This window comes from Acinetobacter sp. YH12249, assembly GCF_013417475.1.
Taxonomy (GTDB): Bacteria; Pseudomonadota; Gammaproteobacteria; order Pseudomonadales; family Moraxellaceae; genus Acinetobacter.
The window spans coordinates 1-57,671 of record NZ_VPDX01000001.1 but is presented as its reverse complement, the minus strand read 5'-3'; the positions used below and the strand labels follow the sequence as shown (position 1 = coordinate 57,671).

Sequence of the window (57,671 nt, the reverse complement as noted above, 5' to 3'; positions counted from 1 at the left end):
AGTCGAATAAGGCGTATATAAAGTACCGCGTACCAGCGGGAATAAGTGGTGATCACGTCCAGTCATAAAACACTGGCAAACGGCTGGACTGGCACCAACCAGGAAAATCACCAATGGGGTTAAACGAATAAAGTTACGGATCAGCCCCATATAACGATGGCTGCGATAATCCTGCAGACTTAAAGCGCGCAGCTCCTCATCAGTTTCCTGTTCTTGTAGCGCTATAAAGAAATGATCCGGGAAAGACAGATTATAGTGAACCCCGGAAATGGTCTGCATACGGCGACCATAACGCACGCCTAAACCATGACGATACAGGGTTTTAAATAAGCCAATATTGGAGCTGCCATATTGCGCCAGCGGGATATTTTCATCCTTGCTGTCGAGCATGCAAGGCATCGACATCGGCCAGAGTTTTTCATCATTTTTCAGATGACGGTGTACAAAGGCATGAATGTCAGTCAGGTAGTTTAATGCCTCAGTAATACTCTCTTTCGGTGGAGTAATAAACTCCATCAAGGCTTCAGAATAATCGGTCGTAATATGCGGATGTGTCAGAGCTGAACCTAAGGCATGAGGATGCGGTTCCTGTGACAGGAAACCATTGCTTTGCATACGCAAGCTCTCACGCTCGATACCGCGCAGCATTCCTTTGATGAGCGACGAATCTACCCATTCCGGTAATACATCATGGGCAGTCGATTCAGGTTGACTCATTACAATCTCGCTTAATGGGGGTAACTATTAAAATAGAATCATCGGTTTAGCTTAGTATACCGCGATTTCCAGACAGCACATGCTGCCCTGCCTAGTTTTCAAGCAAACCATTGATTTTTAGTTGGGCAAATTTTTAACACAAAGTTTCTCTATAAGACATGTGAAATTTGTGATTTTATTGACAAATAAATGCTAATAAATTGTAAACATTATGAATTATCAAGATATTTTAGACTTCTGGTTTAGTCCTGAGACTCAACCCAACTGGTTTGCCAAAAGTGACCAGTTCGACCAAAGTTTGAAGGAAAAATTTGGCGATATTCTGGAACAGGCCAGTAGAGCTGAACTATGGTCATGGCGTAAGAATGCTGACGGCCGTCTGGCAGAAATCCTTGTTCTGGACCAGTTTTCACGGAATATTTTTCGGGATACGCCGCGTGCTTTTGCTCAGGACAGTCTGGCTTTGGCACTGGCTCAGGAAGCCATCAGTCAGGATCTGGACAAGCAGCTGAGCCCGGAGCAACGTTCCTTTCTTTATATGCCTTTCATGCATAGCGAATCCAAATTAATCCATGAATTTGCGCTAAAATTATTTCAGCGCCTCGGCAATCCAGAAAACCTCGAATATGAAATCAAGCATAAAATCATTATTGATCGTTTCGGACGCTACCCACATCGCAACCAGATTCTGGGCCGTGAATCCACCGAGGAAGAATTGAGTTTCCTGACCCAGCCAGATAGCAGCTTCTAGAGGTCTGTAACTCGCTGGATCATCCTATCAGGAGAACGAAGATGAAAAAAACCGTCATTGCCCTGACCCTTGCGACGACCGCCCTGCTTTCCGGCTGTGCAACGGCACCGTCCAAGCCACTGACCTTTGACCAGCTCGGCCAGTACAGCACCACTCCACTGAATGCCAATACCTACCGCATCAGTTTTCAGGCGCGACCTAATATGAGTTTCGGTACAGCCGAAGAAATCACCCTGCTTAAAGCCGCTCAAACTACGGTACAAAATGGCTTCCAGTTTTTCCGGGTACTGAACGATCCTAGTAACCGTACCCAGCAACCACCGCGTCAGGCAATTGTCTATCCGGCGCCTAGTGTCTATCCATACGGTTATTATCGTCCTTATGGTTATTACCGCCGTTATCCGGGATTCTGGCCTGATCCATTCTATGATCAGCCCTATACTGTCACTTTAGATCCTGCCCAGGTGGCTTATACCATTGAGTGCTTTAAAGCCGGTCAGGAACCGAAAGATGCCTTTGATGCCCGCTTGATTTTACAATCACTTGGCGCTAAATATGGAGTAAGTCCATCCGGCCAAGTACTCCAACCGCAACCGGCCACGCCTCAATAACAGGATGATTTATGCAGAAAGAGCAGCCGTCACCCAGCTTACAACGCAGTAAACGTTTTGCGACCATTGCACTGGTCGTCGCAGTACTGGCTTGGCTGGCGCTGATGATTACTGCCAAACTGCTGCCTGAATATATCTGGCTGATTCATATTCTGATGCTCTCTGCCGAAGCAGGTGTAGTCGGTGGTCTGGCGGACTGGTATGCAATTACCGTGCTGTTCCGCAATCCTTTTGGCCGGCTGCCGATTCCGAAATTTTTACGTGACCATACTGAAATTATTCCACGCAATAAGGCCCGGATTGCCGAATCTATGGGGCGCTTTGTGCAGGAAAATTTCCTTTCCCCGCAAATTGTGCAGCGCAGTCTGGCCAGTACCGATTTAAGTCTGGCTGCTGGCCGCTGGCTGGCCAATCCGCAGAATAATGCTCAAGTCACACAAGTGATTCAGCAGACCGTACCCAAAGTATTTGAATTTGTCGGGCAGGAACAGATCGCCGGATTTATTCAGAGCAACAGTGTGCAATGGGTCAAAAACACCCAGATCAATACCCTGGCCAGCGAAATGCTGCGCGCTGTTTTGGAAAATGATTTCCACCAGGATGTGCTGCAACGTGGCCTGGATGTGGTACATGCCTGGATGACTTCACATCCCGAACAGACTCGTGAGCTGACCCGCACTTTATTCAAGGAAATGGGCGTCTGGCGTCTGGCCAAAGGCGCCAGCTGGATCGGTATTGATGTGCAGCAACGCAGTATCGATTCGGTGATTCAGCGGGTGGAAGCCATGCTGGCAGATCCCGACCATCCGTGGCGGCTTAAAATTGAAGAAACAGCTCAAGAATTGATGCAGCAATTGGCAGATTCTGAAAGTATGGCCAGCCAGCGACTGAATGAAACTAAAGATGCCCTGCTTGACAGTCCGCAAGTGCTAAATTTTATCAGTGGTGCAGTGGTCATTTTATGCGATGCCATCAAAGCAGATTTGCAAAAGTCGGATTCGGGGATTGCGGAGAATCTGCGAGTCGCCATTCAGCAAGTCGGTGAAAATATTATTTCAAATACTTCAGTGCGTGAGTTGCTGAATAACCGTCTCAGTGGTATCGCTGTCGATTTGAGTGACCAGTACAGTGAGAAAGTGATCCGTTTTATCAGTGAACGTATTCATGAATGGGATTCGACTGAGATGATCGACAAGATTGAAAACGAAGTCGGTGGTGACCTGCATATGATCCGGGTCAATGGTGTCGTGGTCGGGGCCTGTATTGGTCTGATCCTTGGGATCATCCGCGCTGCAGTCGAGCATCTGATTTAGTTGGTTTTTCAGCTATAGAACTCATCTGTTAGCGAATGCTTTTTACCTTCTAAAACTTCTTTCTTAATTCTCATTGATAGAAAACAATTATTTGGGTGGCTGATTTCCTGACATATCGACCAGCAAGCCGGCAAATTTGCGTACAAAAGGCAAAAGCGTTACCACAATTGGAAAAGCAATTGCCCAGGAAATCATCCAGTTATGAAACCAGAGTGCCATAAAGCCCTCAATCCAGCCCAGATTACGCAGCATGTTAATCATGGAAATAATTCCACTCATCAGGCAGGACAGGATAAAAGGCACAATGACCAAGGCCCATTTGGCTGGAAGTTTGGGAATATTGCCGATGATGGTCGGACGCTGTTTTGAATCCATGCTGACTCTTTTTATAGTTTCAATCAGGCTAATATAGGCCATTTTGATTGCTGGATGATTCATTTTTTATAGCAAAATTTTCAACTCATTTATTCCCCTCTTTCTCATGTGATCCTTCATTGATGACCGACCGATGGATAGAAACTATAGACTACTAATCGTATATTTTTTATTCCCCATAAATGGTTTTACCTAAAGAGTCGGAAATTTGCTATATTTGCTGTTTTTCTGCGATATCTATTTTCGACTGATTATGAATACGGCAATCCAAGCAGCTCTCGATCATGCAGTGCAAACTTTACAGGCACAAAACGTACTCCCATCTGACTGGAACAATACAAGTAATTTGACGCGTACCAAAGACCGCAACCACGGTGACTTTGCATCAAATATTGCCATGATCGCGTCTAAAGCTGCGGGTATGAAACCGCGTGATTTAGCAGAAAAAATTCTTGCTGCCCTGCCTGAAGTGGCGGATATCAGCAAGGCAGAAATTGCAGGCCCAGGCTTTATTAACTTCTTTTTAAATGCAGACCAGCGTTTTGCTGTGCTGGATCAGATTCAGGCTCAACAGGCAACGTATGGTCGTACCCAGGCCAATGCGGAAAAACGCGTTCAGGTTGAATTTGTTTCTGCGAACCCGACTTCTAGCCTGCACGTAGGTCATGGTCGTGGCGCTGCTTATGGTATGACTGTTGCAAATCTGCTTGAAGCGACAGGTGCCAAAGTTGATCGCGAATATTACGTCAACGATGCTGGCCGTCAGATGGATATTCTGGCGACTTCAACTTACTTACGTTATTTAGAATTGACGGGTCAGGAACTGGTGTTCCCGAAAAATGCCTATCAAGGTGACTACGTCAAAGAAATCGCACAAAGCATTATTGATAAAGACGGCGATATCTATGTTCGCCCTGTTGCAGACGTTTATAAAGATGTCCCTGAAGATGTACAGTACGCTGCCGAACCGGATGCTGAAGGCAATAAGGTGGTGGTTTCAGGCGATAAAGAAAAGCACATTGATGGCCTGATCTTTAACTCACAAACTTTATTAAATGAAGGTTACCGCGTATTCCATCAAGCTGCGTTAAAAGCCATCCTTGATGATATTAAAGATGACCTTGGTGAATTCGGGGTGACTTTCAATCAATGGTTCAGTGAAGCGACTTTGAATGAAAAAATTGATGAAGCGCTACAAACTCTAGATCAGCGTGGCTTCCTGTATGAAAAAGATGGCAACATCTGGTTCAAGTCGACTGAATTTGGTGATGAAAAAGACCGCGTAGTGAAACGCCGTAATGGTCAAACCACTTATTTCGCGTCTGATATTGCGTATCACCTAAACAAATTACAACGTGGCTATACCGATATCATTGATATCTGGGGTTCAGACCACCACGGTTATATCGCACGTGTAAAAGCCGCGATTGATGCTCTGGGCTATGACTCGAAAAAACTGACTGTACTTCTGGTTCAGTTTGTCAGCCTGTGGCGTGGTGGCGAGATGGTACAGATGTCATCTCGTTCAGGCCAGTTCGTGACTTTGCGTGACCTGCGCAAAGAGGTCGGGAATGATGCAGCGCGTTTCTACTATGTTATGCGTAAATCTGAACAGCATATTGACTTCGACCTTGACCTTGCCGTATCTCAAAGCAAAGACAACGCCGTATATTACATCCAGTATGCGCATGCGCGGATCTGTCGTATGTTAGAAAAGGCAGCGTCTACAGGCGTGAACTTTGACGTCACCACTGCACGTGGTCTGGCAGCTAAACTTGAGCTGGAAGCGGAAACTGAAATTCTGGCAAAACTGGCGGCTTATCCAGAGATTGTCGTTCGTGCTGCAAATAGCTATGAACCACATCAGATTGGTAACTACCTAAAAGAGCTGGCTGCGCTGTTCCATGGCTGGTACAACGACAACAAGGTTCTGGGCGATGATGCAGAATTGACTCAGGCACGTTTACTGTTATCTGTAAATGTTCGCCAAGTACTGCGTAACGGTCTGGAACTGCTTGGTGTATCGGCGCCTGAGAGCATGTAAGCAAAACACTGTTTTGTATGCTCGCAAGGCGAGAGCTATGCTCGAAGCGAAAATGCAAAGCACTACTTTTACATTGACGCAAGACGGAGAGCCCTGCTCGAAGTAAGCATGCTCATACCGTTTATCTGCTGAATAAACATTTTGTAACTTTAGCTATGTGTTTGAAGATGCAGATAAATTAAAATTCTGTGTGATTTGTGATCTAGATAATGACTTTTCTATCACGATCACATAGGATGAAGTCATAGTAGGGGCATAACTGCTGTTATGCCTTTTCTATTTGCCCCGATCAATAAGAGGAAATCCCAAGTGTTTGGAAAAACGCAGCGCGGTGTATCTGAAAGACCGAATAAGCCCAAAAAGCCACTTATTCCTACCTGGCTCGGCACACTCGTGATCATTTTAATCGTGTTAAGTTTTTTAATGGCACTCATGCTGTGGAAGCCATGGGAACCTGTTAAACCTAAAAACCAGGCTACGGCTGAGCATTCTCAAGAAGAAGACACCAATAAAGACTACCGTTTTTATGATCTGTTGCCACAACAGCAAGTGACACCGATTCCTGAAGAGGCGGTTCCTGAAGCAAAAAATCAGGAAGCAGTGGTGATTGTAGAGGCACCAAGACCGGAAGTTGATGAATCAGAAATAGCAACTGAGCCAGGTCTGGATGCAACCGAAGCCCCAACCCCTGCTTCTGCAAGCTATATTCTACAAGTCCGTAGTTTTGATGACCCGGATCAGGCAGATGCCCGCCGTGCAGAAATCATTCTCAACGGTTTATCTGCAGATGTAGTCCGCAGTGTGGAAAATGGCAAGGTTTGGTATCGTGTAGTGTCTGGACCTTATGATTCAGCAGAATCTGCGATTATTGCACAGCAAACCTTACAGCACAGTGGTATCGATTCGATCGTTGTCAAACGATAAGGTTTAAATATAGAAAAGCGCCAAATGGCGCTTTTTTTTGGATCTTTTATCTCCTCCCTTTTTTAAAGGGAGGTTGGGAGGGATTTTAATTTTTTAACTCCCTCTTGCGAAGCAAGGCTTCTCACCTTTTTCAAAGGGAAAGAATCTAAGGGATATTTGTTATCATGAGATTCCCTCCTAAGCAAGCTTTGAAGCACTGCTTTGAATTGAAACGCAAGAGGAGGAAATTAGAATATTTAATCCCCCTCAATCCCCCTTTTTCAAAGGGGGAAGCAACATAACAGGAGATTAAAAGCTTTTTATAGGGTATGACCCAACGCCTCACCCATCAACACGGTTGAATTGGCTTTAAATTTCTCATCCCATTGCATCTTGTTTTCTTCAAACAGGATCACAGCAGTAGAGCCCAGGTAGAAACGGCCCAGTTCGGCACCTTTTTCTAAGAAAAGATTATGTTGATTCAGCTCGATACGACCAGAGGGTTTTACCTTGCCAGTCGCTACAGTTTCAATACCAGCCACAATCATCGCGCCAACTAGAACCACTGCCATACGACCCAGTTCAGTATCAAACAGACATACCATACGTTCATTACGGGCAAACAGGCCCGGAATATTTTCGGCCGTGGTCTGGTTGACCGAGAACAGTTCACCCGGTACATATAAGGTTTCGGTCAGAGTCCCGGCGAATGGCATGTGGACACGGTGATAATCCCGTGGTGACAGATACACGGTCGCAAACTCACCATTCTTGAATGGTTCTGCCAGTTGCGGATCAGCAATCAGGTTTTCAACAGTGAACTTCTGGCCTTTGGCCTGAAACACATCGCCATTTTCAATTTTACCCAGTTGGGAAATCGCGCCATCTGCCGGAGATATGATCGCGGTTGAATCAGCATCAACCGCACGCACCCCGGTTCTTAGTCCACGGGTAAAGAAATCATTAAATGATTTGAATTTTAAAGCATTGGTTTGCTCAGCAATCGACATATCAATCCCGTATTTGGTCTTGAACGCTGCAATCACGGCTGTTTTTACCAGCGGATTTTCGCTGGCTGCAATTTTTCCCACCACACGGGACAGGCGATGCTGTGGCACCACTTTTTGGGCCTGGATAAACAGTTGTTGTTTTAGACGCGATGTGATGCTCAAGATGGCACCTCTCCTGTAGCGATTGGACTATCGAGGCGGTTGCCCCATTCACTCCACGCACCATCATAGGCTCGAATATTCCAGCCGAATAAGCGACCCAGAATATAAGCCAGACCTGAACGGTGATGGGACTGACAATACACCACAACCGGCTGATCCAGATCAAATCCCAGTTGTTCCAGACGCTGCTGAGTACGTGGTAAAGGATGTAATTTTAAATGATTTTGCCAGTTAAGGGCAGTACTCCACTCAAAATGACGTGCGCCCGGGATGTGACCACCGCATCGCGCAGCCAGACGTAGGCCAGTATATTCATCTTCTGTACGACAATCCCATACCTGAATTTTTTCATTTTCAATGAGTTGTTTTAATTCATCATAATCAATCTGAAACTCAGCCTTTCTTTCAAGATTGACTGGAACCAGATGATCGACAGGTATAAACGTTTCCTGATCTGATGAAGTCGGTAGTCCCGCACCCAGCCAGGCATGAATGCCGCCATTGAGTAAACTGGTATTTTCAAAGCCCATGCAATGCAGGTTCCAGAGCAGACGCCCTGCCCACGCACCGCCTTCATCATCATAAGCTACGACATGATGTTCAGGAGAAATATTCAGGTAACGAATTAAAGCTTCCAGCCCTTCTGCATCCGGTAACAGGCCCATGGCTGTTTCTTCCTGACGAACCAGCAGCTTGGGTTGCAGATGTAAGGCATGTGGAATATGCAATTGTTCATAAACCGACGCCCGGCTTAAATCAACAATTCGAAGTTTTTCATTTCCCAAATGTGGAACCAAATCTTCTGCTTCAATCAGCAGACCAAAGTCAAAGGCGGAAGCTGTCATCTTAGTAGTTGTCATTGCGGTCAAATCCTTTTGATCTTAGCACAGCTCATTTTTTCAATTATGTTGTTTTTATCTAGATCCTTAGCATAATTTTAGCTAAAGCTGATTTAAGAAAGACCATCATCCAAGAAAAAACCGCCTCATGATTGAAGCGGTTTTTTGAATCAAGCAGAGATTTTTAGGCAGGTTCTGAGATATTGAACACCTGACGCAAATATGCCAGGAAAGTATCATTATCCGTCATGGTTTTTCCTGGGCTATCGGAGATTTTCGCTACCGACTGACGGTTGCATTCCACCAGTTTCAATACGATATTTAGCGGCGTCTGCCCCATGTCATTGGTCAGATTGGTGCCGATCCCGAAGCTGACCTGAAAGCGATCTTTAAAGTATTGATGCAATTTCCAGGCTTTTTCCAGATTCAGGCCATCACTAAAAGTCAGCATTTTGGTTTTGCTGTCAATTTTCAGCTTTTTATAATGCGCATAAGCTTTGTCACCCCATTCATAGGGATCACCACTGTCATGGCGCAAACCATCAAACAGTTTGGCAAAGTACAGGTCAAAGTCACGCAGGAAAGCATCCATACCGACTACATCGGTCAAGGCAATTCCAAGGTCACCACGGTATTCCTGTACCCAGGTTTCCAGGGCGGCTTTCTGGAAATTACGCAAGCGCACATCCAACGCCTGAAAGGCTTGCAGAAATTCATGCGCCATCGTCCCGATCGGGGTAATACCCAACTCTTTGGCTAAATACACATTACTGGTCCCACGGAATACGTGCGGTGCAGCTTTATTAAATTCTTCGACGACATGCTTTTGCCAGTCAAAACTATAACGACGGCGGGTACCAAAGTCCGAGACCAGGAATGGTGGATCATTCGGATCTTGTGATGCATCGTATTGTTTCAGCAATTCGATTTTGGCCTTAAGACGGCGCTCACCTTCAGCCCGCACTTCGGGTGTACGGATGCGGCTGAAATAGAGTTCATTCACAATGGCCAGTACAAAAATTTCAAACATCATTGCCTGAACCATGGGGCCTTCAATAGTAATATCCAGGCGGCCTTCATTGTCGACGGTGGCCTTAATAAAACGCCGTTTGAGCTGGAATAGTTCCAGATAATCCACAAAATCGCTTTTGATAAAACGCAGGCTGCGTAAATATTGTAATTCGTCTTCTTTAAATTTGAGCTGACACAGCAAATCCAGTTGGTGATTCAAATCATCCAGAATATCCGTCAGCGGATATTCTGTATCTTCCAGGTTGCGACAACGGAAATGATAGATACTATGCGTTTGCGGAAACTTATGTAATACCACTTGTAGCATGGTGAATTTATACAAGTCAGTATCTAACAAAGAGTGGATAATTGGAGCCATAACTAAGGGAAATATCGCTGTGCTTATCCCGCATTAAAGCATAAAAGTTTAGGCAATATTGCAGGATTTACGTACAGCTAGCTGAATTATCGACAAAAGTTCAAGAAAATAAACTGCTTCCTGCTCGGTTATTTGGCTGCTTTCAGCCCGTTTTCCTGTTCCTTGATAATTTTCTGTAGCTGCTTTTCCTGACCGATCACCTTGGCAAATTCAGCTGTGGTTTTTTGCCCGGTTTTCTTAGCTTGGGCATCACAGTCAACCTGACGCAGCTGTTTGGCAATGGCAAATTCCATTTTGAACAAGGCACCCATCAAGGCTGTATTGCCACGGTTGTCCCGGGCGCAGCGGTCTGCCCCTTTGGCCAGTAAGGTGGTCACAATATCCTGATGGCCATAATAGGTTGCCATCATCAACGAGGTATAACCATCTTGATTGCGTACATCGACTGGAAAGCCGTGTTTTAAAAATTCATTGATCACTTCGCTATTGCCGATTTTAGCGGCAGCAAAAAACAGATCGATCAATTCCTGTTGTGAGGTCATCTGAACGCTTACCGCAGTTTTTGCAGGGGAGACATTCTTCACTTCAGCAGCAGTTGCGAATGCGGAGCTAAAAGCAAGAATACTGGCTAAAAATGCATATGGCAGAACTTTCATGATGAACTCCAATAGAAATCGAAAGGAAAATTTAAGTCTTGAAAGACTCAATTGACCTGAGATGGAATAAAAAACGGAGTGCCTGTAAAACTCCCCCTAGGGTGCAGGAAAGGTTTGGAGTATTACAGGACTTTTTGGAGGTGATACGCTATGCCCTAGTCACCAGTTCCTCAAGACCAATCGGGATTAGTCTTTTAATTTTGCAGCTTTGGCTTTAACGATGGCGATGTCACCATTTACAGCTTTAGTCATGCGCATACCGTAGTCAGCATCTGCCTTATAGAAGTAAGACAACATGATGTGCTTGGTTTCTGAATCTTTGACATTGCCCAGATCAGCCGCCAGGTTCATGATCAGGTCATCTTTCTCTTTGGCAGTATATGAACGGTACAAGTCACCTGCTTGCTTGAAGTTTTGCTCTTTAGTACCGATCTGTTGCACATGACCAGTCAATGGCGTTTCAACTGCACGCGCTTTTTCAGTCGCCGGTTTTGGCTCTTTACGGCTTGGCTCGTAGTTCACATCAGAGTCACGTTCAGACACATTCATGTGACCTTCCTGGTTATTGTTGTTCACATTCACCACAGGACGGTTTACCGGAATTTGCTGATGGTTCGCACCTAGACGATACATTTGTGTATCTGAATAAGAGAAGATACGGCCTTGAAGCAAACGGTCTTCAGATGGTTCGATACCTGGGACCAGATTACCTGGTGCAAATGCAGCCTGTTCAGTTTCATTGAAGAAGTTCTTCGGCATACGGTTGAGTGTCAATGTACCGACTTTCACTTCTGGAACCAGTTTGGTTGGCCAGATTTTGGTTGGGTCTAGCGGATCGAAATCAAAGCTGTTCAGATCTTTAGGATCAAGCACCTGAATATACAGATCCCATTTCGGGAAATTACCTGCATAGATGTTGTTATAAAGATCATTGGTCAAGTGATTGAAATCTTTACCTTGTTGCGCAGCCGCTTCTTTGACATTTAAGCCCTTCACGCCCTGTTTAGAGCGGAAGTTGAATTTCACGTACTTGTATTCGCCTTTGTCGTTATACAGTTTGTAGGCATGTACACCAAAACCGTCCTGTTCGCGGTAGCTGGTTGGGACACCTTGCTTGCCATAAACATAAGTCAGCATGTTGGTTGCCCAAGGCTGGCTAGACAGGAAGTCAAACACACGGTTGGCATCTTGTACGTTGGTGACGGGGCTTGGTTTCATCGCGTGGATGAAGTCCGGGAATTTGATCGCATCACGGATAAAGAAGACTGGTGTCTGGTTACCGACCAAATCCCAGTTACCTTCCTGAGTATAGAATTTGATGGCAAAACCGTGCGGATCACGTAGGGTTTCTGGTGAACCTTTACCATGAATGACAGTAGACATGCGCACAAAAACTGGAGTTTTAGTACCGGCCTTGAATAAAGAAGCAATTGTTAAATCAGACAGATCTTTAGTCGTAACGAATTCACCATAAGCCCCTGCACCACGTGCGTGAACCACACGTTCAGGAATGCGCTCACGGCCAAAACGTTGCAGTTTTTGAACCAGTTGCACATCTTGTAGCAAAGTTGGACCTTGTGGACCCGCAGTGATCGAGTTCTGGTTATCACCGACTGGTGCCCCGTTATCTTTGGTTAATGGTGCAGCTTGTGCAGCTGTCACCGTTGCAAGCATTGCAACAAGTAATGAACGCTTAAACATTTCTAAATTTCTCAATTTAATACCTTTCCTGCATGCAGCTAAGATACTTGAGAGCAAAAAATAGATAAAACAGATAATTTTTATGATTATGATCGTGTTTTTAGATAGTTTAAAATATTATCAATGCTAATCAATCAATTAAGCCCATTTTTTAGACATTAACTTAATAACAGATGAGTCTGATCTTGCTACAATGGCGGCAATTTTGAATCTGACTAAAATTGATTATGCGTGCATTATTACAACGGGTACTGGAAGCCAAAGTCGTGGTCGATGGTGAAACCACCGGAGAAATTGGCAAAGGTATTCTGGTTTTTCTAGGTTTAGGTAAAGAAGACAATCTGGAAAAAGGCAAAAAACTGATTGATAAGATATTGAAATACCGTTTCTTTGATGATGAGCAGGGCAAGATGGGCTGGAATGTCAGTCAGGCCGGTGGCGGTTTACTGCTAGTGTCCCAATTTACCTTGATGGCGCAAACTCAAAAAGGCTTACGTCCGGATTTTGGTCCCGCCATGCCGCCAAGCGATGCCAAGGTCTTGTATGAACAGCTGGTTGAATATGCGCAGAGCCAGTTCGAAAATGTACAAACCGGTATTTTTGCGGCCGATATGAAAGTGCATCTGGTCAATGATGGGCCGGTAACGTTTAATCTGGAAGTTGAATAAACCGTCATTGTTCCAAAATGAAAAAAGCCCTCTTGATGAGGGCTTTTTTATGATAATCCTTCCCTAGCCCCTCCTTTAATTAAAGCAGGGGGATTAGGAGTTATTTACCAGTTTTCTCTTTAATAAACTGGCGTGCCATTTTCACTTTTTCTTTGACCGGTTTTGGCAGTTTAGGCGGAATCATTTTCGCAACCTGGTTAAACCAGACCAGCAGACCAAAATCACCTTCCATTTTAATCGTGCCACTTTGCATACCGGTCATGAATGCAGTCGGATCACCTTTGAGCAACGTTTTTACGCCCTGTTCACTGTCAGCAAATTGCAGTACAAAATCAGCTTTTTCTGCATCACCTGAAACAGTATCAATATGACCATTATTCACAACGATCTGACGTGCCATTCCTTCATCTGTTCCAATCTGAATACGGAACTGGCGTTCATGTACCAATTCAATAAATTTCGGGCTGGTACGCGCTAACTGCTTCATACGTAATGCAAGACCTGCGACCAGCAAATCAAGTGGATCGGTACTGAGGTCAACCAGAGGAAGTTTGAGCACAGGAATGGAGGACAGTTTCATGGAATTATGCCTATTCTAATTGTACGAAAATTGACAAATATCCTAGCATAGATCAAAGCCAGGCAGATGCAGGACTTTGTATCATATTTCTAAACGAAAAATGCACCCGCAGGTGCATTATTTCGCTGATATTAGAGAACTTAACGGCTAGATAGCTGCTGCTGGTCATCTTCATACACTGGTGTATGTTCGATATAACGGCGTTTAGCCAAAGCACGCTCTGCACGTCGATCTTCACGCAATAACAGTAAGGTCACTACGACCATCACGGCCGTTAAAGCTGTCAGATAGCTATATGTCATCGGGAGCTCAAACAAGGCTTGAGTACCTACTCGAATCACTTCGATCAGGCCCCAGGCTAGCATTCCCGCAGCCATAAAACTTAACCAGCGACGATAAGGCGAGAAGAAAACAGCAAGCACAGCCGCGGCGACTAAACTAAAGCCTACGAGAGTTGCTAGATTCGCTGTTACCATATAAACCCCTCCATCCAAAAGGATAGTGTGTATGCTTGATATTGCAACCGTCCTACCTATTGAATTTCGTTAAATCAATAAAATGGAATGTGTTGATTTGTATCTCTATGCATGCATTATGCTGAGTTTTTTGCATAAAAAAAGTCCTGTTTTCTCCCCTTACGACATACTCTGTCGCGATATTATTTTGTCATTACATTTTTTATTTTCACAGTATTTGTGGATCAATTGCTGCGTCGATGTTGGCGTGTCATTACAAAATCATATGCCCTTTCATCGACTTAAAAAAAATATTTTCCGTTTAAGATGATCGGGGTATTTATAGACAAGCTGCGCCGTCCCTCGATAAAAGTTAAGCTAAAAATATAAAAAAACGCGACCCTAAGGCCGCGTTGGATTTCACCGAAAAGCTATGTGTTACGCGCGGCTCAGATCTTTATCATGTACACCGAGCAGGTAGAGCACACCATCCAGACCCACGCTGGAAATGGCCTGATTGGCATTCTGACGAACCAAAGGCTTGGCACGGAAAGCCACACCTAGGCCCGCAATTGAAAGCATTGGCAGGTCGTTGGCACCATCACCTACAGCAATGGTCTGTTCCAGAGAAATTCCCATATTGTCGGCAATTTCGCGGAGTAATAAAGCCTTACGTGCGCCATCTACAATATGACCTTTGACTTCACCCGTCACCACGCCATCCTGCACATCCAGAACGTTGGCATGTACTTCATCAATTCCCAGTTTGGCTTGTAGATATTCTGCAAAATACTGGAATCCACCAGACAGAATTGCGGTACGGTAGCCCAGTGCTTTCAGGGTGGAAATCAGGCGTTCTGCACCTTCAGTCACGGTCAGACGCTCAGCAATTTTTGGCAATACCGATGCATCCATGCCTTTTAATAAAGCAACACGGGCACGGAAACTTTGCTGAAAGTCCAGCTCGCCCTGCATCGCGCGTTCAGTGATTTCAGAGACTTGGATGCCGACACCAGCTTCAATTGCCAGCTCATCAATCACTTCCTGCTCGATCAAGGTCGAGTCCATGTCAAAGCAGACCAGACGACGGTTACGGCGATAAGCATTATCTTCCTGTACTGCCACATCGACATTCAGGTTATTCGACAGGCTTAAGCAGGCTGCACGCATGGCTGCTGCATCCAACATCTGGCCTTTCAGACCAAACTGTACACAGGCACGTTTAGGGCCAGTATTGGAACCATCCAGCTCAGGACGGCCAGAAAGACGGGTCACGGTTTCAATATTGAAGCCCTGACTCGACACAATCTGGGTCACGGCTTGCAGATGAGAGGCATTTAATTCCGGGGCCAATGCCGTTACGATATAACGCGTGCGGCCACCCTCTCTTACCCACTGTTCATATTCAGCAGCAGAGATTGGTTTAAAGCGCACTGTTAACCCGATATCATGTGCTAGAATCAGGATTTCCTTCATGGCTAATGCTGTTGCAGTTTGGTCATCAGACGATACAACAATACCTAAGGTCAGTTGATTATGAATGACCGCTTGCCCCACATCTAGAATCTGTAAGGAATGAGCGGACAAAACCTGCATTAATCGTGTAAATTGATTAGGCTGGTCGGGTCCTAAGAATGATATAAGAATGATTTCTCGCATGAATTGACTCGGGTCTGAGCTACAACTATTGTTAGAATCATAATCGAAATTGAACAGAATTGCCTTGGAAGTTTACGTTGAATGCGCCTAGACAAGGGCTATTTGCTAGCCTACTGATTGTAAGTTTTGCTCTGCATACCTTTTTACTGGTATTGGCAACGACTCACCAACTGAATGATAACCGTGCCAACCAGGGACAGCTCATGACGAGCCAACTGGTCACAGACAGCCTGGCGGAGCTTGAACCGGCGAACCGCGTTTCTCTGGCACTTCTGGCCAACCGTTATGCGACTAACCCAAGCGTTGCCTCAATTCGTATCCTAGATGCGAATGGTCAGGTTTTAGCCACTGGTGGACTGACCAAGACTCGTGATGGGGAAGTTTTTGTCCGTGATGCCCTGCAAAACGAGAAAAAAGTCGGTGTGATTGAAATCACCCTAATTGAACCAAGTATTGGTGAAATTCTGCGGACTCAATGGCTTGCCATTCTGTTCTCTTTTATTATTCATGGTTTGCTTTGGGTCGGTTATCGTGCGGTAGCGCGTCCAAGCCGTACCGAGTATCTGGCACGTATCAATAATGAATCGCGACTGAAATTCGAGATTCAGACCTTGACTCAGGCATTAGAACAGGAAAAGCATAATGCTGCCCTCGCCATTGCCCAGGCACAGCAAGCCCTGAAAAACAAACCGAAAGAAAAAGACAGTAAACCTGTGGTCCTAGATACCGATAGCCTGAGCTTGAACATTCAGTTCTATGATCCAAAACAGTTGCTAGATAGTGTGAATAAGACGGTATCGGTTCCTTATTTCAATCTGTGCCAGATTTTCCTGAATAAAGCGACTGAACTGTGCATCCAGCACTACAAACTGAACAGCACGGATATTTGTACCGTACACAAGTTTGATGAAAAAGGTGCCAGTATCAGTATTGCGGCAGAGAAGCCAGATGCCCTCGCCTGTCTGACCATGATCAGTTCAGTATTCCAGTTGCTTTCAGAAGTCCTGTATAAGCGTTATCGCGAAGAAAAACGTTTTGTCCTGCAGACACGTAGCGCAATTTCTTCAGCCGTTGAAGAAATGCAGCTTAATTCCGTTCAGGCTGCAGAACGTCTGGTTCAGCAACTAGTCGCTAAGGAAAGTGCACTGCATGTTCCTAATGCCCTGTTGAAACAAATCGCGGACCACTTTGAGCTGGTCAGCATGCCAAATCCGACCAATGTTCTGACCCGTCATGCCTTTGTGGTCAATGGGATGGATGCGGAAAGTGCTGAACTAGCGCAAAGCTTCAGAACCGAGATTCTCAAATCGAAACAGTCTAAAGCGTCCTAAGTCACAGAAAGCAAAAAGCCCGATTGAATATCGGGCTTTTTATATGAGAGAAATAAAATCTTCAGCAGTCAGGATGTTATCTATCTGCGGAAGTATCTTGTGCTGATGCAGATTCAATTGTCTTACTTTTGGCGGCCCAGTACGTCGCCAAGGCGGGTCCAGAAATGTTATGCCATAGGCTGAAAATAGCACTTGGAACCGCAGTAATGGGAGACGCGGCAAAATGGGTCGCAGCCAAAGCTACCCCTAAACCGGAATTCTGCATTCCCACTTCAATCGAAACCGCGCGACAATCGATTTCTGCTAACTTAAATATTCGGCTGGCCCAATAACCCAGTAAATAGCCCATTCCATTGTGTAAAGCCACAAGACCCAAAATCATTAAACCAGATTCCAGAATCTGGGTTTTACTGCCGGCAATAATTGCCGCCACAATTGCGACAATGGCAATCACCGAAATTACTGGCATTACCTGGATATAGCCTTCTACCCTGGTTTTTAGAAGGGCACGGACAATCAAACCTAAAATGATTGGAAACAGCACCACTTGCAGAATCGAAATCAGCATGGATAAGGCATTAATTTCAATCCATTGGCTGGCCAGCAGATAAAAAATTGCCGGAGTCAAAAGCGGTGCCAATAAAGTTGATACCGAAGTACACGCCACAGACAAGGCTGTATTGCCTTTAGCCATATAGGTAATCACATTTGATGCCGTACCACCTGGACAGCAGCCTACCAGAATCACACCAATCGCAATTTCAGCCGGAAGCTGGAATAGCTGACAGAGCAAAAAGGCTAACCCTGGCATCACCATAAACTGAGCCACGACCCCAATCGCAACGGCCTTGGGACTTTGCAAGATACTTTTAAAATCACCTGGCGTCATGGTCATGCCCATGCCGAACATGATCAGACCCAGCATCCAGGGAATATAGGCGCGTAACCAGACAAAAAGATCCGGCAGCATCAAGGCAATGGCTGAAAACAGAATGACCCATAGAGCAAAGGTCTTTTGGACAAACTGGCTAAATTGAAGAAGTGCTGACATGGGAAAATCCAAGTGTCATGAAAAAGAAATCAAGGCATCTGTGGATGCCTCAAAGTAAACAAACCATTGCATAATGGCAAATGGCCCTAATCGCCTTAAGTCAGCGCTTAGGCAGCATTAATAATATCTTTCAGATAAATCCGTTTTACACCCTGTGCCAGCATGTCCTGCCAGGCATGTTGTAGCGAACCGTTCAGGTCTATACCTTTGGTGGCATCCGCAATGACATAGGCCTTAAAGCCGAGTTTGCAGGCATCCATCGCAGTCCAGGCCACACAAAAATCAGTCGCGATACCCACGATGAATACGGTATCAATACCGCGCTCACGTAAATAGCCGGCCAGACCGGTACTGGTTTTTTGATCAGCTTCCATAAAGGCGGAGTAACTGTCGATATTTTGATGAAAGCCTTTACGGATAATCAGTTGGGCTTGCGGAAGGTTCAGCTCCGGATGTAATTCAGCATCTTCAGTTCCTTGTACACAATGACTCGGCCAGAGTACCTGAGAACCATAATCCAGCTGAATCGTGTCATAGGCTGCTTGAGCAGGATGATTGTCTGCAAAGGAAATATGCTCTGCCGGATGCCAATCCTGAGTCAGTACAATATTCTGAAAGTACTGCCCCAATCGGTTGATATTCGGAATAATCTGATCGGCATTGGTAACAGCCAGATTTCCACCTGGGGTAAATCCTTTTTGTACATCCACTACAATCAGCGCCGCATTCTGCATCATTTTCATCCCTTGAAATCTGAGTTTGCATCCAAGCATAGCCTAAAACTAAAGAAAATTTTTAGTCCTTTAGGTAAAAATAGAATGATTCTGCATTCTGATAAAATTCATGATGAGTTAACTGTAAAAGCTATTGCTCTCCAAAACATAGAAAGAATTTGTCTTAAGCTGAACTGATACTGGAAAATAAAAAGCCTGCATCAGTGCAGGCTTTTCGGATATTCATCTTTTTATTTTTAAACCTTGGTACGGCTGACCAGGAGTAGCATACATACCGCAGAGATTACGATACATGGAATCGCTGCCGAGATCACCCCTGCTGCACCGAAGCCTGCTGTCAGTAGCTGACCCGCAATTGCAGGGCCAAGCATGGCGCCGATACGGCCAACTGCGGAAGCAACACCTACCCCTGTACCACGTACTTCAGTTGGGTAAACGATACTACCGAAGGCATAGAGTACACCCTGACAGCCAATCACAAAGGCACCTGCCAGTGCTGCGGCCATGTACATTTGCTCAAGTGAGCTTGCACCGTTCAACGCTAATAGACCCGCCAGGATACCGCCGTACATCAATAGAATGACATACGCTTTTTTCAGGCGATCCGTCAGCATACCCAAAATCACGGTACCAATCGTTGCAGTCACCATAAAGTAGAACTGTGCAGTTGAACCATCTTTACGGGTGAAGCCCAGTTCCATGAACAATGATGGCAACCAGCTCAACATAATGTACACCACCATCAGGGTGAAGAAGTAGCTGACCCAGATGCAAAGCGTACGAAGCAAGTTGTCAGAGTTAAACAGATCCTTGAATGAACCCTGAGGAGATGCTGCACGTTCTGCGGCTGTCTTGTTTTGTGCCTTTATGTATTCTTTAGATTCAGGCAGACACAACATCATCAGTGGAATCACAATGATGGGCAATAAGCCACCTAAGTAAAAAACATTTTTCCAGTTTGCACCGAATTCAGTTGCTGCGATTAAAGACAAGATTGCTGCACCGACTGGCATACCACAGTACATCAGGCCCACGGCACGTCCACGGTTTTGTGGAGCCACGGCTTCAGAAGCCAGCGTGATTAAGATTGGCATTGCACCGCCAAGACCCGCACCCGCCAGAAAACGAACTGCCAGCAAACTGTGGAAACTGTTCACCCACACGGTACATAAGGTAAATAGCGCAAAAATTGCGGTTGACCAGATTAAAACTTTCTTACGGCCAATACGGTCCGCAAATCGACCACCGACCAGTGCACCAGGCAATAAGCCCAGAATCCCTGCACTAAAAAACACACCCAATTGTGAGCTATCCAGACCAAAGTGCTCACGAATACCAGCAGCGGCAATCCCGGCAGCCTGAATATCCAGGCCTTCAATCACAGCGATCAGAAAGCAGATCCCTACCGTGATGATCGCGTGCTTATTGTCTGATTTTTCCATTGGAATATCCTTGTTCAATCAGCGTTCAAAAGAGAGGCCATCATCTATGAGCGCTCAAATAGAATTAACTACCAATAAGTTGAACAATTTGCTCGGATATACTGAAAAATCCAGAAAATTGATGACCTTAAGATGCTGTTCGATAAAGTCAAAAAAGCAATTAATGAGAAGTATTAAAATCCCAGTATTTTTGGATTTAGACTTATACATCAAACCCGGAAATTCAACAGTGAGAAAAATTCGGGGCCGATCACTAATACGAAAAAAAGATTAGTTCAGGTATTTTTGCTTTTTATTCCTCATAAATGAGGTTTATTGTTCGATATATTTTAGCTCTTAATTCATCGAATATAAATATTAATACTCCCCTAAAACGCCATAAAAGAATGTTTTCTAAATCTATTTAATTCACTTAAGTAACTTATTCTTTGTATTTTTTCCTGAAAAAATGAATTCATTAGCTTTCATCCTGCTGGAGGATAAAGGATGATTTGGACAGCAAAAAATCATAACGATTAAAACTTGATTGTTGCCTAGAGGCTTTGTATAAAGAATTCAGTGGCTTTTACTAAAGCATATTGTTCTTATGCGTTTGATCAGTCATAATTTGCATAAGCAATATTCAATTCAGTGCAAATCTATTGAATTTGCTACAAATCAAAATACAAACCCATCCCAAATATGTTTTCTCATTCTCTTCGGATGGACAAATAGGATAGTTTTTTAAAATGACTCAGCAAGCACAGACCATTCAGGGTTCCATTGTCGCAATCGTCACCCCCATGTTTGAAGATGGCAGCGTAGATTGGAAGGGTCTCGAGAAGCTGGTTGAGTGGCATATTGCAGAAGGCACTAACAGCATTGTCGCGGTTGGTACTACTGGTGAAGCATCAACGCTCAGCATGAGCGAGCACACTCAAGTGATCAAAGAAATCATTCGTGTTGCCAACAAACGTATTCCTATCATTGCCGGTACAGGCGCAAACTCGACTCGTGAAGCAATCGAGCTGACTCAGGAAGCCAAAGAACTTGGCGCTGATGCTGCCCTGCTGGTTACTCCTTACTACAACAAACCGACTCAGGAAGGTCTATACCAGCATTATAAAGCGATTGCTGAAGCGGTTGACCTACCTCAAATTCTTTATAACGTTCCAGGTCGTACTGGCGTAGATATGGCCAACGAAACCGTGATTCGTCTGGCAGATATTCCACAGATCGTAGGCATTAAAGATGCAACAGGTGATGTAGCCCGTGGTGCTGCCCTGATTGAAGGCCTGGCAGGTAAAAATATGACTGTTTACTCAGGTGATGATGCAACTGCCTATGAGTTAATGGGTCATGGTGCCAAAGGCAATATTTCTGTGACTGCCAACGTTGCACCAAAAGTCATGAGTGAAGTATGTGCTGCTGCCATTGCAGGCGATGCGGCACGTGCTGAAGAGCTCAATGCTCAGGTTGCAAATTTACACAATATTCTATTTTGCGAATCAAACCCAATTCCTGTGAAATGGGCTCTCCATGATATGGGCTTAATTGGTACAGGTATTCGCCTTCCATTAACACCACTTGCAGAACAATATCGCGCTCCGCTTCATGAGGCACTTGTAGAAGCGAGCGTCATTAAATAAAGAGCAACGATTATGCAATTACGTTTAGGACTTACCCTGGCACTTTCAGTATTCAGTTTAGCAGGTTGTAGTTCAATGGCCTTTAAAAACGGTACCTTGGACTATAAAGAAACAACCACGCTGCAACCATTACAATATCCTGAAGGGTCAATGGTTCGTCCTGCAACGCCTTTGTACCCTGCTCCGACAGTGGATCCGCTTGCCCTGGAAAATGCACCAAAACTTGAAAATCAGCGTGGTAACCGCTTTGCGATGCCACGCCCTACTGCACAGCCAGTAAATTCAACTCAAGCAGATGAAACTCAAGAAAATTTTTCAGGAAAGCCGCAATTAGTCACTGACGGAAATCAAAATCCGCTGCTCAAAATTGATGGAAATGCTGCTACAATATGGCAATACACTCTTGCCACGCTTAGCAGCCTTAACCATTCTATCGTTGGTCAAAATAAAGATCGTTATGAAGTAGCGATTCAGATCGATCAGCAAACCTATGTTTTAAGACTCTCTCCCGCAGGTTCGAGTAACACCCTGGCTGTGTTTAATCCCGATAACAGTTTTGCCGACCGCGAAAAAGCAGCAGAACTGTTAAACCAGATTTACCAAAATTGGCCAGCCTAGACATTTTCTAGGCATTTTTTTTTGTAGAAGGTTCCCTCATGTTAAAACAAACCTTGCTCTATACTGGTAAAGCGAAATCTGTCTATACCACGGACAGTGAAGACCACCTGATTTTAGTTTTTCGTGACGATGCGTCCGCATTCAATGGCGAAAAAATCGAACAACTGGATCGTAAAGGTAAGGTGAATAACCGTTTTAACGCCTTCATTATGGAAAAGCTGGCTGCTGCTGGTATTGAAACTCATTTTGAGAAACTGCTGACACCGACTGAAGTGCTGGTGAAAAAACTTAAAATGATTCCAGTAGAATGTGTGGTACGTAACTATGCTGCAGGTTCTTTATGCCGTCGTTTGGGTGTAGAAGAAGGTAAAGAGTTAACGCCTCCAACATTCGAATTGTTCTTCAAGGATGACGCGCTAGGCGATCCAATGGTGAACGAATCTCAAGCGATTGCTTTAGGTTGGGCGACTGCTGAACAACTGGCAAAAATGAAAGAACTGACTTACCAAGTGAACGATGTGCTTAAAGCATTATTCGAAGCGGGTAATATGCTTCTGGTTGACTTTAAACTTGAATTTGGTGTGTTCCACGACCGTATCGTATTGGGTGACGAATTCTCTCCAGACGGTTGCCGTCTATGGGATAAAGACACCAAGAAAAAACTGGATAAAGACCGTTTCCGTCAAGGCCTAGGCGGCGTGGTTGAAGCGTACGAAGAAGTTGCAGCACGTTTAGGTATCAATCTTGAAGATATCTAAGCACTAATAGTGCTTCAAAGAACCGGGTTAATAGCCCGGTTTTTTATTGTCTAATTTTATGATCGAAAAAATGAATTTTATTAATAAAAATGATCGTTTTTACATTATCCAATGCATGTCTTAATATTACTGCATCCCGGCAACATCCTCAGCAGATGCAATCCATCTGATGTTGCTGACCAGATTTATACCCTTACCCTCTAGGATGTATCTCCCCCAAGACATCCTATTTCAGCCCAATTCTCCTTGAATTGGGCTTTTTTTTGTTTACTGCTGCTGTTGTTCCTGCTGCCAGCGACGTTGTTGCAGACGTTCGCCTTCTACCTCACGCTTATTACGTGCCGATTCGTACAGTTTGGTGCCTTTCAGCTCAGGCGGCAGGTAATCTTGCAAAACAAAATGTTCCGGATAGTTATGCGGATACAGATAATTTACCCCATAGCCCTGCTCTTTCATCAACTTGGTCGGTGCATTACGCAAATGTAAAGGCACTGGTAAATTGGCCGTTTTTTCAGCCAGATCCATCGCCTTGTTAATCGCCAGATAGGTACTATTACTTTTGGCACTAGTCGCCAGGTAAACCGCACATTGTCCCAGAATAATCCGGCATTCCGGCATGCCAATCGCTTGAACTGAGCGGAAGCATTCGCCCGCCAGCAACAAGGCATTCGGATTGGAATTGCCAATATCTTCTGATGCTGCAATCAGCATACGGCGGGCAATAAAGACCGGATCTTCACCACCTTTGAGCATACGCGCCATCCAGTACAGGGCAGCATCCGGATCACTGCCACGAATCGACTTGATGAAGGCCGAAACCAGATCATAGTGCTGTTCGCCAGATTTGTCATAACGGGCAATATTCTGCTGTGCGACTTTGACCACAATCGCATTGGTAATGATATTTTCCTGGTCAGCCTCAAAGGTACTGGCAATCAGATCCAGCAAATTGAGGGCCTTACGCGCATCCCCAGCGGCAAACTGCAATAAGGCGTCAAATTCTTCAATCTGGATATAGCGTTCCTGCAGGAATTTGTCAGTCTGAATCGCCTGAGTCAGTAAAGTCTGAATCGCTTCATCACTCAGTGCATTCAAGGTATAAACCTGACAACGTGACAGCAAGGCACTGTTGACTTCAAAAGATGGATTTTCCGTCGTCGCACCAATCAAGGTAATTTTGCCTTTTTCGACGGCATTCAGCAGTGCATCCTGCTGGGATTTATTAAAACGGTGAATCTCGTCAATAAACACCACGGGCGTCAGCAGATCACCACTTTCTGCAATGACTTCACGCAACTCCTTCACACCAGTATTAAGTGCAGACAGGCTGATAAATGGCCGGTCCACCGCTTGGGCAAGTAGCAAGGCAATTGTGGTTTTACCTACTCCAGGTGGCCCCCAGAAGATAATCGATGGTAAATGCCCCTGGTCAATCATCTGACGTAGAGGTGCATTCTCTCCAAGCAAGTGATCCTGCCCGATAATTTCTGTAAGGTCGCGAGGCCGCAAGCGTTCTGGAAGCGGGATATGACTGTCTGGCATCTTATTATTGGCTCAAATTAAATTCTGCTTTCATTCTAACACCGGTAGTTTTGATTCCAATATTTCAAACATTTATGAGAAAAATTTAATTTATGTAAGAAAGCTCTATTTTTTTTACAATGAATGGATTAATCTTATGAAAAGTAGATAAATAGAACATGATTAATTACAGGTGAATAACCTTGTAAATTTCACATTGTCTCATATTAATTAGAATGGACTTGAGCAACTGATTGGATGCTCTTTGGGTGGTATCGGTGGGGATGCATGAAGCATAATAAATCTAGACGAACAACTGCAGAATGCGCTGAGTCGCTTATTTCAACCTCGATACAATCTTCTAATGAGCAACAGGCAAAATACAGATTATTACAGGATCTGATCAATGATGTGCCACATCCACTCTGGGTGCTGGGCAAAGATAATATTGAATATTTTAATCAGGCACTTTCGGATTATTTAGGCACCAATTTAAGTAAATATGGTCCTAAAGAATGGCAAAGCCTGATTCATGCAGATGATCAACCAGCGTTTTCTAAGCAATGGCATGCTGCCCTGAATCAGCAACAAGGCTTTAATACCCAGTGCCGGATTAAATCGGCTGATTCCAGCTACCGTATGTGTGCCTTGGCCATCAAGTTTCAGCATACCGCGGAACATCTGCTGCAATGGTCGGTATCACTGACAGACATCCATGAATATTTTGAGATTCAGCAACAACTGTCTCAGGTCATTTCTACCCAGAAAAACATGCTGGATGCCAGTGTCGACTGTATTAAAGTGATGTCTCCACAAGGCGAGATCCGTCATATCAATCAGTCAGCCTGTCATAAGTTAGGGATTGATCCTGAACAGCAGCCTGCCCCGCATTCATGGTTAAGCCTGTTACCAGCCGAGGTTAAAAAAACCGGACAACGCGCTTTAAAACAGGCTGCTCAAGGCTTAAATAGCCGTTTTGTAGAAAAAGCTCAGACGGAGAATGAGAACCCAGAATATTGGGATCATTTGCTGACTCCGGTATTGGACGAAAATAATATTCCCCAAAATATTCTGTGTGTTTCACGTAATATCAGTCAGCAAAAAATAGCCGAAAGCCGTTTAAAAGCCGTAATTCAGCGTGATGAGCTGACCGGACTGTATAACCGCAATGCTTTTTATAAGACCTTTAAACAGGTGCTGCTAAAAGCCAAGCAACAGCAAATGATGGTTGGCCTGCTCCTGATCGATCTGGACTATTTCCGGCATATCAATGACACCCTGAGTCATATTGCCGGAGATCATTTGTTGCATGTCTTGGGCAAGCGTTTTCAGGCCTGTTTTGGCTCCAACAATATAGTCGTTGCCCGTCTGGGCGGAGATGAGTTTGCCATTCTGGTCAAAAATTTGGAAAACGAAGCCCAGCTGATTAACACCGCACAACTGGCCTATGCTCAACTAGAACAACCAGTGAGTTATGTCGGCCATCGCATGAGTATCGGTATGAGTATTGGTTGTACCGTTTATCCGCGTGATGCCCAGAATAGTTCCAACCTGCTGAAATGTGCCGATATTGCCCTGAATGATCTGAAAAATAGTGGTCGTGGCGGGATTCGCATGTTTAATCAGGAGATGTTCCGGTCACTGGAAAACATGACCAAACAACTGACGCTGGCACGCAAGATTATTCATGCCGACCAGATCATTCCTTATTATCAGCCTAAGGTCCGTCTCTCCGATGGTGAGGTGATTGGTTTTGAGGCCTTATTGCGTTGGCAGGATCAGCAGCATCAGATCCAGTTACCCTCTCATATTTTTTCAGCGTTCCAGGACTATGACCTGGCTTCACGCATCAGTGAAACCATGCAGCTAAAAGTCTTTGAGGATATGAGCCGCTGGCAGGCCGAAGGTCTGGATATTCTGCCAATTTCAATCAATGCAGCTCCAGTTGAATTCCTGCGCGATGACTATGCTGAGAAATTTCTGGCTCGTCTGTCCCGATTCGATATTCCTGCGCATAAGGTTGAGCTGGAAATTACCGAGCAGAGCTTGTCTGAAGGCGGAGCCAATTATGTGATCCGGGCACTGAACCTGCTGAAAAAACATGGAATTCATATTTCTCTGGATGACTTCGGTACCGGTCATTCTTCCCTGACCCGTTTGCAGGAATATCCGGTCGACTGCATCAAGATTGATCGCAACTTTGTAGAACGCATGAACAATGATCCGTCTGCGCTGGCCATTGTCAAAGCCATTACCCAGATTGGTTCCAGTATTTCTCTGGATGTATTGGTCGAAGGCATTGAAAATACTGAACAACTGGACACGCTGATCAATTGTGATTGCCAGATCGGACAAGGTTTTTATTTTTATCGTCCTATGTCCGGGTCTTCAGCACAGCAACTGCTACAACAGGCAGCTTAATTTTTTTATTTAATCATTTGACGGGGTTGGATTGCGCTAATCATTAGCGCACCCAGCGCACGATATATTCATCAATTTCATCTTCATCAATATCGACTTCACTTAAGCAGCGACCAGCAGCGGATTTTTTGGCCTGAATCACGCTTTGTCGTGAACCCGTCTTCAGATAATGCCAGGATGGCAGGCTTTTCCCTTCAGCAACTCGGCGATAAGCACAGCTTGAGGGTAACCAGTGAATAGTGTCCAGTTTCTCAGGTGTCAGCTGGATACAATCCGGCACATATTGCAGCCGGTTCGGATAATCCGAACAGCGGGCAGTTTTGCAGTCCAGTAATTTGCAAGCCACTTTGGTATAGGCGACTTCGTGGGTGTCTTCATCTTCCAGCTTGATCAGGCAGCAAAGCCCACAACCGTCACAAAGCGCTTCCCATTCTTCTGGCGTCAGCTCAGTGAGACTATATTTTTTCCAGAAGTATGGACGTAAGGCATCAGACATAATCAAAACGGCTATGGTAAAAATCAGCTTATTATACCAAGTCTCAACAAAGGAAATGTAGGGACGTGAATCTTATTAATATCACGTAAACTATTGTTAAATCAGAGACAGTACATCAACAAAACACTAACAGTGCCCAAAATCGAATATTCCTATACTGGATTTGAGAATAAAAACACATGGAGAATTGATATGTTTCGCTGGGCTATTATTTTTGCTGTGATTGCCTTGATTGCCAGTCTACTTGGTTTCGGTGGAGTAGCAGGCTTATCTAAGGATTTCGCAATTATCTTATTGGTGATTGCCGTTATTCTTGCCATTGTTGGTTTCCTTTCTCGCGGCAAGGTCTAGCGACTGAGTTCTGCTTAAGGAAAAGTTTCCTACAGAAAAAACAAGAGCCATTTGGCTCTTGTTTTTTTATGCGCCCAAAATGAATTACGGTTTGATATGGCGTGGTCTGAAACCAGCAGCGACCAATGCGGCCAAATACGCCACGACTCCTACCACACATAAAATCAGCACTTCCAGTACACGCATCCACTGTGATACATCACCATTGTACCAGCTCAGTGCATAGGCCAAGGCTGCAATCATCACCACATTGGCAAACATGAATTGCATAAAGATTTTTTTCCAGTGTGCCCCAAAACGGAAAATATTGCGTTGATGCAGATAAAAATACAGCAGACCCGCATTGACCATGGCTGAACCGGTCGAAGCCAGTGCCAGTGCCATATGCTCCGCTTCCCAATGAATCAGCTTAAAGAAACCAATAAAGATCACGTTCAGAATCGCATTGGCTGCTACTGCCATTAAACCGACGCGTACCGGTGTACGAGTATCCTGCTGGGCATAGAAGCCGGGAGCAAAGACTTTAATCAGCATAAAAGCAATCACACCGCCACTCATACATTGCAATGCCAGCGCCGTCATCTGGGTATCTTCAAAAGTGAACTGTCCGCGTTCAAATAATGCCTGAATAATCGGTGTTGACAGCATGAACAAGGCAATACTGGCTGGTAGACCCACCAGCACGATGACTTTTGCTGCCCAATCCATCATACCGCGGAATTTTTCCGGATTCTTTTCCGTATGCTGTGTGGATAAAGACGGCAGAATCACGGTACCAATTGCCACGCCAATCAGACCCAATGGCAACTCGGTCATGCGTTCAGCACTATATAACCACGACACTGAACCGTCCTGCATGAAAGAAGCCCAAACCGTATTCAGTAACAGGTTAATCTGGGTGACAGATACACCAAACAAAGCGGGTAGCATCAGTTTCATGATGCGATCCACCCCTTCATGCTTGAAGTCCACTTTCGGTGGAATCAGCAGGTTTTTACGCCATAACTCTGGAATCTGGATTGCCAGCTGCAAAATCCCGGCAATGACGACGGCCCAACCTAGCGCCATAATCGGCTCTGCCATAAAAGGCGTGAGCCAGAGCGCACCGGCAATCATGGCAATATTCAATAAAACCGGAGCAAAGGCTGGCGTACTGAAAGAGCCATAACTGTTCAGAATACTGCTGGCAAAAGCCGTCAGTGACATAAACAGCAGGTAGGGAATGGTCAGGCGGAACATGTCTGTGGCCAGCGCAAACTTTGCTTCATCGCCATGAAACCCTGGCGCATAGATATACATGATCACCGGTGCGGCAATGATGGCAATCATGGTCAGGGTGGTCATGAAGGTAGCCAGACAGCCAAAGACCCGGCTGATCAGGATCTGCACTTCTGCATGGGTGCGACTGGTCTTATATTCAGTCAGTACCGGAATAAAGGCTTGGGAGAATGCCCCTTCTGCAAACAGTCGTCTGAAAAAGTTTGGAATACGAAATGCCACCACGAAGGTATCGAAATCTTTACCGGCACCGAATACATTCAGTAAAACCACATCCCGGACCAATCCCAGAACCCGCGACAACATGGTCATCGCACTGACAATTACGGTCGAACGCCAAAGCGCCATCCTATTCACCTAATAATTAATTTGGGCCTATTGTAATGAAACTTGCAAAAGAAGTTCATTGCTTAATCACATGACTTCCTGAAGGGTCATGGGTTCTTATAATGTTGTAACTGGGCACGAAAAGCACACCAGTCAAAATATGGTCCCGGATCGGTTTTACGTCCCGGTGCAATATCCGAATGTCCGGCAATATGCTGCTGCATTTTTGGATAATAGTCTTGCAAACAGGCGGTGACTTTGACCAAGGCATCATATTGTGCCTGTTCAAACGGCAGGTCATCACTGCCTTCCAGTTCAATCCCGATGGAATAATCATTACATTCTTTTTTGGCCAGATAGTTAGAACGACCGGCATGCCAGGCTCGGTCATTGAAATTCACAAACTGCAGTACTTCACCAGAACGCAAAATCAGCAGATGTGCAGATACCTGCATGCCTTCAATAGTCTGAAAATACGGATGCACTGACCAGTCCAGCTGATTCTGAAAAAACTGTTCAATATAGCCACCACCAAATTGTGACGGCGGCAGACTGATGTTATGGATCACCAGTAACTGGATGTCGGTATGTTCAGGCCGCTGATTAAAATTTGGAGAAGGGATCTGGCGCGCCCCGAGCAATTGCCCGTCCCGAATTTGAAACTCAGCTGCCTGTTGCATAAAACTGTCCTGTACAAAAATAAAATCTGCAATATCAGGATTGCAGCCGGCTTAATGCTAAAACTTTCATAGGCAAATCTCAATTCATCCCGGCAGACTGTATGAAAAATCGCTCATTTTAATGTAACGGTGTTAAGATAACGCACAATTTTTCACGGCTAAAAAAGATACGGAAATACTCATGAGCATATCTCAGGCTTTGCTAGAACAGTCGATTCAGATCAATATTCAACAGGCACTCTCCGAAGATATTGGCGATGGTGACATTACTGCCCTGCTGACTCCTGAAGATGAACAGGCGACTGCCACGATTATTAGCCGTGAAGCAATGGTTCTTGCTGGTCAGCCTTGGGTCAATGCTCTGATTCAGGCCTATGATCCGAGTGTAGAAGTGATCTGGCTAAAAAATGACGGCGATCATGTCGCTGCCAATGAAGCTTTTCTAAAACTGGCCGGTTCTGCACGTAGTCTGCTGACTGTAGAACGCCCTGCCCTGAACTTTGTACAGACGCTGTCTGCAGTTGCGACCAAGACGGCAAACTATGTCAAAGAGCTGGACGGTTTGAATACCAAGCTCTTAGATACCCGTAAGACGCTGCCAGGCTTACGTATTGCTCAAAAATATGCAGTCGCTATTGGTGGCGGTCAGAATCATCGTCTGGGCCTATTCGATGCTTTTCTAATTAAAGAAAATCATATTATGGCGGCTGGTGGCATTCGCCAGGCGATTGCCATGGCCCACCAGATTGCACCGGGTAAACCGGTTGAAGTAGAAGTTGAAACCTGGGATGAACTGAATCAGGCCCTAGAAGCCGAGGCTGATATCGTGATGCTGGATAATTTCAGTCAGCAGCAAATGATTGATGCGGTCAAACATGTGGCTGGTCGCTGTAAACTGGAAGCCTCAGGCAATATCACCATTGATAACTTACGTGAAGTGGCGAGTACAGGCGTAGACTATATTTCGATGGGCGTACTAACCAAAGATGTCAAAGCCATTGACCTGTCGATGCGTTTTAATGGTTAAAGTCTTATTATTAAAAAAGGGTGCCATAGCACCCTTTTTCTTATTCTCAAGGATATAAATCATAGAGGTTGAATGGCCTCTACTCTGTTAATTGGTATCACTTCCTCGTTCCATATTTGCACCATCGCGGTTTTCATCACGAGAATTCGAATCGCAGGCAGTTAAACCCAGCACAGCAAATACTGAAAATGCCATTAACCATATTTTCATGTTATACCCCTCTGAATGAGATTTGGTTAAAAGATCATCGCTTAAAACAGAGGTTACACAGTAGACAGATCCTGTTCATTTTTTGTCAGGCAATGTGTAGGTACAATAAAAAACGCATCCGAAGATGCGTTTTTTACAACTTGAAAAGCTTACCAGCCCAAAGCTTCTTGCTGTTTCTTGATCAGTTCCTGAATCCCTTTTTCAGCCATGGCCAGCATGTCATTGCATTGCTCACGGGTAAATGGCTTATCTTCAGCAGTACCTTGGATTTCAATAAATTCACCTGCCTGAGTCATCACGACATTCAAGTCAGTCTGACAGTTTGAATCTTCTTCATAGCAAAGATCCAGCAAGACTTCATCTTTAAAAATACCTACAGAAATGGCTGCTACCAGACCTTTAAGTGGGTCCTGTTTAATTTTCTTTTTCTCAAGCAATACGTTCATGGCATCAATCAATGCTACGGCTGCACCCGTAATTGATGCAGTACGGGTACCACCATCTGCCTGGATCACGTCACAGTCAATGGTAATGGTATTTTCACCAAGTTTTTTCAGGTCGACCATTGAACGTAGGCTACGACCGATCAGACGCTGGATTTCCTGAGTACGGCCACTTTGTTTGCCGCGAGCAGCTTCACGATCACTACGGGTATGTGTTGAACGTGGCAGCATGCCGTATTCTGCTGTTACCCAGCCTTGGCCCTGACCTTTCAGGAAACGTGGTACAGAGCTGTCCACACTGGCAGTACACAGCACTTTGGTATGACCAAATTCAACCAATACGGAACCTTCCGCATAACGTGTATAGTTACGGGTAATTTTCACTTCACGTAATTGATCTAATGCTCGTTGGTCGATACGCATAATAGGTCCTGCTGTTGACTAAAAATAATTGCGGCTCAGTATAACAGAAGCCTCCGCCAAGATTGGAACAGAGGACAGATCATTTACAAAATCACTGGACACGCCTTGCTTGTATAGATTTTTCAGTCCATTGGGGCTACTGCGATAGACAGGTGTTTTTTGCTAAACTGCAGATCTGCCGAAGGAAAATCCCTATGTCTTTACGTGAAGAACGCAAGCAACAAAGCCGTCAGGCCCTCCTCGATGCTACCTTGGCATTGAGCAGCCGTGGCCATGCCTTTAGCAGCATCAGCCTGCGCGAAATCACTCATGAAGTCGGACTAGTACCTGCCGCATTTTATCGACACTTTCAGAATATGGATCAGTTGGGACTAGAACTTCTGGATCAGGTTTCAATTCATCTCAAAGGTGTGCTGAATCAGTTAGGACCTGCAGATTTTTCTCTTGATGAGCTTTCAGCCAAGATCGAACTGTTTTTTCAGGCAGTTGATGCACATCCCGAAGCCTGGACATTTGTGAGTGCCGAACGTTGGGGCGGTTCTATCATTCTCAGACAAGGGATTGAGCGGGAAATTCATTATCTGACCCAAGATTTAAGGCATACCCTGGAACAGATTCCAGCCGTCCAGCAATCTCCTTCTCCAGCCGAATTAACCGCACTGGCACAGATCTTAGTTCCTCTCGCATTAAACTGGGCTATGGGCTGGATTCAGCTTCAGGCACAGCCTGATCCCGAACTGCGACAAACTCGGATAAATGACTTCAAAGCGCAAAGCCTAAAGCAGTTAGAACTGTTATTTCGTGGAATTTTATCTCAAACCTGAGGTCTCATCTGAGTGAAATCTATTTCACAATTCAATTTTATCCTGACATAAAAAAACCCGCATACAGCTGCGGGTTTTTAGATTCATGCAGATCTGGTGTTATTTAGCTTTACGCTCTTTTTCAACCAGATAATTCACCACTTGAACCACTTTGGCATCATCGCCCTGAACTACATACTTACCATTTACGGTTACCGCTGGTACGCCGCTTAACTGATAAGTCGCAGCCAGATTTTTGGCCTGTGCGATTTTTGAAGAAATCGGGAATGATTTATAAGTGGTATTAAATTTCGCTTCAGAAATACCATAACGGGTATAGAACTTGGCCAATTGAGCCTGCTCCAGAATTGGCTGTTTCTTCGCATGGATATCATGAAATAGCTGCAAATGCGCTTTTTGACGAACACCTAGAGCTTCAGACACATAATACGCACGAGCTGCCTGTTCCCATAGTGGATTCATCGCGGCTGGGGTACGCACGAAACGTACATCTTTAGGCAATTTTTTTAACCAGCTTTGCATGTGTGGTTCAAGAGAATAGCAGTGACCACAGCCATACCAGAAGAATTCACGGACTTCAATTTTCCCCGGCTTTTCAACTTTTACTGGATTCGCCAGGACTTGATAGTCTTGACCTGCTACAAAGTTGGCGGCCATTGCACTGCCAGAAAATGCCAAAACAGATGCGGCTACAGTGCCTAAAATAAATTTTTTCATTGGGATTATCGTCCTCTAAATCATTATGTCTAATTTATGGCTTCACTATAAAGTAATTATGCCGGTTTCGTTTTTATTCTGTGAACTTTTTTACAGCTTTTATCGCTTTTTTTTCCAGAATCGCTACACTAAACAAGTGTACTGATTTACAAGAAGTTAAATCTGTTTATACCGCCTCTGGGCGAACTTAAATTTTAAATAATCACGACTGATTGAGGTAACACCGATGTCGCAATTGAATGTTGATCCACAAGAAATTGCCAAGTTTGAAGCATTTGCAGCTATATGGTGGGATCAGCATTCCGAGTTCCGCCCATTGCATATGATCAATCCGCTACGTCTCAACTGGATTGATGAACATGCTGGTGGCTTGAGCGGCAAGAAAGTGCTGGATGTGGGCTGTGGCGGGGGCATCCTGTCAGAAAGCATGGCGCGCCGTGGCGCTCAGGTGCTGGGCATTGATATGGGCGAAGCGCCACTGAATGTGGCACGCATCCATGCTGAGCAGGAAGATGTTAGCAATATTGAATACCGTCAGATTCCGGTAGAACAGCTGGCAGAAGAGCAAGCCGGTCAATACGATGTGGTTACCTGTATGGAAATGCTGGAACATGTACCTGATCCAGCCTCTATTATTCAGGCCTGTTATAAACTGGCCAAACCAGGTGGTCATGTCTTCTTCTCGACCATTAACCGTAATCCAAAATCTTATCTGTTCGCGATCATTGGTGCAGAATATATCCTGCGTATGCTGGCCAAAGGTACACATGATTACAGCAAATTCATCAAGCCTTCTGAGTTGGCGCACGACATCCGTAATGCCGGTTTAAAACTGAAAGATATGACTGGCCTGCATTATAACCCGCTGACCAAGCGTTACTGGCTGGCACCGAATGTTGACGTGAACTATATGGTGTATACCGTTAAAGAAAGTGCGCAAGAGGCTGCCCAATGAAGGCGGTTCTATTCGACCTAGATGGTACTTTAATTGATACTGCGGCTGACTTTATCCGGATTATCCAGCATATGTGCCGCGAAGCCGGCCGTGAAGTGGTTGAAGCTGATCTGATCCGTACCCAGGTTTCAGAAGGTGCCCGCGCTATGGTCAAATTGGTCTATCCGGAACTACAACTGGAAGATCCGGTTTTCTTGGATCATCGCCAGCGTTTTCTGGATATGTATGGTGCAGATATTGCAGTAGATACCGACCTGTTCAGCGGAATGTATCCTTTACTTGAAGAATTAGAGGAAAATGATATCCCTTGGGGAATCGTGACCAATAAACCGCGCTGGTTGAGTGAAGCTTTACTCAAAGCTTTAAACCTGACCGAACGCTGTGCCGTACTGGTCTGTCCGGAAGATGTGACCCGAACCAAGCCAGATCCGGAGCCGATGTATCTGGCTGCCCAGCAGTTACAGCTGGCTGCAGAGGACTGCATCTATGTCGGGGACCATCCACGTGATATTGATGCTGGCCGCAATGCCAAGATGTATACCATACTGGCAGCATACGGTTATTTACCACTGCAATACAAAGATGACTTAACAGCCTGGCAAGCCGACTATATAGTGAATACAGTGAACGAGTTACACCAGCACATTCAAAAACTGGTCTTGAGCGAGCCAAGTGTCCTGTCTTGATTCCTGAAACTACTGAAGACACTTAACAATAATAATGAGGAGGTAGATAATGAAGTATTCAGAATATCAACCTCGCCCCGATCTGTTAAAAGATCGTATCATCCTGATCACGGGTGCGGGCGATGGCATTGGTCGTGCAGCAGCAATCAGCTATGCCCTGCATGGGGCAACTGTAGTTCTGCACGGGCGTACCTTAAACAAGCTTGAAGTCATTTATGACGAGATTGAAAGCTTAGGTGCGCCGCAACCTGCCATTCTCCCATTGCAGTTATCTAGCGCCTCTGAACGTGATTATGAATTATTGCTCGACACGCTCGATCGTCAGTTTGGCCGTCTGGACGGGATTTTGCATAATGCCGGTATTTTAGGCGAGCGAGTGCCACTGGCAGATTATCCGGTTAATGTCTGGGATGATGTCATGGCGGTTAACCTTCGTGCGCCTTTTGTGATTACCCAAGCCCTGTTACCCCTGCTGGAAAAATCCAAACATGCTTCTGTGGTCTTTGCCAGTTCCGGCGTAGGTCGTGAAGCCCGGGAATGCTGGGGCGCTTATTCAGTTTCAAAAATTGCCATTGAAGCAGTGAGCCAGTTATTTGCCAAAGAACGGGTCAATTCGAATATCCGTTTTAACTGTATCAATCCAGGCGCTACACGTACCGCAATGCGTGCCAAGGCTTATCCGAATGAAGATCCGAAAACCTTACCGACACCGGATTCCATCATGCCAGCCTATCTGTACCTGATGGGTGAAGATAGCTTGCATATGAATGGTCAAAGTATTGATGCTCAAGATTAAGCTTTAATTGACGCCTATTTAAAAGCCAATGTCCGCATTGGCTTTTTGTTTTTAAACTCTATAAAGATAAGGTCCATTTGACAGCTGGCTATTCTTCTGCCCAATTCATCCAGATTTCAGACTGAATCAGCCAGACCTTTCTTATCTCTGCAATACTGTCTTTATTCAGTTCGCTACAAATTCCCCTATACTAGCGCCAACAGATTTTTATTTGAGTGCAACATGACTGACTTAAACAACATCACCGTGACGACTTTGGAAGATGGCATGGTCTCTCTGCTGGTCGATCAGCAGCCGATCTCTGAAAAATACGGCATGAAGTTTGATGCCAGCATTGTCGATGACATTCAGGCACTCGAAAATGGTCAAAAACTGAAACTGTTTGACCAGTTTGTCTTTTCCCATACCGATCTGAATTTTGAACATTCCTATCATTATGTGACGGGTATCGAAAAGCTGGGCGATCGTTATCAGGTAGCGAAACACTTTGTCTATCGCATCAAGATCGAAGGTCAGCCTGAAATTGAACATGTGATCAGCAATCAGGGCAAAGCAATGACAGCAGAAGATGTGCGTACTTTTATTCAGGCACATGTACAGAAATCCCTAAGTGACTATACTGATCTGAACTATGCCTATTAAGATCGTTCATTAGATCCCGAAAGAGCACATTTACGGATGATGCTCTTTTTTTATCCTTAAATTCTTTAAAAAACAGACATAAATCGTTTTAACGAATCAATAATATAAAATTATTCGGTTTCTCAAATTAATATAAAATTTTTATAATGCTTTTCAAGTTAAATCAAAGCGAAGGAAAATTAAATGGCAGACCAAAAACGTAAAACTGAAACTATTCGTCGTATTGAAAACTTGCAGTTATCAACTGCCCTGATTTTGGCTTTAGAAGATGCAGTCGAGGCAGAGTCTGTGGCTGAAGCCATTCAGTCCTTACAGGGTTTAACGGAACAGTGGAACTGAAAAATTGCAATGACCAAATCAAGATCCGGTGTTTAAAAAGAATATTTTTCCACTAATTTGAGACGGTTTTGATACACAATTCAGGACATTGCGCTTGCATCTTGATCCCGGTTTTGCTGAAATGCCAATGGGGCTGGGCATAACTGGTCAACTGACTGAAGTGCATCCTAAGCTTATGTAAAATCATGGCATAATCATAATTTCTCTGTAATTGATATAAAACTTCAGCCAGTTCTTCACAGTTTCTCTGCAATTTTTCCGTACATTAGTTACTGTAGAAAATGAACAATTGAATGAGGGCTCAACATGAAAAAGGTTCTGGTAGCATTGGCGATGTCCTGCAGTGCATTCATGCTGGCAAATGTTGCAAACGCTGCCCCTCATTTCAATGATGAACAGCGTATGGAACGAGGTCCGGGTCATCATCAGGCCAAGAAAGCGCGTGAGTTCCATGACGATCACCAAGACCAGTATGATAAACGCCGTATGCGTGAAGAACGTGGTGTTAAACGTCTGCAGCAGTTACGCTGGCAGCCTGGCTATGTCATGCCGCAGCATTATCGCAGTAATGGCTACAAGGTCGAATATAAGGACCATAAACTGCCTAAACCAGACCGTAAGCAGCAATGGTACAAAGTCAACAATGACTACATTCTGGTGAACTCTGAAAATAACAGTATTGTCCGGATTATCGGAGACTGATTTAGAACCTGATGCAAAGCCCAACCTCGTTTGGGCTTTTTGATTTTTCGGATGAGCCTTTTTAGGCTTTTTCTTATTTTAGAGCTTTCCTTTTAATCGTGGCTAATCTCCTAAATTCCTTCATGAATTTAACAATTCCACTAAACTGGCCTCACGCTTTCTATCTACTTATTCGCTAATTTAATCTCATCGAAAACATGTACAGATTTTTAGGTGAGAGCCATGAAAAAAGTTTTAACTACAATTGCCTTATCTCTTAGTGCGCTGGTTGCTACTTCTGCAATGGCAGCACCGCAGCATCATGATCCACGTTATGCACCGCATAAACCAGCACCGCACTGGAATCATAAAGATGCGAAAAAATGGGATGACCGTCGTTACAACAACCGTGGGGTTAACCCAAGCCGTGACTGGCGTGTAGGTCAAAAACTGCCAAACCAGTATGACAACCGTCGCTTTGAAGTCAGTGGCTATGAAGCACGCCGTCTGCCGAAAGCAGGTAAAAACCAGCAATGGTACAAAATCAATGGTGACTATGTACTAGTCAACGATCGTAATGACAAGATTGTTCGAATCATCAACTAATCATTCTCTTTTCTGCCCTTCTAGCAGACACCTGAAGCTCGCTTCAGGTGTTTTTTTATATCTGTACTTCCACTTCAGTATTTTTTCATTAGAATCAAAGCTAGATCTTTAAATGTTGAAATAGGCACAGCTATGACTGCAGCAGAAACCTCACCGAGCAACACCTTGCAATATGTGCACTGGTTTCGCCATTCTGCGCCTTATATCAATGCTCATCGCAATAAAACCTTTGTGATCATGTTTGATGGTGAAGCGGTATTGCATGACAACTTTCAGCACATCATTCATGATATTGCCCTGCTCAATTCTTTAGGAATCCGGCTGATTCTGGTGCACGGCGCGCGTCCGCAGATTAACCAGAATCTGGCTGCGAGTGGCTTCGAGACCCCTTTCCATCAGCAGCGTCGGGTCACAACTCGTGAATCCTTAAGCTGTGTACTGAATGCAGTAGGATCGATCCGTTTACAGATTGAGGCGCTATTGTCGATGGGGCTGGCCAATTCACCCATGTATGGTGCGCGCATTGATGCCGTTTCAGGAAATTTTGTGACAGCCAAACCTTATGGCATCCGTGACGGGGTCGATTTTCAGTTAACTGGTGAAGTTCGGGCGATTGATACTGATGCGATTCAACGTCATCTGGACAATCATAATATTGTGATTCTCGGTCCGACCGGCTATTCAACCACAGGTGAAGTTTTTAACCTTCTAGCTGAAGAAGTCGCAACAAAAACTGCGACTCGTCTTAAAGCCGATAAACTGATTATCTTGGGTCGACAGCATGGTCTGCTCGACAGTAAGGGCCAGTTAAAACGGGAAGTAACCCCACAGCAACTGGATGACTATATTCTTTCTGATGAACAGGATATTGAAATTCGGCTCCAGCTCAAGGCCGCTCAGGAAGCTTCCCGAAATGGCGTCAATCGTGTTCATCTGATTTCGTATACCTATGACGGCGCCTTGCTGGAAGAACTGTTCACCCGGGATGGTTCTGGCACCATGATCACCGATGCGCATTATGAAGAAGTGCGTATGGCCGATATTCAGGATGTCGGTGGCCTGATCCGTTTGCTCCGCCCCTTAGAAGAAGAAGGTATTCTGGTTTACCGTTCGCGGGAGCGTCTGGAAAATGAAATTGACCAGTTCGCGGTAATTGAGCGTGACGGCATGATTCTGGCCTGTGCTGCCCTGTATCCGATTCCGACTACGGGCAATGAACTGCGTTCCGCAGAAATCGCCTGCGTTGCAGTAGATCCAAGTTACCGTCAATCCAACCGCGGTAGCCAGATTCTGCATTATCTGGAAGATAAGGCCAAAAGTCTGGGTATTCAGCAACTGTTTATTTTAACGACCCGTACTGCACACTGGTTTCTGGAACAGGGTTTTGAACCGGCATCAGTAGATGATTTGCCTGATGCCCGACAGGCTTTTTATAATTATCAGCGCAATTCAATTGTCTGTAAAAAGTCACTTTAAAGTGACTTTTTATTCGCTCTCATATCTCTATTTTAGATAACGATATTCATAAAACCTGTATTCAGCATAAAAATCCTATTGCTGATTTTCTAATAAGCATATCTGGCCACTTTATTTAGAATAAATAATTTTATATTTCATTGTCTTATATAAATAATTCTTTCTTCCTAAATTAATGTGTAAATCACTTTCCTGCATAAGTTTTGCACTTTTTTATTTATCTTTTTTCTTCATTAGAAATTCCTGAATAGTTATTTTTTTAGAAAAGTAAAAAGCTTTAGCGTATGCCTAAGTTCTTCATTTCACATTTCTAAATTTTCAGGAGTTCTGATTCATGCGCCAATCACACATTCAATTATTCACAAAAACTGCGGTCCTTAGTGCTGCGGTGGCTGGCGTGATGATGCTGTCTGGCTGTGGCAAAAAACAGGAAGCCGTGACCCTGAATATTGGTTTCCAGAAATATGGTGTACTGCCGATCTTAAAAGAACGTGGCACCTTAGAAACGTCATTAAAAGAACAAGGCGTGAATGTGAAATGGGTTGAATTCCCGGCTGGTCCTCAGTTGCTTGAAGGCTTGAATGTCGGCAGCGTATCTTTTGGTGAAGCCGGTGAAGCGCCACCGATCTTTGCTCAAGCAGCGAACTCAAATCTGGTCTATGTGGCCAATCAGCCTGAAGCACCGAAAGCTGAAGCGCTAATCGTACAAAAAGATTCGAATATCCAGTCAGTTCAGGATCTGAAAGGCAAACGTGTTGCCTTAAATAAAGGCTCAAATGTTCATTACTTACTACTTAAAGTCCTTGAAGCCAACAATCTGAAACTCAGTGATATCGAAGTGGTTTACCTGCCACCTTCTGATGCCCGTGCCGCTTTTGAACGCGGTGCTGTCGATGCCTGGGTGATCTGGGACCCGTTCTTCGCTGCAGCAGAACATCAGATTAATGCGCGTGTCATCGCCACGGGTGAGAACATCATCAGTAACCATCAGTTCTATCTGGCAGATCGCAAGTTTGCTGAAGCCAACCCACAGATTATTGAAGCTGTCGTGAATGAACTCAATCTGACCACTGAGTGGGTCTCTGCTCATCAGGATGAAGCCGCCAAACTTCTGGAAAAACCAACAGGTCTGGCATTTGATGTATTGAAAACGTCTATTTCACGCATGGGTTTTGGAGTAAAACCACTCACTCCCGAAGTGGCACAAAAACAACAACAGGTGGCTGATGCCTTTTATAGCCAGCAACTGATTCCAGCCAAACTGAATATTCAATCTGCAATTATCGCGAAGTAAACCAAAGAACAATTTAGGGGATTTAATCATGACTCAACATCAGCTACACAACAAAGCAATCACATGGTTCAAGACCTCCAGTCATGGAATGAACGCTGCATTAGTTGCTTGCGCGATGTTGGGTTCAAGTGCCGCTTGGGCAGTAGATCCTTCTGTTAAACAGCTTCGTGTGGGCTATCAAAAAGCTTCTGTGAACCTAGTCATTGCCCAGCAGCAAAAGCTGTTTGAAAAAGAATTTCCAAATGCAAAAATCAGCTGGAATGAATTCCCAGGCGGACCACAAATTTTAGAAGCATTGGCGGTAGGTTCTATCGATGTGGGTGCAACTGGAGATACACCTCCTGTCTACGCTCAGGCAGGCAATAAGCCATTGCACTATTTTGCTTATGAAACTGCAAAACCTTTATCTTCTGCCATTCTGGTCCAGCATAATTCCAAAATTACCAAGCTGAGCCAGCTCAAAGGTAAACGTGTTGGCGTGCACCGCGGTTCAAGCTCACATTATTTACTGGTACAGGCAGTACGCAAAGCGGGTCTGCAATGGACCGATATCCAACCGGTCTGGCTAAGCCCTGCTGATGCGCGTGCAGCTTTCCAGAAAGGTGCGATTGATGCCTGGGCGATTTGGGATCCGTACTATGCTGCGGCTCAAGTAGAAGATAAAGCCAGAGTTTTATCTTCAGGTAAGGGCTTAAGTCCCAATTACACCTTTTACCTCGCTTCAGAAAATTTGATCAAAAATCACCCGCAAGCCTTAAAAGGCATTATCAAGCAGGTCAATGTTGCAGATAAATGGGTACAAAGCCATAAGGCTGAAACTGCAAGCATCTTTGCACAAAGTACCGGTCTAAAACCGATTGTCAGCCAGACCTTTATCCAGCGTCGTCCGAATCCGTCTGGTGCGGCACCGCTCACCAAGAAAGTAATTGCCGATCAGCAGGAACTCGCAAACCGTTTCAGCGAACTCAAGATCATTCCGAAATCTATCAATATTCAGCAAGCCGTTTGGGCAGGCAAATAATCTAAGGATCAAAGACATGAAAATTTTCTGGTTTATCCCGACACATGGCGACAGCCGCTACTTAGGTACCAGCAAAGGTGCACGCCAGGTCGATCATGCTTACATGAAGCAGATTGCGGTTGCGGTCGATAATCTTGGTTATGAAGGTGTGTTAATCCCGACTGGCCGTTCATGTGAAGATCCGTGGTTAACCGCAGCCAGCCTGATTGATGCGACTAAAAAACTGAAATTCCTCGTCGCACTGCGTCCAGGTGTTACCACGCCTGCCCTGACTGCACGTATGGCTGCAACCTTTGACCGTCTGTCTGGTGGCCGTGTATTGCTGAACCTGGTGACGGGTGGTGATGAGCAAGAGCTAAAAGGCGACGGCGTTTATGAAGATCATGCAACACGCTACAAGACTGCAGCTGAATACACCACCATCTGGCGTGAAATCCTGACCCGTTCACATACCGGCGAAAGCTTCACTTTCCATGGTGAACGCTTAAGTGTGGACGATGCCAAACTGCTTTATCCACCAATTCAAAAACCATATCCACCACTCTGGTTCGGTGGTTCTTCAGATGCAGCCGTTGAACTGGCCACTGATCAGGTTGACACTTACCTGACTTGGGGTGAGCCACCTGCAGCAGTGAAAGAAAAAATTGAAAATGTGCGTGCCAAAGCGGAAGCGAAAGGTCGCAAGCTAAGCTACGGTATCCGTCTGCATGTGATCGTGCGTGAAACCAATGAAGAAGCATGGAGAGCAGCAGACGAGCTCATCCAGTATGTGGATGATGCCACCATTGCTGCTGCACAAGCGAAATTCAAGCAAATGGACTCTGTCGGCCAACGTCGTATGGCTGAGCTGCACAATGGCGACCGTAGCAAACTCGAAGTGTCTCCAAACCTGTGGGCAGGTGTAGGTCTGGTACGTGGCGGTGCAGGTACAGCGCTTGTAGGAGATCCAGAAACTGTCGCAGCACGTATTCAGGAATATGCTGATCTAGGTATCGATACCTTCATTTTCTCAGGTTACCCACATCTGGAAGAATCGATCCGTTTTGCGGAACTGGTATTCCCATTACTTCCGCTTGAAACTCAGCAAAAACTGGCTCAGCCAAACCTGACTGGTCCATTCGGTGAGATTGTGGCAAATAACTACACTCCAGATGAGAACAAGAAGGCTGAGAGTATTCAGGAGCCAGCTTAATGTCGAAAGTCGTTTCAGTTGAAACCCTCGCAGAAAAGAAGGTTTCACGTGGAACACAGCTTGGGCAGCGTTTGCTGCCCTGGTTAGTTCCTGTCGGATTAATTCTACTCTGGCAAATCGCGTCGAGTACCAGTTTGCTGGAAAGCCGCATTTTGCCTGCACCAAGTGCCGTAGTCATCGCGTTCTGGAATTTGCTGCTCAGCGGTGAATTGTGGACACATGTCAAAGTGAGTGCTGGCCGTGCCTTAAGTGGTTTATTAGTAGGTGGTGGTCTAGGGCTGATTTTGGGTCTACTGAATGGTTCATCCAAAACGGCTTCTACCCTGCTGGATACCACCTTGCAAATGATCCGTAATATCCCGGCTTTGGCCTTAATTCCACTGGTCATTCTCTGGTTCGGGATTGATGAATCAGCCAAGCTGTTCCTGGTCGCGATTGGTGTGTTTTTCCCAATCTACATCAATACCTATCATGGGATTCGTTCAGTCGATCCCCAGCTGATTGAAATGGGTAAAAGCTATGGCCTGACTCGCTGGCAGCTTTATAAAGAAATCATCCTGCCAGGGGCAATGCCTTCAATTCTGGTCGGCCTACGTTTTTCACTTGGTCTGGTCTGGGTACTGCTGATTGTGGCTGAAACGATTTCTGCCCAGTCCGGTATCGGTTATATGACCATGAACGCGCGTGAATTCCTGCAAACTGATGTCGTACTGGTGGGTATTTTACTGTATGCCCTGCTCGGTAAACTGGCAGATGTCCTGGCTGTAGCCTTAGAACGATTCCTGCTGCGCTGGCATGCTGGCTATCAAAAATAATTGAAAAAATATTGAGGAGCATGTGATGACTGATCTCAGCTTAGGGCGTCTTGCCAATGATCCGACTGCAGTACAAGAGCCTGCTGCAACCGACATCAATCCCAATGCCGTTGCGGGTGCCGAAATCATTATTGAACAGCTGCACAAGTTCTATGGTTCGGTGAAGGTACTGGAAGATCTGGACCTGCATATTCAGCCGGGTGAATTTCTGGCGATTGTTGGCCGTAGTGGTTGTGGTAAAAGTACCCTGCTCCGTCTGATTGCAGATTTAGAAAAACAGAGCTATGGCGAAATTAAATTCAAGTCTGCGCGTCATATCCGTGAAGGCATTACCGCTGATGATATCCGTGTGATGTTTCAGGATCCGCGTTTATTGCCATGGCGCAGCATCGAACAGAATGTGCAACTCGGCTTACCCAAAGACCAGCATGACAATGCTTCACAAATGCTGGAGAAAGTCGGCTTAAAAGAGAAAGCCGGGCTCTGGCCTTCACAACTGTCTGGTGGTCAGCGTCAGCGTACTGCCCTGGCACGCGCCTTATCGCATAAGCCGCGTATTTTATTGCTAGATGAACCACTTGGTGCGCTGGATGCCCTGACCCGTCTGGATATGCAGAACCTAATTGAAAAATTATGGACTGAACAGGGCTTTACCGCGATTCTGGTCACCCATGACGTGAGTGAAGCCGTACAACTGGCAGACCGGATTATCCTGTTGGATAAAGGCCATATTGCCAAAGAGTTCAAAGTTGATCTTCCACGTCCACGACAAAAGAATGTGAAATTCGCCGAACTTGAACAGCAGGTTCTGAATGCCGTTCTGGCAACCTAAAATGTGAGGGAATCTGGAATAACTGTTTATTCTGGATTCCTTATTTCGAATCAAGAGAATATCTGTCTCACTGATTATTTATTCAGCAATTGGCAAAATTTCAACTTCATTCATTAATTTTATTTTAACTTTATGATGCTTCAAGGTAATAATTAGTACTTAAAAAATCATCAACCTTTTCAAAAGCTTGGTTTTTAATTCCTGCGCCTTAAACCGATACTAATTATTTCTTTAATCTAAAGAATAAATCATCATTATTCATAAAATTAGCACCTGACTTGATGCACAAATCTGATGATTTGACGTACAATTAAAAATTCCCTTTTTAATTGTTTTTAATATTTGCTGATGGAACAAAAAAAGAGTACTCAAAAACGCAACCAGCTGCTGAATGCTGCACTCGATGTTTTTTCCCTATACGGTTTTAATGGGGCGAGTTTAGATGAGATCGCGCAAATTGCAGAAATGCATAAGTCGAATATTTTCTATTATTACGAAAATAAAGAGGCGCTCTATGTAGAGGTTTTAACGACCGTTCTACAAAAATGGCTGGCACCTTTACAAATGCTAGAAGCTGATCTTGAGCCTGAAGAAGCGATTACCAATTATTTGATGCAAAAAATTGAAGTATCGCGTACCCAGCCTAAAGCTTCACGCCTGTTCGCTCTGGAAGTGATTCAGGGTGCGCCGCACATTTTAGAAATCTTAAAAGGTCCATTGAAAAAACTGGTCAAGCGTAAAGCCAAAGTGATTTCAAACTGGCAGGAACAAGGCAAGATTTCTAAAGATATCGATCCTGAACTGCTGATTCTGAATATCTGGGCGGTAACCCAGAACTATGCAGATTTCGCGACTCAGATGGAAATGGTAACAGGCAAGACTTTACGTAACCGCAGCATGCAACAACGGATTATCCAGCATACTGTACATATGATGCTGTACGGCGTACTTCCGCGTACACAAGAAAAATAGGTCAACGCAAAAATTATTTGGCATACGACCATAAATTTTATGGTCGCCGACCCCTTCTCTCACCCTTTATTATTATTTTAACGTTCGATATAAATTCAATAATTTCTGCGCACCCAGCAGCAGATTCTCTTCCCAGTCCAAGTGAGCGCTATCATCTGCACCGTCAGTAATATATTTGACTGAAATCAGGCGCACATCCAATTTTCTGCATACCTTGGCCAGCGCATAGCCTTCCATATCCACCAGCTGACAAGCCACTTTTGGTAAGTCTATTTCAAAGCTGTCCCCTGTTCCACAAACCCCTTTCGGTAAATGGGCAAAGAACGGTTCCAGATCAATTGCACCCGGCAAATGATTATCCATCGGGGTAATGCCGACGTCAAACCCCAAGGGTGAAACATCCATATCACGTTGTACAAAACGGTTAACTTCAACCAGTTCATGCGCCTTGAAATGGGAACTGCCTGCGGTGCCGAGATTAATCAGGGTTTTACAGCGAGTTTTCTGAATTACTTCAAAGGCCTTAAAAGCAGCATTCACCTTGCCGATGCCACTATAGTAGACTTCTACACCTTCTGCTTCGAACAAACCTTTGGATTCACTGGCCAATGCCATGATGAGCGCTGAATCTGACATGCAAACTACCCGGGACTGAGAAAACCGTGACATTAGAAAGCAAAATCCAGGCAATGAAAAGCGGGTTTTTAGATTTCTGTTTTGCAGATCTCATGCTTAAATAACAGCAAAAGATTCTTGGATGGCACACTTTCTTCTTGATGTGTTTCGTGATTTTTCAATAATTTTTTTGCATAAAAACACAACAGCAAGACGAATCGTTGAGATTATGGCAATATATAGCCTTTCCTATTTTTCAATTCCCTGATTTCGCCTATGCAGCTGCTCCGTCTCAATGCTTTAGCGTCACATTCTGAATTGCCAAAAACCGCCGTTACGATTGGTAATTTTGACGGCGTGCATCTGGGTCATCAGGCCATGATCAAACAGTTAAAAGCTGTTGCAGAAGCTGAACAACTAAAAACTGTTGTGATGATCTTCGAGCCACAACCGCTTGAATTTTTTAAAGGTTATGAAGCACCGCCACGTATTTCTTCTTTGCGTGAAAAGGTAGAATATCTAAGCGAACTGGGTGTGGACTATATTGCGGTCGCCAAGTTTGATCATCATTTCCGAAGCCTGAGTGCCGAAGCCTTTGCCGACATTCTGAAAGATAAACTGAATGCAGCACATCTGGTCTTGGGGGATGATTTTCACTTTGGTAAAAACCGTCAGGGCAATAGTGAATTCCTGCGAGATTACGGATTTAAGGTCACCAACCTGCATACTATTGCGTTAGATGGTGAACGGGTCAGTTCTACCCGCATCCGTCAGACCCTGCAAGCGGGCGACCTGGCTCTGGCAGCCAAATTACTGGGACGTCCTTATAGTATTACCGGCCGGGTGCAATACGGCGACCAGATTGGTCGTACCATTGATTTCCCGACCATTAATGTCCGGCTGAACCGGCATAAACCCTGCCTGCAGGGCATTTATGGGGTTGAAGTAGTCTGTGAAACCGGATCACTCAGCGCCAAGGTTCAGCAAGAAAATCCTGAACAGCCGGGTATTGCCGGCTATGATCAGGGCAGCCTGTTTGGTGCCGGTCATGTAGGTACCCGCCCTGCGATCAAACAGACTCATCCGGAATGGCGATTAGAAGTACATTTTCCTGATGTTTCTGCTAATCTGTATGGCCTGTTAATGCGGGTAACCTTCTTGAATTATCTGCATGGCGAAAAAGATTATCCTTCGCTTGAAGCGTTAAAGGCCGGAATTGATGATGATGTTGAGAAACTGCTTGAGTTTCGTCGAAAACACCCCACATTTCCCTTTTAATGTCCCGTATTTTTATTGTAAAACGTGTCAGTCTAATGACTGATTAAATTGGAAGACAACTTGCATGAGCGATAAGCAAACTCCTGAAAATGCAGTGGATTATAAAGCCACGCTGAACCTCCCAGGTACTGACTTTGCAATGAAAGCAAATCTGGCAGTACGTGAAGCGAAATGGTTAGAAGAGTGGTATGCCGATGACATTTATCAGCAGATTCGTGCATCGCGAATTGGCAAGAAAAAATACGTGCTTCATGATGGCCCTCCATATGCCAATGGCCAGATTCACTTAGGTCATGCAGTCAACAAGGTACTTAAAGACATCATCATTAAAAGCCGCATCATGGACGGCTTTGATGCGCCTTATGTGCCAGGCTGGGATTGTCACGGTCTTCCAATTGAACTGAAAGTTGAAGAAAAAGTCGGTAAGGTCGGCGTTAAAGTGGATGCGCCTACTTTCCGTAAAGCTTGCCGCGAATATGCATTGAGTCAGGTGGAGCTACAGAAAAAAGACTTCATCCGTATGGGCGTGTTTGGTGACTGGAGCAATCCTTACCTCACCATGAACTTCAAGCAGGAAGCCAACATCGTGCGTTCACTCGGTGAAATCGCGAAAAATGGCCATATCCAGCCAGGTCTTAAACCGGTGAACTGGTGTCTGGACTGTGGTTCAGCACTGGCTGAAGCTGAAGTTGAATATGAAGATAAAAAGTCAGACGCGATTGACGTGGGTTTCACCGTGGTTGATCTGGCGGATCTGTCTGCACGTTTAGGTGTTGAAGTTAAAGACTCAACCGATATCGTGATCTGGACGACTACGCCTTGGACCCTGCCTGCGAATCAGGCGGTTGCTCTGCACGCTGAAATTGAATACCAATTGGTTGTTGCACGTGGTGAAGATAAAGCGGCGCAAAACTTTATCCTGGCCAAAGATCTGGTTGAATCTGCGACCGAACGTTATGGCTTTAACGCGGTTGAAGTAATTGCAGATTTTGCCGGTGCGAAACTTGAGAATCTGGTACTACAACATCCTTTAATCGCTGAGCGTCAAGTGCCAGTGATTCTGGGTGAACACGTTATTGCAACCAGCGGTACTGGTGCTGTACATACTGCACCTGGCCACGGTGTGGACGATTATAAAGTTGGTCTGCTGTATAACCTGAAAGTAGATAATCCTGTAGGTGGTAATGGTGTGTATTTACCGACTTCACCACTATTTGCAGGCGAGCACATCTACAAGGCCAATCCCCAAATTATTGCGGCACTTGGCGAAGCTAACAAGCTATGGGCACATAAGCCTATCAAGCATAGCTACCCGCACTGCTGGCGTCATAAAACTCCAATCATCTTCCGTGCGACCCCACAATGGTTCATCAGCATGGATGAAAAAGGTCTGCGTCAAGGCGCATTGAATGCCATTGAAAATGACATCAGCTTCGTACCGGATTGGGGTAAAAACCGTATTCAGGCGATGATTGAAGGCCGTCCGGACTGGTGTATCTCACGTCAACGTACCTGGGGTGTGCCAATCCCATTCTTCGTGCATAAAGACACCAATGAACTGCATCCTCGTACACCTGAACTGATCGAAGAAGTGGCTAAACTGATCGAACAGGAAGGTATTGATGCCTGGTATAACCGTGAAGCGAAAGACTTCATTGGTGATGATGCTGAGCAGTACAACGCGGTTCGCGATACCTTAGACGTATGGTTTGACTCTGGTACAACCCACTATGCAGTGCTGCGTGACCGTGAAGAATTGACCGATCCGGCTGATCTGTATCTTGAAGGTTCTGACCAACACCGTGGCTGGTTCCAGTCTTCATTATTGACCTCTATGGCAATCAATCAACGTGCGCCATATAAAGGTCTGCTGACTCACGGTTTCGTGGTTGATGAGAAAGGTCGCAAGATGTCGAAATCGCTGGGTAATATTATTACTCCGCAAGACATTATCAAGAACATGGGTGCAGACGGCCTGCGTTTCTGGATCGCTTCAGCAGATTACCGTTATGAAATGACCGCAGGTAAAGAAATTTTTAACCGTGCATCAGATGGTTACCGTCGTATCCGTAATACTTTGCGTTTCTTGCTGGCAAACCTCAATGGCTTCAATCCGGCAACTGATGCCCTACCTGTAGATCAACTGATTGCACTGGATCAATACATCCTGCAACGCGCCAATGATGTACAGGAAACCATCAAGAAAGCATATGAAGATATGAACTTCCATATCGTGACCAATGCCTTGACCAATTTCTGTATTAACGACCTCGGTGGTTTCTACTTAGACATCATCAAAGACCGTCAGTACACCACTAAAGCAGATTCACAGGCACGTCATTCTGCGCAAACTGCGCTGTATCATCTGGTACAAGCCTTTGTTCGCTGGATGGCACCAATCCTGAGCTTCACCGCTCAAGAAGCATGGCCACTAATTCCAGGTCAAAGCGAGAAATATGTGTTCACTGCTGAATGGTACGATATTCCAGTTTCAGCACAGGCAAACCTGTTGTCTGAAGCAGACTGGCAAACCCTGATTACAGTGAAATCTGCGGTGAACAAGCACATTGAAAATGCGCGTAACGAGAAACTGGTGGGTTCAAACCTGTCTGCCAAAGTTGAGCTGTGGGCCAATGATGAACTGAAAGCTGTTCTAGACCGTCTGGGTGATGAGCTGCGTTTCGTTCTGATCACTTCTCAGGTAATCGTGAATCCATTTGATGCTGCTCAAGGCAATGACGCTGAACTTGAAGGCCTACGCGTGAAAGTATCTGCGGCAGATGGCGAGAAATGTGTACGCTGCTGGCACGTGCTTCCTGATGTGAATACACATGCCTCACATCCAGGACTATGCGGTCGTTGTATCATTAACCTCCCGAGCGGCCAAGGTGAAGAGAGAAAATATGCCTAACCCACAGCAGAAAAAGGGTCTGTTCCAGTTCTATCCTCACAATTTGTGGTGGATTGGACTGGCTATTCTGGCGATCATTCTAGATCAATGGACCAAATGGATTGCGGTAACACATCTGGAATATGCAGATCCGGTGCCCGTCCTGCCCTTTTTAAATTGGACACTGTTACATAACTATGGCGCTGCCTTTAGTTTCTTGTCCGATGCTGGTGGCTGGCAACGCTATTTCTTTACCTCTCTTGCAGGCTTAGTGTCTGTGGTTTTCGTGTTCTGGCTGATGCGTATGCCAAAGAGCATGAAAGTCTTGCCACTAGCAGTTGCCCTGATTCTGGGGGGTGCTATTGGTAACCTGATTGACCGCATTTCTTTAGGCTATGTGGTCGACTTTATTCATGTCTATTATCAGAACAGCCACTTCCCTGCTTTTAATATTGCGGATAGTGCCATTACTTTAGGTACGATTCTGCTGCTGATTGATACGTTTTTCCTGGAAAAACACCGAATTCAACGTGCACAGGCGCAACATGACTGATTTTATTAATCCTAACGAGGAAACTCGTGTTGAAGACGGCTCTAAAGTCGAGCTTCATTTTTCTGTCGCGATCGAAAGTGGCGTAGAAATTGACAATACCCGTAGCCGTGAAGAACCGGTAAGCCTGACCATTGGTGATGGCAACCTATTACCAGGTTTTGAAAAAGCCTTAATGGGCTTGCGTGCCGGTGACCGTCGTACTGTCAGCCTTCCACCCGAAGAAGCTTTTGGTCCGTGGAATCCTGAAAATGTTCAAAAATTTGATACGGTGAAATTTGGCGAACGTCCGATCGAAGGTCACATGATCGAGTTTGAAGACAAGGCCAAATCGACTTTGTATGGCGTAGTAAGATCCGTAAATGATGATATTACCGAAGTGGACTTTAATCATCCTCTTGCAGGTAAAAATATCACCTTTGAAGTCGAAATCTTCAAAGTCACTCCGGCTGGCCAGCAAGGCGTGAAGCTGATGTAATATCAGCTAATCACATGATTTAAAAGAGCTCCTTCGGGAGCTTTTTTAGTTTCTGGATACAAATCCTCTCTAGTCTCTATTAATAAATCTGATTAATTTAATTTGATGAGAATACGATAAGAAAGGGAAAGATATGAAAATTTATATTGTGGTTGGCAGTGTGCGTGAAGGACGTACAGCAATTAAGGTCGCACATTGGGTACTACAGGAAATTAAAAAATATGGTTTTAGCACGCTTGAAACCGAACTTGTCGACTTAAAAGAATGGGATCTTCCGCTTTTTGCTGGTTCTCATCCCCCATTGACCGGTATTTATGATCAGCCGAAACAGCAGGAATGGGCCGACTTTATTGCTCTTGCGGATGCATTTATTTTTATCAGTCCTGAATATAACCATGGCTATAGCCCAGCATTAAAGAATGCGCTGGATTATCTAGCCAAGGAATGGCAAGGCAAACCGGCAGCTTATATCGGTTATGGCGTCACCAACGGCTCACGTTCCATTGATCAGATCCGTCAGGTCGGCACTCAGCTTGGCATGGTGGATACCAATGCGATTGTAGAGCTGCGGGACATTTTTAGTCGCAATAAAGACTACAGCTTTGAAGGAAATGAATTCGACAATAAAACACTTAGAGATGTCGTGGATAAGCTGATCCAGTATGTCAGTGCCTGAGGACGACAGCGATGTGCGCTTTAGCCTACAGGCAGCGCAGAATTTGTCGGCTATTCCCATTTTCAGTTCAAGGCTATAGTTTCATTCATAGACAGACAGGAAGTCTGCAAAGCGATACAACAACAATAAAAAGCGCAGAGTAACAGGACGTTGACAGGTCAGACAGGAGTCAGATCTGAGAAGCAAATCCAGAAAAGCCTCAACAGGATGTTGGGGCTTTTTTGTATTTAAAATCTGGTATTTTTTTAAAAAATCAGATCTCTACATTAAAGCCTAAATTGACATCACAGGCTGCTTGTCCGCCTCGGATTCCCCAGTTTTCCAATGGACTTTCTCACAGATGAATCAGGATATGATCAGGCGGAATGCCCAATTTTCCCAAGCTTTCTATAATCTGCTGATACAGTTTGCGCTTGGTCTCCAGACTTCGAGCAACGAAGCAGTCAATACTGATCAAGGTAAAGTATTCAGGCTGGGCCAGATGAACCATATATTGAAAACGATGGGCTTCATGTACCACCAGCCGGATATTACGGTCATAGTCAGGCAGCTGAAACGCATTTTTCACACATTGAAATACGCTGTCGAGTAACTGCTCTTCATCAGCCTGGGAATACTGCTGCCGGACTTCAATTTGAACGGTAGGCATGTGCTTCTTCTTTTTATTATTTTATTGAATTCTTTTAGATATTTTTTATTGAATAGAGAGATGAGCTTTAATAAGGTCTTCTATCTCTACCATATCGCAAAATTATCCTGAGAACTCTGGAATTAATTGGATAAATATTTTCAAGTGACCTTGTCGCCTCTGGCCTACAGCAGATGCGGTCAATGCCTCTACTCGGTCTTTCTGACTCAGGCTATATTGAGTGCATACCAAGACAGGAAGTCTTGCAAAAACAAGAATAAAACATCGGCAGGATGCTGATTGATACCGGAGGATAGGTATCTGAGCTAAATTTGAAAAGGCCCTCACAGGAGTTGGGGCCTTTTTCTTTCATTCTGATATTAACTATTTAGCTTTTTACTGAGATGCGGTCATATTAAGCAACTTGGCTTTTGGACCATCTTCAATCACCCAGAGTGAGCCATCTTTGGCCTGAATCGCACCACGAATCCGCTCTTTCATATCCAGTCGCTGTATTTCTTTCACAGGGCTTTGAGTAGTATCAATTACAATCATTGCCTGAGAAGACAGACCTGTAGCTATAGCTTTATTTTTCCATTGAGGAAAGCTATTGCCAGTATAGAACAGCAAGTCTGAAGGAGAGATTACGGGAGTCCAATCTAATGCCGGTGCTTCGAACTCTGGTCGGGTACTGTGATTTGGAATCGGCTTGCCATCATAATGCTCCCCATTAGAGACAATCGGATAGCCATAATTTTTGCCCTTCATCACTTTATTCAGCTCATCACCACCTTTAGGACCCATTTCAATCACCCAAAGCTGCCCTTGTGGATCAAATGCCAGACCGAGAGGATTACGGTGCCCCAGACTCCAGACCTGCTTGGCAATTTCACCCTGATTCATAAATGGATTATCGGAAGGAATTGAACCATCATCATTCAGACGAATAATCTTGCCGGCATTGGAGTTTATGTCTTGAGCTGGATTAAATTGCTGACGTTCACCCGAACTGATCCAAAGTTTGTTATCTGAGCCAAAGATAATTCGGTGCCCATAATGCCCCTGACCGGAAGAAAATTTCGGTACCTGAGTCCAGATTTTTTTGATCTGAGTGAGTTGTGGTGTGCTCTTGGTGAGATCCAACTTGCCACGAACCACGACTGCACCATAACCACCCTGTCCCTGTTCGGCATAACTGAGATAAACCCACTGATTCTTGGCAAAGTCAGGATGGAGTGCGATATCGCCTAAGCCACCTTGTCCGCCATAGGCCACTTGAGGAATACCCTGAACAGTTTGGGTGCTGCGATTGGCTGGATTAAATAATTTCAATTTTCCTGATCTTTCGGTAATCAGTAAACGCTGATCTGGTAACTCAGTCAGTGCCCATGGCTCATTCAACTGTGCAAATTCTTCAACTTTATAGGCTTGCTGTGTGGTTTTGGCAGCGGATTGTCCAGCTGCCGGTGATGAAGTCTGGTCTTGGGCACAGGCAGTCAGGCTATAGAAACCCAAGCCTAATAATAAAATCGCTGCTATTTTAGTCTGTTTCATTGTTATTCTTCATGCTAATTTCATTCAGATAAGTACCAATTTAGCATTCCAGACAGCGGCTAAAATAATAAAAAAGTAAAGGAATCGTAAGCGGATATAACATAATCTCAATAAGATAGCTGATGCATTCATTGAGTTTTTTATTATTTAATACAGGCTGAATCGCGAAGAATTTTCGCCTGATACAACTGCTGATCGGCTGTTTTCAGTAAACGGGCAACATTTCTATAGATATGTTCAGCATCCATAATCGCTGCCCCAACACTGATACTGATCCAGGTCTTGTCATCCCTACGATTGGCATGTTCCAAATTGAGCTGACGAATGACCTCACAAAGTTGCTCGGCAAAAGCTTTGGCTTCCTGCCAGGAAATATCTGCCAGTAAAACGGCAAATTCCTCACCACCATAACGTGCCAGAAAGCCATTTTCAGGCAATATTTGCTGAATAGTTTGAACCAGTGTTTTTAAAATATAGTCACCTTTGAGATGGCCATAATAGTCATTATAGTTTTTAAAATAATCTACATCGATCATATAAACAGCCAGCGAAGTCTGATTTACGATTGCATATTCATATTGCTGCTAAAGCTGTTCATTTAAGGCAAAGCGATTATAGGCACCTGTCAACGAATCCAGCCTCACCTGCTGCGCGAGTTTCTCATTGAGCAAGGTGATATCACGCGTACGGTCCTGAACCTTCTGATCAAGTTCTTTATTCAGGCGCAAAAGCTGCTTATTTAACAACTCGGTATTAATACTTTGCACCGCATAATCACGGCTGAGCTGAAAGGTAATTAAAATAAAATAGGCACAGGAGGTATAAAATGCAATTTCAACTGAATCTATCACCTTTAAAGCAAGTAAATAGTCATGCAGGAAGGTCAGGCAGATCAGCACCACCGCAATAGAATTGATCTTGGAATAACGCACATGCGATTTGTGCATGCGGTAAGCGCCATAAAGCAGATTAATAAAGACCAGTACTGCAATACTAAAGCTCTGGAAAAAGAAGCTCTGGAAGATATAAGGCAGCGTAAACAGAGTCACAGCTACATTGATACTAATTAGCAAAGCTGTGATTTTTAATAAATAAGGATTTAACAGTCGATACGGCAATAAATAGATATAAATCAGGAAGAACAGAGTCGCCAATTCAGTCAGTAAATACTCAAATCGTGTGCCCCATACCTAGGAAATATTCGTGAATAAAGTATAAATGAATGGGACTGCAAAGAAGCTACGTAGGCTCAAGCACAGAATAAATAACCCTAGAAACAGCAGCAAATTACCTGCTTGCGTTTTAAGGCTGCGAAATACTGCAAAGAACACCATAAAGCAGCCAATCATCAGCAGAACGCCACTGATCACACTTAAAGGAATCACCTGATCATAAAACTTATCCAGAATAGGCTGATTAAAGCCAATAAACATGCTGTTTTCCAGCCCGCCACGGATATGGTGATAACTTGAAGCCTGAATGGTAATCGTCACTTCCCGCTGTGAGGGAAAGAAAGAAGCCAACTTTGGCGCCATCATGGTCTGATGCTGACCATGTATGCCTACCTGCCCTACTTCTATCAGGAGATGATCATCGACATACATGCGATAAGCCCCATACTGATAAGGCACATAAATATAAACCGCATGATTGATGACTGATTCAGGCAGCCTGAAGGCTTTTTGAAAAGTTCCAATATGGTCTTTATGACCTGTTAAGGTCAGGAAAGAATTAGGTAAATGAACTTTTTCAGCAGCAAGAGTCTGATTAGAGGAAGTTAACTGAGATGGTCACTGCCCAGAAGTGGGATCAATCAGCTGATTGGAGTAGAAATCCCATTCTCCATCGAGTTTGACATACTGATGATGATCAAAATTTAATTCTGTTACAGCGTATAGCTGTGGAGAAATCAAACTGAGCCATATCAACACAAATGTGTTTATGAGAATCTGCTGCATATGACTCAGAGAATAAAAAATATTTACACGAGTAGTATAACATTTTACAGCTGATCAGAGATTATACAGCTGTAAAAAATTAGTCGTTAAAGAGAGAAAAGTGATTATATAAATATAAAAAAAGCCCCCTGCGTGAGCAGAGGGCTTTTGGAATAATGAGCTGGCGATGACTTACTCTCACATGGGAGACCCCACACTACCATCAGCGCTAAGAGGTTTCACTTCTGAGTTCGGGAAGGGATCAGGTGGTTCACTCTTGCTATGGTCGCCAGCACAACTGGTATGCTTACTCACTATGGTCTTATCTACGTTGCTTGCGCTTCGTTTGCCTAGCTTTCTTCAAATAGAATGCATTAACAGATGTATCTGAGTTCTTGCGAGTAGAACTAAGCAGTGCTTAATTATACTCTCATTTGTTCGATTAGCTTAACTAAATCAAGTTTTCGTCTGATCGTTAGATCAATATGAAATCAATTGATGCTTTATATACAACTGCTTGGGTGTTGTATAGTCAAGCCTCACGAGCAATTAGTATTGGTCAGCTTCATGCATCACTGCACTTCCACATCCAACCTATCAACGTCGTAGTCTTCAACGGCTCTTTAGGAGACATAAAGTCTCGG

Annotated in this window: 58 protein-coding genes, 2 rRNA genes and 1 pseudogene (1 of these 61 running past the window's edge); 33 read left to right on the top strand and 28 right to left on the bottom strand. The window is 44.7% G+C overall.

Annotated features, from left to right (window positions below):
- Positions 1-717, bottom strand: the beginning of a protein-coding gene (gene gshA / locus FTV25_RS00300; protein WP_159124207.1) for a glutamate--cysteine ligase. Its footprint begins 861 nt before the window's first position; only the first 717 of its 1,578 coding nucleotides appear in the window; it begins with the start codon at positions 715-717; its stop codon lies off the left edge, out of view.
- A 211-nt stretch (positions 718-928) separates the two neighbouring features.
- Between gshA and FTV25_RS00295 the strand changes: the two genes are divergently transcribed.
- The 3 genes from FTV25_RS00295 to FTV25_RS00285 are packed head-to-tail and all read left to right on the top strand — an operon-like array spanning position 929 to position 3,392.
- Positions 929-1,468 carry a DUF924 family protein gene (locus FTV25_RS00295; RefSeq protein ID WP_179991905.1) on the top strand — a complete coding sequence of 180 codons (540 nt, stop codon included), beginning with the start codon at positions 929-931 and terminating at the stop codon, positions 1,466-1,468.
- Between the two features lie 41 nt (positions 1,469-1,509).
- Complete coding sequence (locus FTV25_RS00290; RefSeq protein WP_180002576.1) at positions 1,510-2,079, top strand: hypothetical protein; 570 nt, start codon at positions 1,510-1,512, stop codon at positions 2,077-2,079.
- A gap of 11 nt (positions 2,080-2,090) precedes the next feature.
- Positions 2,091-3,392 (top strand): DUF445 domain-containing protein, encoded by a 1,302-nt coding sequence (locus FTV25_RS00285; RefSeq protein ID WP_180002575.1) that lies wholly within the window; start codon positions 2,091-2,093, stop codon positions 3,390-3,392.
- Positions 3,393-3,479: 87 nt separating this feature from the next.
- On the opposite strand, the gene FTV25_RS00280 is transcribed toward FTV25_RS00285, so the two are convergent.
- Positions 3,480-3,767, bottom strand: a complete 288-nt coding sequence (locus FTV25_RS00280; protein ID WP_125278848.1) for a DUF2798 domain-containing protein — start codon at positions 3,765-3,767, stop codon at positions 3,480-3,482.
- Between the two features lie 253 nt (positions 3,768-4,020).
- On the opposite strand from FTV25_RS00280, the gene argS reads away from it, so the two are divergent.
- A complete protein-coding gene (argS, locus tag FTV25_RS00275) occupies positions 4,021-5,811 on the top strand; it encodes an arginine--tRNA ligase (RefSeq protein WP_180002574.1) in 1,791 nt (596 codons plus the stop codon).
- 309 nt (positions 5,812-6,120) lie between these two features.
- On the top strand, positions 6,121-6,735 hold the full coding sequence (locus FTV25_RS00270) for an SPOR domain-containing protein (protein ID WP_180002573.1): 615 nt from the start codon (positions 6,121-6,123) through the stop codon (positions 6,733-6,735).
- A 299-nt stretch (positions 6,736-7,034) separates the two neighbouring features.
- Here the strand turns inward: FTV25_RS00270 and asd are convergent, their stop codons facing one another.
- The 5 genes from asd to FTV25_RS00245 all read right to left on the bottom strand — a co-directional run bounded on the left by asd (position 7,035) and on the right by FTV25_RS00245 (position 12,472).
- Positions 7,035-7,886 carry an archaetidylserine decarboxylase gene (asd, locus tag FTV25_RS00265; RefSeq protein ID WP_180002572.1) on the bottom strand — a complete coding sequence of 284 codons (852 nt, stop codon included), beginning with the start codon at positions 7,884-7,886 and terminating at the stop codon, positions 7,035-7,037.
- Positions 7,883-8,731, bottom strand: a complete 849-nt coding sequence (locus FTV25_RS00260) for a sulfurtransferase (protein WP_180002607.1) — start codon at positions 8,729-8,731, stop codon at positions 7,883-7,885. The genes asd and FTV25_RS00260 overlap by 4 nt, the downstream gene beginning before the upstream one ends.
- Before the next feature lie 178 nt (positions 8,732-8,909).
- The gene (gene pncB, locus FTV25_RS00255) at positions 8,910-10,115 is read right to left on the bottom strand and encodes a nicotinate phosphoribosyltransferase (RefSeq protein ID WP_180002571.1); all 1,206 of its coding nucleotides are present in this window, start codon (positions 10,113-10,115) and stop codon (positions 8,910-8,912) included.
- Positions 10,116-10,243: 128 nt separating this feature from the next.
- Complete coding sequence (locus FTV25_RS00250; RefSeq protein ID WP_180002570.1) at positions 10,244-10,771, bottom strand: ankyrin repeat domain-containing protein; 528 nt, start codon at positions 10,769-10,771, stop codon at positions 10,244-10,246.
- A 186-nt stretch (positions 10,772-10,957) separates the two neighbouring features.
- Positions 10,958-12,472: a catalase gene (locus tag FTV25_RS00245; RefSeq protein ID WP_180002569.1), complete on the bottom strand. Its 1,515-nt coding sequence runs from the start codon at positions 12,470-12,472 to the stop codon at positions 10,958-10,960.
- A 227-nt stretch (positions 12,473-12,699) separates the two neighbouring features.
- On the opposite strand from FTV25_RS00245, the gene dtd reads away from it, so the two are divergent.
- Positions 12,700-13,140 (top strand): D-aminoacyl-tRNA deacylase, encoded by a 441-nt coding sequence (gene dtd, locus FTV25_RS00240; protein WP_004281259.1) that lies wholly within the window; start codon positions 12,700-12,702, stop codon positions 13,138-13,140.
- A gap of 100 nt (positions 13,141-13,240) precedes the next feature.
- Here the strand turns inward: dtd and FTV25_RS00235 are convergent, their stop codons facing one another.
- From FTV25_RS00235 to serB, 3 genes are all read right to left on the bottom strand, one after another.
- Positions 13,241-13,720: an SCP2 sterol-binding domain-containing protein gene (locus tag FTV25_RS00235; protein ID WP_004281258.1), complete on the bottom strand. Its 480-nt coding sequence runs from the start codon at positions 13,718-13,720 to the stop codon at positions 13,241-13,243.
- Between the two features lie 140 nt (positions 13,721-13,860).
- Complete coding sequence (gene aciT, locus FTV25_RS00230; RefSeq protein WP_034703185.1) at positions 13,861-14,196, bottom strand: ciprofloxacin tolerance protein AciT; 336 nt, start codon at positions 14,194-14,196, stop codon at positions 13,861-13,863.
- 417 nt (positions 14,197-14,613) lie between these two features.
- On the bottom strand, positions 14,614-15,834 hold the full coding sequence (serB, locus tag FTV25_RS00225) for a phosphoserine phosphatase SerB (protein ID WP_180002568.1): 1,221 nt from the start codon (positions 15,832-15,834) through the stop codon (positions 14,614-14,616).
- 77 nt (positions 15,835-15,911) lie between these two features.
- Between serB and FTV25_RS00220 the strand changes: the two genes are divergently transcribed.
- Positions 15,912-17,165, top strand: a complete 1,254-nt coding sequence (locus FTV25_RS00220) for a hypothetical protein (protein WP_159124187.1) — start codon at positions 15,912-15,914, stop codon at positions 17,163-17,165.
- A 76-nt stretch (positions 17,166-17,241) separates the two neighbouring features.
- On the opposite strand, the gene FTV25_RS00215 is transcribed toward FTV25_RS00220, so the two are convergent.
- From FTV25_RS00215 to mhpT, 3 genes are all read right to left on the bottom strand, one after another.
- Positions 17,242-18,216, bottom strand: coding sequence for a bile acid:sodium symporter family protein (locus tag FTV25_RS00215; protein WP_180002567.1), 975 nt, complete (start codon positions 18,214-18,216; stop codon positions 17,242-17,244).
- Between the two features lie 107 nt (positions 18,217-18,323).
- On the bottom strand, positions 18,324-18,953 hold the full coding sequence (gene pncA / locus FTV25_RS00210; protein ID WP_180002566.1) for a bifunctional nicotinamidase/pyrazinamidase: 630 nt from the start codon (positions 18,951-18,953) through the stop codon (positions 18,324-18,326).
- A 233-nt stretch (positions 18,954-19,186) separates the two neighbouring features.
- Positions 19,187-20,392: a 3-(3-hydroxy-phenyl)propionate transporter MhpT gene (gene mhpT / locus FTV25_RS00205; protein ID WP_180002565.1), complete on the bottom strand. Its 1,206-nt coding sequence runs from the start codon at positions 20,390-20,392 to the stop codon at positions 19,187-19,189.
- 728 nt (positions 20,393-21,120) lie between these two features.
- Between mhpT and dapA the strand changes: the two genes are divergently transcribed.
- From dapA to purC, 3 genes are read left to right on the top strand one after another with little or no spacing between them, the layout of a single operon-like run.
- A complete protein-coding gene (gene dapA / locus FTV25_RS00200; RefSeq protein WP_125278859.1) occupies positions 21,121-22,020 on the top strand; it encodes a 4-hydroxy-tetrahydrodipicolinate synthase in 900 nt (299 codons plus the stop codon).
- Positions 22,021-22,032: 12 nt separating this feature from the next.
- Entirely contained in the window at positions 22,033-22,638 is a 606-nt protein-coding gene (locus FTV25_RS00195; RefSeq protein ID WP_104426761.1) for a lipoprotein-34 precursor (NlpB), read from the top strand.
- Positions 22,639-22,676: 38 nt separating this feature from the next.
- Entirely contained in the window at positions 22,677-23,396 is a 720-nt protein-coding gene (purC, locus tag FTV25_RS00190) for a phosphoribosylaminoimidazolesuccinocarboxamide synthase (RefSeq protein ID WP_004781395.1), read from the top strand.
- A gap of 267 nt (positions 23,397-23,663) precedes the next feature.
- Here the strand turns inward: purC and FTV25_RS00185 are convergent, their stop codons facing one another.
- Positions 23,664-24,938 carry a replication-associated recombination protein A gene (locus tag FTV25_RS00185; protein ID WP_180002564.1) on the bottom strand — a complete coding sequence of 425 codons (1,275 nt, stop codon included), beginning with the start codon at positions 24,936-24,938 and terminating at the stop codon, positions 23,664-23,666.
- A gap of 267 nt (positions 24,939-25,205) precedes the next feature.
- Here FTV25_RS00185 and FTV25_RS00180 point away from each other — a divergent pair, with 267 nt between their 5' ends.
- On the top strand, positions 25,206-27,338 hold the full coding sequence (locus FTV25_RS00180) for a bifunctional diguanylate cyclase/phosphodiesterase (RefSeq protein ID WP_180002563.1): 2,133 nt from the start codon (positions 25,206-25,208) through the stop codon (positions 27,336-27,338).
- A 43-nt stretch (positions 27,339-27,381) separates the two neighbouring features.
- Here FTV25_RS00180 and FTV25_RS00175 read toward each other — a convergent pair whose 3' ends face one another.
- Positions 27,382-27,834 carry a YcgN family cysteine cluster protein gene (locus tag FTV25_RS00175; protein ID WP_004781392.1) on the bottom strand — a complete coding sequence of 151 codons (453 nt, stop codon included), beginning with the start codon at positions 27,832-27,834 and terminating at the stop codon, positions 27,382-27,384.
- Positions 27,835-28,026: 192 nt separating this feature from the next.
- Here FTV25_RS00175 and FTV25_RS00170 point away from each other — a divergent pair, with 192 nt between their 5' ends.
- Positions 28,027-28,185, top strand: coding sequence for a DUF1328 domain-containing protein (locus FTV25_RS00170; protein ID WP_004647174.1), 159 nt, complete (start codon positions 28,027-28,029; stop codon positions 28,183-28,185).
- A gap of 84 nt (positions 28,186-28,269) precedes the next feature.
- Here the strand turns inward: FTV25_RS00170 and murJ are convergent, their stop codons facing one another.
- Positions 28,270-29,820 carry a murein biosynthesis integral membrane protein MurJ gene (gene murJ / locus FTV25_RS00165; RefSeq protein WP_171431246.1) on the bottom strand — a complete coding sequence of 517 codons (1,551 nt, stop codon included), beginning with the start codon at positions 29,818-29,820 and terminating at the stop codon, positions 28,270-28,272.
- Between the two features lie 77 nt (positions 29,821-29,897).
- Positions 29,898-30,470 (bottom strand): 1,6-anhydro-N-acetylmuramyl-L-alanine amidase AmpD, encoded by a 573-nt coding sequence (ampD, locus tag FTV25_RS00160; protein WP_180002562.1) that lies wholly within the window; start codon positions 30,468-30,470, stop codon positions 29,898-29,900.
- Positions 30,471-30,651: 181 nt separating this feature from the next.
- On the opposite strand from ampD, the gene nadC reads away from it, so the two are divergent.
- Positions 30,652-31,497: a carboxylating nicotinate-nucleotide diphosphorylase gene (nadC, locus tag FTV25_RS00155; protein WP_180002561.1), complete on the top strand. Its 846-nt coding sequence runs from the start codon at positions 30,652-30,654 to the stop codon at positions 31,495-31,497.
- Positions 31,498-31,584: 87 nt separating this feature from the next.
- Here the strand turns inward: nadC and FTV25_RS16020 are convergent, their stop codons facing one another.
- Both FTV25_RS16020 and rph read right to left on the bottom strand, forming a co-directional pair.
- The gene (locus FTV25_RS16020) at positions 31,585-31,707 is read right to left on the bottom strand and encodes a hypothetical protein (RefSeq protein ID WP_005232802.1); all 123 of its coding nucleotides are present in this window, start codon (positions 31,705-31,707) and stop codon (positions 31,585-31,587) included.
- 149 nt (positions 31,708-31,856) lie between these two features.
- Positions 31,857-32,573 carry a ribonuclease PH gene (gene rph, locus FTV25_RS00150; RefSeq protein ID WP_004781384.1) on the bottom strand — a complete coding sequence of 239 codons (717 nt, stop codon included), beginning with the start codon at positions 32,571-32,573 and terminating at the stop codon, positions 31,857-31,859.
- A gap of 194 nt (positions 32,574-32,767) precedes the next feature.
- On the opposite strand from rph, the gene FTV25_RS00145 reads away from it, so the two are divergent.
- Positions 32,768-33,397: a TetR family transcriptional regulator gene (locus FTV25_RS00145; protein WP_180002560.1), complete on the top strand. Its 630-nt coding sequence runs from the start codon at positions 32,768-32,770 to the stop codon at positions 33,395-33,397.
- Positions 33,398-33,496: 99 nt separating this feature from the next.
- Here the strand turns inward: FTV25_RS00145 and FTV25_RS00140 are convergent, their stop codons facing one another.
- A complete protein-coding gene (locus FTV25_RS00140) occupies positions 33,497-34,114 on the bottom strand; it encodes a thiol:disulfide interchange protein DsbA/DsbL (protein WP_004781380.1) in 618 nt (205 codons plus the stop codon).
- 226 nt (positions 34,115-34,340) lie between these two features.
- On the opposite strand from FTV25_RS00140, the gene ubiG reads away from it, so the two are divergent.
- From ubiG to FTV25_RS00070, 14 genes are all read left to right on the top strand, one after another.
- Positions 34,341-35,069: a bifunctional 2-polyprenyl-6-hydroxyphenol methylase/3-demethylubiquinol 3-O-methyltransferase UbiG gene (gene ubiG, locus FTV25_RS00135; protein ID WP_034704015.1), complete on the top strand. Its 729-nt coding sequence runs from the start codon at positions 34,341-34,343 to the stop codon at positions 35,067-35,069.
- A complete protein-coding gene (locus FTV25_RS00130) occupies positions 35,066-35,755 on the top strand; it encodes an HAD family hydrolase (RefSeq protein WP_180002559.1) in 690 nt (229 codons plus the stop codon). The genes ubiG and FTV25_RS00130 overlap by 4 nt, the downstream gene beginning before the upstream one ends.
- A gap of 49 nt (positions 35,756-35,804) precedes the next feature.
- The gene (locus tag FTV25_RS00125) at positions 35,805-36,551 is read left to right on the top strand and encodes a YciK family oxidoreductase (protein WP_004781375.1); all 747 of its coding nucleotides are present in this window, start codon (positions 35,805-35,807) and stop codon (positions 36,549-36,551) included.
- A 222-nt stretch (positions 36,552-36,773) separates the two neighbouring features.
- Positions 36,774-37,193, top strand: coding sequence for a hypothetical protein (locus FTV25_RS00120; RefSeq protein ID WP_180002558.1), 420 nt, complete (start codon positions 36,774-36,776; stop codon positions 37,191-37,193).
- A gap of 183 nt (positions 37,194-37,376) precedes the next feature.
- Positions 37,377-37,532 carry a hypothetical protein gene (locus FTV25_RS00115; protein ID WP_004781372.1) on the top strand — a complete coding sequence of 52 codons (156 nt, stop codon included), beginning with the start codon at positions 37,377-37,379 and terminating at the stop codon, positions 37,530-37,532.
- 306 nt (positions 37,533-37,838) lie between these two features.
- A complete protein-coding gene (locus FTV25_RS00110; RefSeq protein WP_004781371.1) occupies positions 37,839-38,234 on the top strand; it encodes an RcnB family protein in 396 nt (131 codons plus the stop codon).
- A gap of 222 nt (positions 38,235-38,456) precedes the next feature.
- Positions 38,457-38,819: an RcnB family protein gene (locus tag FTV25_RS00105; RefSeq protein WP_159124174.1), complete on the top strand. Its 363-nt coding sequence runs from the start codon at positions 38,457-38,459 to the stop codon at positions 38,817-38,819.
- A 132-nt stretch (positions 38,820-38,951) separates the two neighbouring features.
- Positions 38,952-40,295, top strand: coding sequence for an amino-acid N-acetyltransferase (gene argA, locus FTV25_RS00100; protein WP_179991887.1), 1,344 nt, complete (start codon positions 38,952-38,954; stop codon positions 40,293-40,295).
- A gap of 334 nt (positions 40,296-40,629) precedes the next feature.
- The gene (locus FTV25_RS00095) at positions 40,630-41,589 is read left to right on the top strand and encodes a sulfonate ABC transporter substrate-binding protein (protein ID WP_180002557.1); all 960 of its coding nucleotides are present in this window, start codon (positions 40,630-40,632) and stop codon (positions 41,587-41,589) included.
- A gap of 88 nt (positions 41,590-41,677) precedes the next feature.
- A complete protein-coding gene (locus FTV25_RS00090; RefSeq protein WP_257218576.1) occupies positions 41,678-42,610 on the top strand; it encodes a sulfonate ABC transporter substrate-binding protein in 933 nt (310 codons plus the stop codon).
- Positions 42,611-42,626: 16 nt separating this feature from the next.
- The gene (ssuD, locus tag FTV25_RS00085; protein ID WP_166137591.1) at positions 42,627-43,802 is read left to right on the top strand and encodes an FMNH2-dependent alkanesulfonate monooxygenase; all 1,176 of its coding nucleotides are present in this window, start codon (positions 42,627-42,629) and stop codon (positions 43,800-43,802) included.
- Positions 43,802-44,617: an aliphatic sulfonate ABC transporter permease SsuC gene (gene ssuC / locus FTV25_RS00080; RefSeq protein WP_166137594.1), complete on the top strand. Its 816-nt coding sequence runs from the start codon at positions 43,802-43,804 to the stop codon at positions 44,615-44,617. Before ssuD ends, ssuC begins: the two co-directional genes overlap by 1 nt.
- A gap of 25 nt (positions 44,618-44,642) precedes the next feature.
- The gene (locus tag FTV25_RS00075; RefSeq protein ID WP_180002555.1) at positions 44,643-45,449 is read left to right on the top strand and encodes an ABC transporter ATP-binding protein; all 807 of its coding nucleotides are present in this window, start codon (positions 44,643-44,645) and stop codon (positions 45,447-45,449) included.
- A 348-nt stretch (positions 45,450-45,797) separates the two neighbouring features.
- On the top strand, positions 45,798-46,421 hold the full coding sequence (locus FTV25_RS00070; RefSeq protein WP_005232857.1) for a TetR/AcrR family transcriptional regulator: 624 nt from the start codon (positions 45,798-45,800) through the stop codon (positions 46,419-46,421).
- Between the two features lie 72 nt (positions 46,422-46,493).
- Here FTV25_RS00070 and FTV25_RS00065 read toward each other — a convergent pair whose 3' ends face one another.
- Positions 46,494-47,057, bottom strand: coding sequence for a 5'-nucleosidase (locus FTV25_RS00065; protein ID WP_180002554.1), 564 nt, complete (start codon positions 47,055-47,057; stop codon positions 46,494-46,496).
- A gap of 255 nt (positions 47,058-47,312) precedes the next feature.
- Between FTV25_RS00065 and ribF the strand changes: the two genes are divergently transcribed.
- From ribF to FTV25_RS00040, 5 genes are all read left to right on the top strand, one after another.
- Positions 47,313-48,314, top strand: coding sequence for a bifunctional riboflavin kinase/FAD synthetase (gene ribF / locus FTV25_RS00060; protein WP_104426775.1), 1,002 nt, complete (start codon positions 47,313-47,315; stop codon positions 48,312-48,314).
- Between the two features lie 64 nt (positions 48,315-48,378).
- The gene (ileS, locus tag FTV25_RS00055; RefSeq protein ID WP_179991879.1) at positions 48,379-51,225 is read left to right on the top strand and encodes an isoleucine--tRNA ligase; all 2,847 of its coding nucleotides are present in this window, start codon (positions 48,379-48,381) and stop codon (positions 51,223-51,225) included.
- A complete protein-coding gene (gene lspA / locus FTV25_RS00050) occupies positions 51,218-51,757 on the top strand; it encodes a signal peptidase II (RefSeq protein WP_004781354.1) in 540 nt (179 codons plus the stop codon). The genes ileS and lspA overlap by 8 nt, the downstream gene beginning before the upstream one ends.
- Positions 51,750-52,232 (top strand): peptidylprolyl isomerase, encoded by a 483-nt coding sequence (locus FTV25_RS00045; RefSeq protein ID WP_125278879.1) that lies wholly within the window; start codon positions 51,750-51,752, stop codon positions 52,230-52,232. The genes lspA and FTV25_RS00045 overlap by 8 nt, the downstream gene beginning before the upstream one ends.
- 133 nt (positions 52,233-52,365) lie before the next feature.
- Positions 52,366-52,908, top strand: coding sequence for an NADPH-dependent FMN reductase (locus tag FTV25_RS00040; RefSeq protein WP_005232867.1), 543 nt, complete (start codon positions 52,366-52,368; stop codon positions 52,906-52,908).
- A 253-nt stretch (positions 52,909-53,161) separates the two neighbouring features.
- Here FTV25_RS00040 and FTV25_RS00035 read toward each other — a convergent pair.
- The 7 genes and pseudogenes from FTV25_RS00035 to FTV25_RS00005 all read right to left on the bottom strand — a co-directional run.
- Positions 53,162-53,557, bottom strand: a pseudogene (locus tag FTV25_RS00035) (tautomerase family protein).
- A gap of 375 nt (positions 53,558-53,932) precedes the next feature.
- Positions 53,933-55,090, bottom strand: coding sequence for a PQQ-dependent sugar dehydrogenase (locus FTV25_RS00030; RefSeq protein ID WP_180002553.1), 1,158 nt, complete (start codon positions 55,088-55,090; stop codon positions 53,933-53,935).
- Positions 55,091-55,233: 143 nt separating this feature from the next.
- Positions 55,234-55,656, bottom strand: a complete 423-nt coding sequence (locus FTV25_RS00025) for a GGDEF domain-containing protein (RefSeq protein WP_373683615.1) — start codon at positions 55,654-55,656, stop codon at positions 55,234-55,236.
- Between the two features lie 18 nt (positions 55,657-55,674).
- The gene (locus FTV25_RS00020; protein ID WP_180002551.1) at positions 55,675-56,244 is read right to left on the bottom strand and encodes a hypothetical protein; all 570 of its coding nucleotides are present in this window, start codon (positions 56,242-56,244) and stop codon (positions 55,675-55,677) included.
- Positions 56,245-56,280: 36 nt separating this feature from the next.
- Entirely contained in the window at positions 56,281-56,721 is a 441-nt protein-coding gene (locus FTV25_RS00015) for a hypothetical protein (protein WP_180002550.1), read from the bottom strand.
- A gap of 485 nt (positions 56,722-57,206) precedes the next feature.
- Positions 57,207-57,321: ribosomal RNA gene (rrf, locus tag FTV25_RS00010) — 5S ribosomal RNA — on the bottom strand.
- 234 nt (positions 57,322-57,555) lie between these two features.
- Positions 57,556-57,671 (bottom strand): 23S ribosomal RNA (locus FTV25_RS00005); the annotation flags it as partial.

Excerpts from the sequence above, each read along its gene's own strand:
- lspA (WP_004781354.1), top strand. The coding sequence starts at position 51,218 with ATGCCTAACCCACAGCAGAAAAAGGGTCTGTTCCAGTTCTATCCTCAC.
- FTV25_RS00280 (WP_125278848.1), bottom strand. The coding sequence starts at position 3,767 with ATGGATTCAAAACAGCGTCCGACCATCATCGGCAATATTCCCAAACTT.
- FTV25_RS00125 (WP_004781375.1), top strand. The coding sequence starts at position 35,805 with ATGAAGTATTCAGAATATCAACCTCGCCCCGATCTGTTAAAAGATCGT.
- purC (WP_004781395.1), top strand. The coding sequence starts at position 22,677 with ATGTTAAAACAAACCTTGCTCTATACTGGTAAAGCGAAATCTGTCTAT.
- FTV25_RS00075 (WP_180002555.1), top strand. The coding sequence starts at position 44,643 with ATGACTGATCTCAGCTTAGGGCGTCTTGCCAATGATCCGACTGCAGTA.
- FTV25_RS00090 (WP_257218576.1), top strand. The coding sequence starts at position 41,678 with ATGAACGCTGCATTAGTTGCTTGCGCGATGTTGGGTTCAAGTGCCGCT.
- FTV25_RS00130 (WP_180002559.1), top strand. The coding sequence starts at position 35,066 with ATGAAGGCGGTTCTATTCGACCTAGATGGTACTTTAATTGATACTGCG.
- argA (WP_179991887.1), top strand. The coding sequence starts at position 38,952 with ATGACTGCAGCAGAAACCTCACCGAGCAACACCTTGCAATATGTGCAC.
- FTV25_RS00260 (WP_180002607.1), bottom strand. The coding sequence starts at position 8,731 with ATGACAGCTTCCGCCTTTGACTTTGGTCTGCTGATTGAAGCAGAAGAT.
- dtd (WP_004281259.1), top strand. The coding sequence starts at position 12,700 with ATGCGTGCATTATTACAACGGGTACTGGAAGCCAAAGTCGTGGTCGAT.
- FTV25_RS00295 (WP_179991905.1), top strand. The coding sequence starts at position 929 with ATGAATTATCAAGATATTTTAGACTTCTGGTTTAGTCCTGAGACTCAA.
- FTV25_RS00110 (WP_004781371.1), top strand. The coding sequence starts at position 37,839 with ATGAAAAAGGTTCTGGTAGCATTGGCGATGTCCTGCAGTGCATTCATG.
- FTV25_RS00285 (WP_180002575.1), top strand. The coding sequence starts at position 2,091 with ATGCAGAAAGAGCAGCCGTCACCCAGCTTACAACGCAGTAAACGTTTT.
- FTV25_RS00215 (WP_180002567.1), bottom strand. The coding sequence starts at position 18,216 with ATGTCAGCACTTCTTCAATTTAGCCAGTTTGTCCAAAAGACCTTTGCT.
- FTV25_RS00245 (WP_180002569.1), bottom strand. The coding sequence starts at position 12,472 with ATGTTTAAGCGTTCATTACTTGTTGCAATGCTTGCAACGGTGACAGCT.
- FTV25_RS00045 (WP_125278879.1), top strand. The coding sequence starts at position 51,750 with ATGACTGATTTTATTAATCCTAACGAGGAAACTCGTGTTGAAGACGGC.
- ubiG (WP_034704015.1), top strand. The coding sequence starts at position 34,341 with ATGTCGCAATTGAATGTTGATCCACAAGAAATTGCCAAGTTTGAAGCA.
- FTV25_RS00195 (WP_104426761.1), top strand. The coding sequence starts at position 22,033 with ATGCAATTACGTTTAGGACTTACCCTGGCACTTTCAGTATTCAGTTTA.
- rph (WP_004781384.1), bottom strand. The coding sequence starts at position 32,573 with ATGCGTATCGACCAACGAGCATTAGATCAATTACGTGAAGTGAAAATT.
- ileS (WP_179991879.1), top strand. The coding sequence starts at position 48,379 with ATGAGCGATAAGCAAACTCCTGAAAATGCAGTGGATTATAAAGCCACG.
- ssuD (WP_166137591.1), top strand. The coding sequence starts at position 42,627 with ATGAAAATTTTCTGGTTTATCCCGACACATGGCGACAGCCGCTACTTA.
- aciT (WP_034703185.1), bottom strand. The coding sequence starts at position 14,196 with ATGGTAACAGCGAATCTAGCAACTCTCGTAGGCTTTAGTTTAGTCGCC.
- FTV25_RS00290 (WP_180002576.1), top strand. The coding sequence starts at position 1,510 with ATGAAAAAAACCGTCATTGCCCTGACCCTTGCGACGACCGCCCTGCTT.
- FTV25_RS00115 (WP_004781372.1), top strand. The coding sequence starts at position 37,377 with ATGGCAGACCAAAAACGTAAAACTGAAACTATTCGTCGTATTGAAAAC.
- FTV25_RS00120 (WP_180002558.1), top strand. The coding sequence starts at position 36,774 with ATGACTGACTTAAACAACATCACCGTGACGACTTTGGAAGATGGCATG.
- FTV25_RS00235 (WP_004281258.1), bottom strand. The coding sequence starts at position 13,720 with ATGAAACTGTCCTCCATTCCTGTGCTCAAACTTCCTCTGGTTGACCTC.
- FTV25_RS00040 (WP_005232867.1), top strand. The coding sequence starts at position 52,366 with ATGAAAATTTATATTGTGGTTGGCAGTGTGCGTGAAGGACGTACAGCA.
- argS (WP_180002574.1), top strand. The coding sequence starts at position 4,021 with ATGAATACGGCAATCCAAGCAGCTCTCGATCATGCAGTGCAAACTTTA.
- FTV25_RS00030 (WP_180002553.1), bottom strand. The coding sequence starts at position 55,090 with ATGAAACAGACTAAAATAGCAGCGATTTTATTATTAGGCTTGGGTTTC.
- FTV25_RS00070 (WP_005232857.1), top strand. The coding sequence starts at position 45,798 with ATGGAACAAAAAAAGAGTACTCAAAAACGCAACCAGCTGCTGAATGCT.
- dapA (WP_125278859.1), top strand. The coding sequence starts at position 21,121 with ATGACTCAGCAAGCACAGACCATTCAGGGTTCCATTGTCGCAATCGTC.
- FTV25_RS00180 (WP_180002563.1), top strand. The coding sequence starts at position 25,206 with ATGAAGCATAATAAATCTAGACGAACAACTGCAGAATGCGCTGAGTCG.
- ribF (WP_104426775.1), top strand. The coding sequence starts at position 47,313 with ATGCAGCTGCTCCGTCTCAATGCTTTAGCGTCACATTCTGAATTGCCA.
- FTV25_RS00175 (WP_004781392.1), bottom strand. The coding sequence starts at position 27,834 with ATGTCTGATGCCTTACGTCCATACTTCTGGAAAAAATATAGTCTCACT.
- nadC (WP_180002561.1), top strand. The coding sequence starts at position 30,652 with ATGAGCATATCTCAGGCTTTGCTAGAACAGTCGATTCAGATCAATATT.
- FTV25_RS00140 (WP_004781380.1), bottom strand. The coding sequence starts at position 34,114 with ATGAAAAAATTTATTTTAGGCACTGTAGCCGCATCTGTTTTGGCATTT.
- mhpT (WP_180002565.1), bottom strand. The coding sequence starts at position 20,392 with ATGGAAAAATCAGACAATAAGCACGCGATCATCACGGTAGGGATCTGC.
- FTV25_RS00105 (WP_159124174.1), top strand. The coding sequence starts at position 38,457 with ATGAAAAAAGTTTTAACTACAATTGCCTTATCTCTTAGTGCGCTGGTT.
- FTV25_RS00065 (WP_180002554.1), bottom strand. The coding sequence starts at position 47,057 with ATGTCAGATTCAGCGCTCATCATGGCATTGGCCAGTGAATCCAAAGGT.
- serB (WP_180002568.1), bottom strand. The coding sequence starts at position 15,834 with ATGCGAGAAATCATTCTTATATCATTCTTAGGACCCGACCAGCCTAAT.
- FTV25_RS00170 (WP_004647174.1), top strand. The coding sequence starts at position 28,027 with ATGTTTCGCTGGGCTATTATTTTTGCTGTGATTGCCTTGATTGCCAGT.
- FTV25_RS00250 (WP_180002570.1), bottom strand. The coding sequence starts at position 10,771 with ATGAAAGTTCTGCCATATGCATTTTTAGCCAGTATTCTTGCTTTTAGC.
- FTV25_RS00145 (WP_180002560.1), top strand. The coding sequence starts at position 32,768 with ATGTCTTTACGTGAAGAACGCAAGCAACAAAGCCGTCAGGCCCTCCTC.
- FTV25_RS00095 (WP_180002557.1), top strand. The coding sequence starts at position 40,630 with ATGCGCCAATCACACATTCAATTATTCACAAAAACTGCGGTCCTTAGT.
- pncB (WP_180002571.1), bottom strand. The coding sequence starts at position 10,115 with ATGGCTCCAATTATCCACTCTTTGTTAGATACTGACTTGTATAAATTC.
- FTV25_RS16020 (WP_005232802.1), bottom strand. The coding sequence starts at position 31,707 with ATGAAAATATGGTTAATGGCATTTTCAGTATTTGCTGTGCTGGGTTTA.
- ssuC (WP_166137594.1), top strand. The coding sequence starts at position 43,802 with ATGTCGAAAGTCGTTTCAGTTGAAACCCTCGCAGAAAAGAAGGTTTCA.
- pncA (WP_180002566.1), bottom strand. The coding sequence starts at position 18,953 with ATGATGCAGAATGCGGCGCTGATTGTAGTGGATGTACAAAAAGGATTT.
- FTV25_RS00185 (WP_180002564.1), bottom strand. The coding sequence starts at position 24,938 with ATGCCAGACAGTCATATCCCGCTTCCAGAACGCTTGCGGCCTCGCGAC.
- ampD (WP_180002562.1), bottom strand. The coding sequence starts at position 30,470 with ATGCAACAGGCAGCTGAGTTTCAAATTCGGGACGGGCAATTGCTCGGG.